The organism is Microbacterium sp. CCNWLW41 (assembly GCF_037083505.1).
Window position 1 is genome coordinate 170,795 of record NZ_JBAOJP010000002.1, and the last position, 55,592, is coordinate 226,386.

Annotated in this window: 57 protein-coding genes (2 of these 57 running past the window's edge); 19 read left to right on the plus strand and 38 right to left on the minus strand. The window is 72.9% G+C overall.

Annotated elements, in window-relative coordinates:
• The 5 genes from V6R91_RS08560 to V6R91_RS08580 all read right to left on the minus strand — a co-directional run.
• Positions 1 to 646: the 5' portion of a class II fructose-bisphosphate aldolase gene (locus V6R91_RS08560; protein WP_219086090.1), read on the minus strand. 212 nt of this gene lie to the left of the window's left edge; only the first 646 of its 858 coding nucleotides appear in the window; the start codon lies at positions 644 to 646; its stop codon lies off the left edge, out of view.
• Positions 643 to 1,725: a 1-phosphofructokinase family hexose kinase gene (locus V6R91_RS08565; RefSeq protein WP_271059357.1), complete on the minus strand. Its 1,083-nt coding sequence runs from the start codon at positions 1,723 to 1,725 to the stop codon at positions 643 to 645. Before V6R91_RS08565 ends, V6R91_RS08560 begins: the two co-directional genes overlap by 4 nt.
• Positions 1,722 to 2,681, minus strand: a complete 960-nt coding sequence (locus tag V6R91_RS08570; RefSeq protein ID WP_336395168.1) for an ROK family protein — start codon at positions 2,679 to 2,681, stop codon at positions 1,722 to 1,724. The genes V6R91_RS08565 and V6R91_RS08570 overlap by 4 nt, the downstream gene beginning before the upstream one ends.
• A gap of 7 nt (positions 2,682 to 2,688) precedes the next feature.
• A complete protein-coding gene (locus tag V6R91_RS08575; RefSeq protein WP_336395169.1) occupies positions 2,689 to 3,603 on the minus strand; it encodes an SIS domain-containing protein in 915 nt (304 codons plus the stop codon).
• Between the two features lie 146 nt (positions 3,604 to 3,749).
• Entirely contained in the window at positions 3,750 to 4,901 is a 1,152-nt protein-coding gene (locus V6R91_RS08580) for an ROK family protein (protein WP_336395170.1), read from the minus strand.
• 169 nt (positions 4,902 to 5,070) lie between these two features.
• Here V6R91_RS08580 and V6R91_RS08585 point away from each other — a divergent pair, with 169 nt between their 5' ends.
• Positions 5,071 to 6,186, plus strand: a complete 1,116-nt coding sequence (locus V6R91_RS08585; protein WP_336395171.1) for an ROK family transcriptional regulator — start codon at positions 5,071 to 5,073, stop codon at positions 6,184 to 6,186.
• 15 nt (positions 6,187 to 6,201) lie between these two features.
• Here V6R91_RS08585 and V6R91_RS08590 read toward each other — a convergent pair whose 3' ends face one another.
• Positions 6,202 to 6,501, minus strand: a complete 300-nt coding sequence (locus V6R91_RS08590; RefSeq protein ID WP_219086096.1) for a chorismate mutase — start codon at positions 6,499 to 6,501, stop codon at positions 6,202 to 6,204.
• 84 nt (positions 6,502 to 6,585) lie between these two features.
• On the opposite strand from V6R91_RS08590, the gene V6R91_RS08595 reads away from it, so the two are divergent.
• On the plus strand, positions 6,586 to 7,854 hold the full coding sequence (locus V6R91_RS08595) for an AI-2E family transporter (protein ID WP_336395172.1): 1,269 nt from the start codon (positions 6,586 to 6,588) through the stop codon (positions 7,852 to 7,854).
• 111 nt (positions 7,855 to 7,965) lie between these two features.
• Here V6R91_RS08595 and V6R91_RS08600 read toward each other — a convergent pair whose 3' ends face one another.
• The 10 genes from V6R91_RS08600 to V6R91_RS08645 all read right to left on the minus strand — a co-directional run bounded on the left by V6R91_RS08600 (position 7,966) and on the right by V6R91_RS08645 (position 20,042).
• Entirely contained in the window at positions 7,966 to 8,883 is a 918-nt protein-coding gene (locus V6R91_RS08600) for an ABC transporter substrate-binding protein (protein WP_336395173.1), read from the minus strand.
• Between the two features lie 99 nt (positions 8,884 to 8,982).
• Entirely contained in the window at positions 8,983 to 9,714 is a 732-nt protein-coding gene (locus V6R91_RS08605; protein ID WP_336395174.1) for an ABC transporter permease, read from the minus strand.
• Positions 9,711 to 10,406, minus strand: coding sequence for an ABC transporter permease (locus tag V6R91_RS08610; protein ID WP_067250301.1), 696 nt, complete (start codon positions 10,404 to 10,406; stop codon positions 9,711 to 9,713). The genes V6R91_RS08605 and V6R91_RS08610 overlap by 4 nt, the downstream gene beginning before the upstream one ends.
• 1 nt (position 10,407) lies before the next feature.
• Complete coding sequence (locus V6R91_RS08615) at positions 10,408 to 11,274, minus strand: ABC transporter ATP-binding protein (protein ID WP_336395175.1); 867 nt, start codon at positions 11,272 to 11,274, stop codon at positions 10,408 to 10,410.
• Between the two features lie 19 nt (positions 11,275 to 11,293).
• A complete protein-coding gene (locus V6R91_RS08620; protein ID WP_067250294.1) occupies positions 11,294 to 11,605 on the minus strand; it encodes a DUF427 domain-containing protein in 312 nt (103 codons plus the stop codon).
• Between the two features lie 67 nt (positions 11,606 to 11,672).
• A complete protein-coding gene (locus tag V6R91_RS08625; RefSeq protein WP_336395176.1) occupies positions 11,673 to 13,088 on the minus strand; it encodes a dihydrolipoyl dehydrogenase family protein in 1,416 nt (471 codons plus the stop codon).
• Positions 13,089 to 13,195: 107 nt separating this feature from the next.
• Positions 13,196 to 14,356 carry a lactonase family protein gene (locus V6R91_RS08630; RefSeq protein ID WP_336395177.1) on the minus strand — a complete coding sequence of 387 codons (1,161 nt, stop codon included), beginning with the start codon at positions 14,354 to 14,356 and terminating at the stop codon, positions 13,196 to 13,198.
• 131 nt (positions 14,357 to 14,487) lie between these two features.
• Positions 14,488 to 15,774: an adenylosuccinate synthase gene (locus tag V6R91_RS08635; protein WP_067250826.1), complete on the minus strand. Its 1,287-nt coding sequence runs from the start codon at positions 15,772 to 15,774 to the stop codon at positions 14,488 to 14,490.
• A 682-nt stretch (positions 15,775 to 16,456) separates the two neighbouring features.
• Positions 16,457 to 17,881: a mechanosensitive ion channel family protein gene (locus V6R91_RS08640; protein ID WP_336395178.1), complete on the minus strand. Its 1,425-nt coding sequence runs from the start codon at positions 17,879 to 17,881 to the stop codon at positions 16,457 to 16,459.
• A gap of 1 nt (position 17,882) precedes the next feature.
• Complete coding sequence (locus V6R91_RS08645) at positions 17,883 to 20,042, minus strand: adenylate/guanylate cyclase domain-containing protein (protein ID WP_336395179.1); 2,160 nt, start codon at positions 20,040 to 20,042, stop codon at positions 17,883 to 17,885.
• A gap of 463 nt (positions 20,043 to 20,505) precedes the next feature.
• Between V6R91_RS08645 and V6R91_RS08650 the strand changes: the two genes are divergently transcribed.
• The 7 genes from V6R91_RS08650 to V6R91_RS08680 are packed head-to-tail and all read left to right on the plus strand — an operon-like array spanning position 20,506 to position 26,839.
• Positions 20,506 to 21,471, plus strand: a complete 966-nt coding sequence (locus V6R91_RS08650) for an AAA family ATPase (protein ID WP_084344947.1) — start codon at positions 20,506 to 20,508, stop codon at positions 21,469 to 21,471.
• A gap of 31 nt (positions 21,472 to 21,502) precedes the next feature.
• Positions 21,503 to 22,396: a DUF58 domain-containing protein gene (locus tag V6R91_RS08655; protein WP_271059342.1), complete on the plus strand. Its 894-nt coding sequence runs from the start codon at positions 21,503 to 21,505 to the stop codon at positions 22,394 to 22,396.
• The gene (locus tag V6R91_RS08660) at positions 22,383 to 22,874 is read left to right on the plus strand and encodes a hypothetical protein (RefSeq protein WP_336395180.1); all 492 of its coding nucleotides are present in this window, start codon (positions 22,383 to 22,385) and stop codon (positions 22,872 to 22,874) included. Before V6R91_RS08655 ends, V6R91_RS08660 begins: the two co-directional genes overlap by 14 nt.
• Positions 22,865 to 23,860 carry a VWA domain-containing protein gene (locus V6R91_RS08665; protein WP_336395181.1) on the plus strand — a complete coding sequence of 332 codons (996 nt, stop codon included), beginning with the start codon at positions 22,865 to 22,867 and terminating at the stop codon, positions 23,858 to 23,860. Before V6R91_RS08660 ends, V6R91_RS08665 begins: the two co-directional genes overlap by 10 nt.
• Complete coding sequence (locus V6R91_RS08670; RefSeq protein ID WP_271059339.1) at positions 23,857 to 24,906, plus strand: vWA domain-containing protein; 1,050 nt, start codon at positions 23,857 to 23,859, stop codon at positions 24,904 to 24,906. Before V6R91_RS08665 ends, V6R91_RS08670 begins: the two co-directional genes overlap by 4 nt.
• Positions 24,903 to 25,718 carry a hypothetical protein gene (locus tag V6R91_RS08675; protein WP_336395182.1) on the plus strand — a complete coding sequence of 272 codons (816 nt, stop codon included), beginning with the start codon at positions 24,903 to 24,905 and terminating at the stop codon, positions 25,716 to 25,718. The genes V6R91_RS08670 and V6R91_RS08675 overlap by 4 nt, the downstream gene beginning before the upstream one ends.
• Positions 25,712 to 26,839 (plus strand): hypothetical protein, encoded by a 1,128-nt coding sequence (locus V6R91_RS08680; RefSeq protein WP_336395183.1) that lies wholly within the window; start codon positions 25,712 to 25,714, stop codon positions 26,837 to 26,839. Before V6R91_RS08675 ends, V6R91_RS08680 begins: the two co-directional genes overlap by 7 nt.
• Here the strand turns inward: V6R91_RS08680 and V6R91_RS08685 are convergent.
• The 10 genes from V6R91_RS08685 to V6R91_RS08730 all read right to left on the minus strand — a co-directional run bounded on the left by V6R91_RS08685 (position 26,830) and on the right by V6R91_RS08730 (position 31,232).
• Positions 26,830 to 27,189, minus strand: coding sequence for a hypothetical protein (locus tag V6R91_RS08685; RefSeq protein ID WP_271063028.1), 360 nt, complete (start codon positions 27,187 to 27,189; stop codon positions 26,830 to 26,832). The two genes, V6R91_RS08680 and V6R91_RS08685, sit on opposite strands and share 10 nt — an antisense overlap.
• On the minus strand, positions 27,186 to 27,806 hold the full coding sequence (locus tag V6R91_RS08690; RefSeq protein ID WP_231819416.1) for an Asp23/Gls24 family envelope stress response protein: 621 nt from the start codon (positions 27,804 to 27,806) through the stop codon (positions 27,186 to 27,188). The genes V6R91_RS08685 and V6R91_RS08690 overlap by 4 nt, the downstream gene beginning before the upstream one ends.
• Positions 27,797 to 28,363 carry an RNA polymerase sigma factor gene (locus V6R91_RS08695; protein WP_336395184.1) on the minus strand — a complete coding sequence of 189 codons (567 nt, stop codon included), beginning with the start codon at positions 28,361 to 28,363 and terminating at the stop codon, positions 27,797 to 27,799. Before V6R91_RS08695 ends, V6R91_RS08690 begins: the two co-directional genes overlap by 10 nt.
• A 106-nt stretch (positions 28,364 to 28,469) precedes the next feature.
• Positions 28,470 to 28,736 carry a GlsB/YeaQ/YmgE family stress response membrane protein gene (locus V6R91_RS08700; RefSeq protein WP_271063025.1) on the minus strand — a complete coding sequence of 89 codons (267 nt, stop codon included), beginning with the start codon at positions 28,734 to 28,736 and terminating at the stop codon, positions 28,470 to 28,472.
• Positions 28,737 to 28,786: 50 nt separating this feature from the next.
• Entirely contained in the window at positions 28,787 to 29,026 is a 240-nt protein-coding gene (locus V6R91_RS08705) for a CsbD family protein (protein ID WP_336395185.1), read from the minus strand.
• Positions 29,027 to 29,109: 83 nt separating this feature from the next.
• On the minus strand, positions 29,110 to 29,724 hold the full coding sequence (locus V6R91_RS08710) for a hypothetical protein (RefSeq protein ID WP_336395186.1): 615 nt from the start codon (positions 29,722 to 29,724) through the stop codon (positions 29,110 to 29,112).
• Positions 29,721 to 30,269, minus strand: a complete 549-nt coding sequence (locus tag V6R91_RS08715) for a hypothetical protein (RefSeq protein WP_336395187.1) — start codon at positions 30,267 to 30,269, stop codon at positions 29,721 to 29,723. Before V6R91_RS08715 ends, V6R91_RS08710 begins: the two co-directional genes overlap by 4 nt.
• Positions 30,266 to 30,610, minus strand: a complete 345-nt coding sequence (locus tag V6R91_RS08720) for a hypothetical protein (RefSeq protein ID WP_271061945.1) — start codon at positions 30,608 to 30,610, stop codon at positions 30,266 to 30,268. Before V6R91_RS08720 ends, V6R91_RS08715 begins: the two co-directional genes overlap by 4 nt.
• Positions 30,607 to 30,786 (minus strand): hypothetical protein, encoded by a 180-nt coding sequence (locus tag V6R91_RS08725; RefSeq protein WP_231819420.1) that lies wholly within the window; start codon positions 30,784 to 30,786, stop codon positions 30,607 to 30,609. The genes V6R91_RS08720 and V6R91_RS08725 overlap by 4 nt, the downstream gene beginning before the upstream one ends.
• A gap of 8 nt (positions 30,787 to 30,794) precedes the next feature.
• Positions 30,795 to 31,232 carry an Asp23/Gls24 family envelope stress response protein gene (locus tag V6R91_RS08730; protein ID WP_271061944.1) on the minus strand — a complete coding sequence of 146 codons (438 nt, stop codon included), beginning with the start codon at positions 31,230 to 31,232 and terminating at the stop codon, positions 30,795 to 30,797.
• A 133-nt stretch (positions 31,233 to 31,365) separates the two neighbouring features.
• Between V6R91_RS08730 and V6R91_RS08735 the strand changes: the two genes are divergently transcribed.
• From V6R91_RS08735 to argG, 4 genes are all read left to right on the plus strand, one after another.
• A complete protein-coding gene (locus V6R91_RS08735) occupies positions 31,366 to 32,103 on the plus strand; it encodes a Pr6Pr family membrane protein (RefSeq protein WP_271061943.1) in 738 nt (245 codons plus the stop codon).
• A 58-nt stretch (positions 32,104 to 32,161) separates the two neighbouring features.
• On the plus strand, positions 32,162 to 32,392 hold the full coding sequence (locus tag V6R91_RS08740) for an AbrB/MazE/SpoVT family DNA-binding domain-containing protein (RefSeq protein WP_271061942.1): 231 nt from the start codon (positions 32,162 to 32,164) through the stop codon (positions 32,390 to 32,392).
• Positions 32,376 to 32,792 (plus strand): PIN domain-containing protein, encoded by a 417-nt coding sequence (locus tag V6R91_RS08745; protein ID WP_336395188.1) that lies wholly within the window; start codon positions 32,376 to 32,378, stop codon positions 32,790 to 32,792. Before V6R91_RS08740 ends, V6R91_RS08745 begins: the two co-directional genes overlap by 17 nt.
• A gap of 174 nt (positions 32,793 to 32,966) precedes the next feature.
• Positions 32,967 to 34,412, plus strand: a complete 1,446-nt coding sequence (gene argG, locus V6R91_RS08750; protein WP_336395189.1) for an argininosuccinate synthase — start codon at positions 32,967 to 32,969, stop codon at positions 34,410 to 34,412.
• Positions 34,413 to 34,433: 21 nt separating this feature from the next.
• On the opposite strand, the gene V6R91_RS08755 is transcribed toward argG, so the two are convergent.
• Together V6R91_RS08755 and V6R91_RS08760 are read right to left on the minus strand one after the other, a co-directional pair.
• The gene (locus V6R91_RS08755; RefSeq protein WP_336395190.1) at positions 34,434 to 35,729 is read right to left on the minus strand and encodes a HipA domain-containing protein; all 1,296 of its coding nucleotides are present in this window, start codon (positions 35,727 to 35,729) and stop codon (positions 34,434 to 34,436) included.
• Entirely contained in the window at positions 35,726 to 35,950 is a 225-nt protein-coding gene (locus tag V6R91_RS08760; protein WP_231819426.1) for a helix-turn-helix domain-containing protein, read from the minus strand. The genes V6R91_RS08755 and V6R91_RS08760 overlap by 4 nt, the downstream gene beginning before the upstream one ends.
• Before the next feature lie 157 nt (positions 35,951 to 36,107).
• On the opposite strand from V6R91_RS08760, the gene V6R91_RS08765 reads away from it, so the two are divergent.
• The 4 genes from V6R91_RS08765 (at position 36,108) to V6R91_RS08780 (ending at position 44,680) form a co-directional block, all read left to right on the plus strand.
• Positions 36,108 to 36,752: a TetR/AcrR family transcriptional regulator gene (locus tag V6R91_RS08765; protein ID WP_336395191.1), complete on the plus strand. Its 645-nt coding sequence runs from the start codon at positions 36,108 to 36,110 to the stop codon at positions 36,750 to 36,752.
• Positions 36,749 to 39,658, plus strand: a complete 2,910-nt coding sequence (locus V6R91_RS08770; RefSeq protein ID WP_336395192.1) for a YhgE/Pip domain-containing protein — start codon at positions 36,749 to 36,751, stop codon at positions 39,656 to 39,658. The genes V6R91_RS08765 and V6R91_RS08770 overlap by 4 nt, the downstream gene beginning before the upstream one ends.
• Complete coding sequence (locus V6R91_RS08775; protein ID WP_336395193.1) at positions 39,655 to 41,838, plus strand: YhgE/Pip domain-containing protein; 2,184 nt, start codon at positions 39,655 to 39,657, stop codon at positions 41,836 to 41,838. Before V6R91_RS08770 ends, V6R91_RS08775 begins: the two co-directional genes overlap by 4 nt.
• A gap of 124 nt (positions 41,839 to 41,962) precedes the next feature.
• Positions 41,963 to 44,680, plus strand: a complete 2,718-nt coding sequence (locus tag V6R91_RS08780; RefSeq protein ID WP_336395194.1) for a penicillin acylase family protein — start codon at positions 41,963 to 41,965, stop codon at positions 44,678 to 44,680.
• 413 nt (positions 44,681 to 45,093) lie between these two features.
• Here V6R91_RS08780 and V6R91_RS08785 read toward each other — a convergent pair whose 3' ends face one another.
• The 9 genes from V6R91_RS08785 to idi are packed head-to-tail and all read right to left on the minus strand — an operon-like array spanning position 45,094 to position 53,830.
• Complete coding sequence (locus V6R91_RS08785; RefSeq protein ID WP_336395195.1) at positions 45,094 to 46,311, minus strand: ferrochelatase; 1,218 nt, start codon at positions 46,309 to 46,311, stop codon at positions 45,094 to 45,096.
• Positions 46,308 to 46,835, minus strand: coding sequence for a pyrimidine dimer DNA glycosylase/endonuclease V (locus tag V6R91_RS08790; RefSeq protein ID WP_336395196.1), 528 nt, complete (start codon positions 46,833 to 46,835; stop codon positions 46,308 to 46,310). Before V6R91_RS08790 ends, V6R91_RS08785 begins: the two co-directional genes overlap by 4 nt.
• Positions 46,832 to 48,298 (minus strand): SDR family oxidoreductase, encoded by a 1,467-nt coding sequence (locus V6R91_RS08795; RefSeq protein ID WP_336395197.1) that lies wholly within the window; start codon positions 48,296 to 48,298, stop codon positions 46,832 to 46,834. Before V6R91_RS08795 ends, V6R91_RS08790 begins: the two co-directional genes overlap by 4 nt.
• On the minus strand, positions 48,295 to 49,185 hold the full coding sequence (locus tag V6R91_RS08800; protein WP_336395198.1) for a prenyltransferase: 891 nt from the start codon (positions 49,183 to 49,185) through the stop codon (positions 48,295 to 48,297). Before V6R91_RS08800 ends, V6R91_RS08795 begins: the two co-directional genes overlap by 4 nt.
• Positions 49,182 to 49,508: a lycopene cyclase domain-containing protein gene (locus tag V6R91_RS08805; RefSeq protein WP_336395199.1), complete on the minus strand. Its 327-nt coding sequence runs from the start codon at positions 49,506 to 49,508 to the stop codon at positions 49,182 to 49,184. The genes V6R91_RS08800 and V6R91_RS08805 overlap by 4 nt, the downstream gene beginning before the upstream one ends.
• Entirely contained in the window at positions 49,505 to 49,828 is a 324-nt protein-coding gene (locus tag V6R91_RS08810; RefSeq protein WP_067246778.1) for a lycopene cyclase domain-containing protein, read from the minus strand. Before V6R91_RS08810 ends, V6R91_RS08805 begins: the two co-directional genes overlap by 4 nt.
• Entirely contained in the window at positions 49,825 to 51,378 is a 1,554-nt protein-coding gene (crtI, locus tag V6R91_RS08815; RefSeq protein ID WP_336395200.1) for a phytoene desaturase family protein, read from the minus strand. The genes V6R91_RS08810 and crtI overlap by 4 nt, the downstream gene beginning before the upstream one ends.
• The gene (locus V6R91_RS08820) at positions 51,375 to 52,238 is read right to left on the minus strand and encodes a phytoene/squalene synthase family protein (protein WP_336395201.1); all 864 of its coding nucleotides are present in this window, start codon (positions 52,236 to 52,238) and stop codon (positions 51,375 to 51,377) included. The genes crtI and V6R91_RS08820 overlap by 4 nt, the downstream gene beginning before the upstream one ends.
• The gene (gene idi, locus V6R91_RS08825; RefSeq protein ID WP_336395522.1) at positions 52,235 to 53,830 is read right to left on the minus strand and encodes an isopentenyl-diphosphate Delta-isomerase; all 1,596 of its coding nucleotides are present in this window, start codon (positions 53,828 to 53,830) and stop codon (positions 52,235 to 52,237) included. Before idi ends, V6R91_RS08820 begins: the two co-directional genes overlap by 4 nt.
• A 68-nt stretch (positions 53,831 to 53,898) precedes the next feature.
• Between idi and V6R91_RS08830 the strand changes: the two genes are divergently transcribed.
• Both V6R91_RS08830 and V6R91_RS08835 read left to right on the plus strand, forming a co-directional pair.
• Positions 53,899 to 54,459, plus strand: coding sequence for a MarR family winged helix-turn-helix transcriptional regulator (locus V6R91_RS08830; RefSeq protein ID WP_336395202.1), 561 nt, complete (start codon positions 53,899 to 53,901; stop codon positions 54,457 to 54,459).
• Positions 54,460 to 54,518: 59 nt separating this feature from the next.
• Entirely contained in the window at positions 54,519 to 55,358 is an 840-nt protein-coding gene (locus tag V6R91_RS08835) for an alpha/beta fold hydrolase (protein ID WP_336395203.1), read from the plus strand.
• A gap of 6 nt (positions 55,359 to 55,364) precedes the next feature.
• Here the strand turns inward: V6R91_RS08835 and mnhG are convergent, their stop codons facing one another.
• Positions 55,365 to 55,592: the 3' portion of a monovalent cation/H(+) antiporter subunit G gene (mnhG, locus tag V6R91_RS08840; RefSeq protein ID WP_067246767.1), read on the minus strand. 165 nt of this gene lie beyond the right edge of the window; 228 of the gene's 393 nt are visible here — the last part of the coding sequence; the start codon falls outside the window, past its right edge; its stop codon occupies positions 55,365 to 55,367.

The window sequence follows — 55,592 nt, forward strand, 5'->3', positions numbered from 1 at the left end:
CGAGCGCGTCCTCGGGGACCCCGGAGGACCCGTGGAGGACCAGCGGGACGTCCAGCGCCGCGCGCAGCCGAGCGATGAGGTCGAGGTCCAGTGCCGCGGTGCGGTCGGTCATCGCGTGGGAGGACCCGACGGCGACGGCGAGCGCGTCCACGCCGGTCTCGGCCACGAACGCCCGCGCCTCGTCGGGATCCGTGCGCACCCCGGGCGCGTGCGCGCCGTCCTTGCCCCCGACCTCGCCGAGCTCGCCCTCGACGTGCACGCCGGCGGCGTGCGCGCGCTCGGTCACCCGGGCGGTGAGCGCGACGTTGTCCGCGTACTCGAGCGTCCCGCCGTCGAACATCACCGAGCCGAAGCCCAGCGCCACCGCCTCGTCGACGAGCTCGGGGCGCTCGGCGTGGTCAAGGTGCACGGCGACCGGCGTCGCGGCGCGCCGGGCGACGGCCAGGGCGGCGAGCGCGATCGGCTCGAGGCCGCCGTGGTAGTCGGCGCAGTTCTGCGAGATCTGCAGGATGACCGGCAGCCCGGTGCGTTCGGAGGCGAGGGCGAGGGCCTCGGCGGTCTCCAGGTGGATGACGTTGAAGGCGCCGATGCCGACGCCGCGGGAGGCGGCGTCCTGGACGAGCTCGCGGGCGGAGACGAGGGTCATGGGGTGTCCTTCGGTTCGGGGGCGGTCGTGGCGCGCGGGTCGGACGCGTGCCCGGTGGGGCTGTCGATGAGCAGGGCGGCCTCGAGCTGAGGCCAGGAGGGGTGGATCTCGCCCGCCAGCGGCATGAGCACGGCGGCCGCGGACCACGCGGTGGCCCGGCGCAGCAGGGTCAGCGGGTCCCGCACGCCCCGGGCGAGGAGCACGGCGCACGCCGCCACGGCCGCATCCCCGGCGCCGGTCGGATTGCCGGCGAGGGGCTCGGCGAGCCGCGCGCGCAGGATCCGGATCCCCCCTTCCCCGGTTCCCCCGCCTTCCCCGGGTTCGGGGCGCGTCTCGGGGCCTCGGGGCCCGCCCTGGGGCCCGTCGGCCCCATCCGGCGCCCCAAACCGGGAAGACACCACGGCCAGCATCCCGTCGGGACCCTGGGAGAGCAGGATCAGCTCCGCCCCGCGCCGGATCAGCTCCGCCGCTCCGGCGAGGGGATCCTCGTGTCCTGTCGCCTCCCGCAGCTCGGCGGCGTTGGGCTTGAGCACGTGCGCGCCGGCGTCGGCGGCCCGCAGGAGCGCCGGCCCCGAGGTGTCGGCGATCACCGTCGCCCCCGCGGTCCGTCCCCACCGGACGAGGTCCTCGACGAGACCCTCGGGCGCTCCGGGCGGGATGCTCCCCGCCACCACGAGGACGGGCGACGCGGCCCGGCTCACGGCGTCGGCGACGGCGCGGCGCACGGCCGCCCATTCCTCGGCGGACGGCGCCGTGCCGCGCTCGTTCACGATCGTCGTGTCCCCGGCCGCCTCGTCCACGAGCGCGACGCTGCGACGGGTCGACGCCCGCACCGGGACCAGCGCATGCGGGACCCCGCTGCTGCGCAGCTCGGCGGAGAACTCCTCCCCGGTCGTCCCGCCCGCCGTGGCGACGGCGCAGACCTCGGCCGCCTCGGCGTGGGCGACGCGCGCGACGTTCAGTCCCTTGCCTCCGGCGCGGGAGCGTCCGGTCGGCGCCCGGTGGGTCCCGCCGGGGATGAGGCGCTCGACCTGCCAGGTGAGATCGAGCGCGGGGTTCGGGGTGACGGTGACGATCACGACGCCTCCCGGAGCGCGCGCGCCCGCAGGGCGGATCCGAGGATCCCGGCGTCCCCGCCGAGCTCGGCCGGCACCAGCTCGGGGAGGCGGTGGAAGCTCAGCCGATCCGCGAGACGGCGGCGCAGCTCGTCGAACAGGGGCGCCCCGGCTCGGGAGAGCCCTCCGCCGATCACGACCGCCTGGGGAGCGAGCACGGCGGTGAGCTGGGCGAGGGACATCGCCAGCGCGTCGAGCGCCTCGTCCCACACCCGGGCCGCGACGGCGTCTCCGGAGGCGGCGAGCGCCAGCACCTCGCGGGCGCCGTCCGCCGTCCGGCCGCTCTCGTCGCGGTAGCGGCGGGCGATGGCGCCCGCGGACGCGACCGCCTCCAGGCACCCCCGGGCCCCGCACGGACAGGGCCAGTCCCCCAGCGGGGAGTGTCCGATCTCGCCCGCGTAGCCGCCGCCGGCGTGCAGCCGGCCGTCGAGGATCAGCGTGCCGGCCACCCCCGTGCCGATGATCAGCACGACGGCGTCGTCGAAGGGCCGTGCGCCGCCGATCCGGTGCTCGGCCCAGCTGCCCGTCGCCACGTCGTGGTCGAAGGCGACGGGGAGCCCGAGCCGCGCGGTCGCGAGATCGCGGAGCGGGGCGTCGCGCCAGCCGAGGTTGCTGCTGAACACGGCGATCCCCGCCGGGGCGTCGACGATGCCGGGGACGACGAGCCCCGCCGCGTCCGGCTCGATCCCCGGGTGGTCTTCGCGCAGGTCGTCCGCCAGTCGCACGAGCAGGTCGAGGAGGCGCTGCGGGCTGTCCGCGCCGGGTGCCGGCGAGGAGGTGCGCCGCAGACCGCGCAGCGCGCCGGAGCGGTCGACGAGGGCGGATTTGACGTCCGTCCCTCCCACGTCGAACGCGAGGACGGCCGGTCCCGGGCCGAGCGATCGCAGCCCGGCGGGCGTCGGAGCGAGGGCGGCGGTCACGGACGGCTCAGGGCTCGAGGATGACCGAGCGGGTGAGGTTGCGCGGCTGGTCGGGGTCCAGCCCGCGGGCCAGCGCGCGGTCCAGGGCCACCCGGTGCAGCCGCGCGAGGTCGGCGAGCGGGTCGATGGGGTGCTGGACGAAGCGGGCTCCGGTCGCCTCGACCTGGCCGGCGAGGCCGTCCGGCGCCGTGCCGAACTGCCAGGCGATCCGTCCCGGCGCCGCGATCGCGATCGGGCCGTGCCGGTACTCCATCGCCGGGTAGGACTCGGTCCAGGTCTGCGAGGACTCCCGCATCTTCAGCGCCGCCTCGTGGGCGAGCCCGACGGTCCAGCCGCGGCCGAGGAAGCTGTACTGCTCGGCGTCGGAGAGGCTGGGGTCGACGTCGTCGAGCGCCGCGCGCGCGTCCGCCACGGCGGCGTCGAGGGACTCGCCGAGCGCGGCGCGGAAGAGGGCGAGCGCGGTCGTCGCGAAGCGGGTCTGCACGACGGAGCGCTCATCCGCGAACGGCAGCAGCAGCGCGTCGTCGACGAGGTCGACGAGGGGGGACGCCGGATCGCCGATCACGCCGATCAGCCGCGGGCGATCCGCGCCGGCCGAGCGCACCCGCTCGACGAGCTCGAGCACCTCCGTGGTGGTGCCGGAGCGGGTGAGGGCGACGATGGCGTCGTAGCCGCGGCCGACGAAGGCCTCGGATGCGGCGAAGGCGTCCGTCTCCCCGCCGGCCTCGGCGGACTCGCGCAGCGTCGCGTAGGACTGCGCCATGAACCAGGAGGTGCCGCAGCCGACGACCGCGACACGTTCGCCCGCCGCGGGGAGGCGGCGCTGCTCGTCGCGCATCGCCGCGGCACGGGCCCAGGTCTCGGGCTGGGAGTCCAGCTCCGCACGCATGTGGGCGCCCGGAGCGGTGGTCGTCTCGGTCATGGCGGTCTCCCGTCGTCGATCGCGTCGCCGTGAGCGGCTGCTCCGATCAACTGAAGGTTTGTGATCGTTTTGACGCTGAATCGATCGTAATACGCCAAGCGTTCCCGGGCAAGGCGGTGACCGTCGCGCCCCACGGATGCCCTGGCTCACCCGCGCAGGACCTGGGCGGGATTCCACCGCACCCCGAGCACCGCCGTCAGGGCGAGCTGCGCCGCCCCGGCGTAGCGGGCGATCCGGACATCCGCAGCCCGCACCGGCACGGCGCTCGCGCCCCGGGGCACGTACGACAGCTCCGCGCGCACGCGATCGAGGAATCGGTCGCCGAGCAGCGCGACCGGCCCGCCGATCACGACCTCGACCGGATCCAGCATCGCCGTCAGCAGGATGATCACGCGCCCGAGCGCCAGGGCGCCGTGCGCGAGCGCCTCGTCGTCCGCGGTCGCCAGGAGCGGGGCGAGATCCTCCGCGTCCCTCCCCTCCACGACGTCGTCTCCGAGCATGGCCGACAGCGACGCCGCCGACTCCAGGCATCCGGTCCCGCCGCAGCGGCAGGGCCGCGCCTGCGCCCCGGTGACCACGCGCACGTGACCGATCTCGCCGACCCGTGCGCGGGGGCCGGCGGCGAGCTCGCGGTCGACCGTGATCGCGCCGCCGATGCCGCTTCCGACGTGGAGGAACAGTCGGCGCCCCCGGGGCTCCTCGCCCGCGATCGCCTCGGCCACGGCCTCGGCATCCACGTCATTGACGAGGATCACCGGCGCCCCGACCTGCTCCTCCAGCTGCGCCGCGAGCGGGAGGTCGGTCCATCCCAGCTGCACGCTCTCCAGCACCACGCGCCCGTCGGTCGCACCCGGAAGCTGCACGCTGACCGCGAGAAGACGCCCGGAGAACCGCGCGGCGACCTCGCCGATCGCCCGGCGCAGGGACTCGTCCCGATCCGCCGGCGCGTACGCGAGGGGCTCCTCGTGCTCCGCCGAGCCGTCCAGCCGCACCAGCGACAGGCAGGCGTCCGTCGCGCGCAGGACCACGACCAGGACGAGGTGGTGACGGGCGTCCACGTCGAGCGTCGTCGCGCGCTTGCCGCCCGTGCTCGCGGCCGGCGCGCCCTCGCGGATGAGCCGGGTGTCGATGAGCTCCGCCACGAGCGAGGAGGCCGTGGCCGCCGTCAGCCCCGTGCTCCGTGCGATCCCGGCGCGGGTCTGGACGCCCGGCCGGTCCATCACGAGCTGCAGGGCGCGCCGCAGGTTGACCCGGCGCAGGGCCGCCTGGCCGTCGAGCTCGTCGATGTTCTGCAGCATGGCCGCGGATCCTCCCGGGCACGGGGACGGTCGATGTTTGACAAACCGGCGGGGACGTCCTTACGCTCGCGCTACATACTTTAGTCACTGAACTAAGTTGCGTCGCCCGACGCTCGGATGGTCGCGAGGGGGCCCCTGTGCCGTATCCCCACCCTACGAGGTGCACCGCATGACGACGGCGCCCGCCCTCGCCGCCGGGCTCGCCGGCGCGCGCGCCGTCGCCCCGGTCCCCCTCGCGCAGTCGATCCGGCGCCACAACCGCGGCGTCGTCCTGCGCACTCTCCTGCGCGAGACGACGGCCAGCCGGGCGGATCTGTCGCGCCTCACCGGGCTCGCCCGCCCGACGATCTCCGAGGTCGTCCGAGACCTGCTGGCCGACGGAGTGATCCTCGAGACCGGTCACCGCTCCGCGTCGCGACCGGGAAAGCCTGCGGTGATGCTCGAGGTGGACCGGGACGCGGTTCAGGCCGTCGCGATCGATCTGTCCGATCCCGGCCGGATCCGGGCCGCGGTCTGCGCCCCCGACGGACGGATCCTGCACCGGACCGCGACGCCGCGCCGGGCCGGCGACACGGCGGCGGAGCTCGCGTCCGACCTCGGCACCCTCGTCGCCGGGCTCGCCGCGCGCACGGCGCATCCCGTCCTCGGCGTGGGGATCGGCCTGCCCGTCGGCGACGCCGCGGCCGACGGGCTCTCCGCCGCGCTGCTGACGACCGACCTCGGCGGGCTGCCGGTCCACGTCGCCGCCGAGGCCGACCTCGCCGCACGCGCCGAGCGGGACGCGGGCACCCACGGCACGGACTTCCTCCTCGTGCGGATCGGGACGGGCGTGAGCACGGCCATCGTCGCCGAGTACGCCGGCGACGGCCTGGGCGTCACCGGTCCGGGCGCGAAGGAGCTCGCGCACATCGACGTCGGGGGGACGACGGGGGAGCCCTGCCGTTGCGGGAGCGAGGGATGCGTGCACGCCTGGGTGGGCGCCCCTGCTCTGGACCGGAGGATCGCGGCGGCGGGGGACGACCACGCGCGGCAGGCGGTGCGCGCCGAGGCGGGGCAGCGGCTGGGGTTGCCGCTCGCCGCGATCGTCTCGGCCCTCGACCTGCCGCGCGTGGTGCTCAGCGGCCCGGAGACCGTGGCGGACGAGACCTTCCGCACCGCCCTAGAGGACTCCCTCGCCGCGATCGCCCAGCTCCCTCACGCCCGTGTGGACGTGCACTGCGGGACCGTGACGGACGCGGTGCTGCGCGGCGCCGCCGCGCACGTCGTCTCGGCCGAGCTCGTCTGAGCGCGCGCGGGCGCCTCAGCGGCCCGAGGCCGCCTCGGTGTGGTGGCGGATCACCTCGGCGACGACGAAGTTGAACCACTTCTCGGCGAACTCCGGGTCCAGGTGCGCCTCCTCGGCGAGCGCGCGCAGGCGGGCCACCTGCTGCTCCTCGCGTGTCGGGTCCGAGGCCGGCATCTCGTGCTCGGCCTTCAGCGCCCCCACCTGCTGCGTGCACCGGAAGCGCTCGGCGAGCATGAAGACGAGCGCGGCGTCGATGTTGTCGATGCTCGCGCGCAGGCGGAGCAGTTCGGCCCGGGGATCGGTCGCGGCGGTCATCCCTCCACCCTAGAGGCGAGCCCGCCCGCGTCGGCGCGGCGATCCGCACCCGGGCGCGTGTGCGGGCCTGGATAGTGTGGCCCCATGAGCGCTCAGGGGAAAGACACCGACGCGGCCGCGCGCACGCCGGCGCGTGCGGAGGACGCGGTCGCCACGGACGCGGCGGATCCCGGGACGGACGCGTCGGTGCGCCGCGCCGATCCCGCCGGGCCCGTCGACACTCCCGGATCCGACCCCGCCACCGCGGCCCCGGTCGCGGAGCCGGGCGTCCCGCGGGCGTCGTTCTGGACGCGCATCGACAAGCCGTTCAGCTTCGGCTTCCTCGTCGTCCTCGGCGGTCTGACCGCGATCCTCCTGGGCCTTGCGCTGTCGAACATCTCGACCGTCCTCATCTACATCGCCTTCGCGCTGTTCGCCGCACTCGGGCTGAACCCCGCCGTGCAATGGCTGGAGAAGCGGCGGATCCCCCGGGCGTGGGCGGTCGTCATCGTGATCGTCGGCTTCGCGGTCGTCCTCGCGGTCATCGTGATGTCGATCATCCCCACGGTGGTGAGCCAGATCGCGGCCTTCATCGAATCCATCCCGGGCACGATCGACCGTTTCCTGGCGAGCGACTTCTACGCAGGCCTCCAGCAGCAGTTCGGCGTGGGACTCACCGACGTCGTCGCGGAGATCGAGAAGTTCCTCAGCGACCCCGCGCGCCTGCTGCAGATCGGCGGCGGCGCGCTGCAGGTCGGCGGCGTGGCCCTGCAGGTCGGCGGGGCCATCGCGACGGGGCTGTCCGGCGCGCTCATCGTCATCGTGCTGACGCTCTACTTCCTCGCCACGCTCCCGTCCATGAAGAAGGGGCTCGTCCGTCTCGCCCCGGCGCGGGACCGGCGGCGCATCAGCGACATCAGCTCGCAGATCGCCGAGTCTGTCGGCGGGTACGTGATGGGCATGGTCGTGCTCGCGTTCATCAACGCGGTGCTGGTGTTCCTCCTCTACCTGTTCCTCGGTCTGCCCTTCCCGCCGCTGATGGCGACCGTGGCGTTCCTCATCACGCTCATCCCGCTCGTCGGATCCGTGCTGTTCTGGATCATCGGTACGGGGATCGCCCTGTTCACGAGCCCGATCGCGGCCCTCGTGTTCGCGCTCGTGTACGTCGTGTACATGCAGGTCGAGGCCTACGTGATCACTCCGCGCGTGATGAACCGGGCGATCTCGATCCCCGGCTCCCTCGTCGTGATCGGAGCCCTCGTCGGCGGGACGCTCCTGGGCCTGCTCGGCGCGCTGGTGGCGGTGCCGGTCACCGCCTCGCTGCTCATCGTCATCAAGCAGGTGTGGATCCCCCGCCAGGACTCCCGCGTCTGACCGGTCCCCAGCCCGCCCAGCCCGACGAGATTCGGGGCGCGCCCCGGGGATCTCACACCCCGGGGCACGCCCCGAATCGCCGTTACGGACCCCGAAGGGCCTCGATCAGGATCAGCCCAGGTTGGCCTTGAGCCAGGCGGCGGCGATCTCCTTCGGCTCCTTCTTGTCGACCGTGCTCTGCACGTTGAGCTTCACGAGCTCCTCGGTCGTGAGCTTGGCGCTGACGGCGTTGATCGTGTCGGCGATCTCGCCCTCCACGTCCGCGCTGGCGATCGGCACGACGTTGGAGGACAGGATCATGTTCTCCGGGTCCTTCAACGCCACGATGTCCTCGGTCTCGAAGGCCGGGTCCGCCGTGTAGACGTCCGCCACCTGGATCGTGCCGGCGAGCAGCGACTCGAGCGTCGTCGGTCCCGTCGCCGAGAAGGCGAGGTCGACCCCGTAGACCTCCTTCGCGGCGGCGGGGCCGTACGGCCGCTGCTCGAACTCCGGAGCCGCGCCGACGGTGATGGTCCCGCCGACCTTCGCCAGGTCCCCGATGGAGGTGAGACCGTGCTCCTCGGCGTAGGCCTTCGTCACCGTGTAGGTGTCCTGATCCGACGCCTCGGCGTAGTCGAGCGCGACCAGGCCGTCCGGCAGCGCCTCGGTGAGCGCCGCGTAGACGTCCTCCGGGCTCGTCGCGGTCGCCGAGTCGTCGAGGTACTCCAGGAGGTTCCCGGTGTACTCCGGGAACAGGTCGATCGCGCCGGACTCGACCTCGGGCATGTACGCGTCGCGCTGCCCGATGTTGAACTGGCGCTTCACGGTCTGCCCGTCGGCCTCCAGCGCCTGCGCGTAGATCTCGGCGATGATCTCGTTCGAGAAGTAGGCCTGGGATCCGATGACGATCGTGTCGCCCCCGCCGTTGTCGGACGGGGCGCTCGTCTCGCCGCCGAGGGACGACGAGGACCCGCACGCCGTGAGCGCGAGAGCGGCGGCCGTCAGGGCTCCGGCGGCGAGGAGGGTGCGGGACAGTCGAGCAGTGAACATGGTGGTTCCTCTCTCCGGTGGTCTGTGCTGTGGTCTGGGTCTGTGAACGGGGTCTGGACTGTGGTGTGGGTCTGGCGTCCGGGCGGGGGATCCGGCGCGTCAGGTGGTGCCGGCGCGGACCGCCCCGCGAGCGCGCGAGCGCCGTTCGGCACGGGGACGCGGCACCTCGCGGACGCCGAGCGGGACGACGGCCTTCTGCAGGAGCGCGAAGAGGAGGTCGGCGAGCAGGGCCAGGAGGGCGACGAGGAGCGCCCCGGCGAGGACCTGGTCGAACCTCCGCAGCGGCAGCCCCTGGATGATCGGCCACCCGAGCCCGCCCAGGTTCACCCAGGCGCCGATGGTGACCGTCGCGATGACCTGCAGCACCGCCGAGCGCAGTCCCCCCACCACGAGCGGCAGGCCGAGGGGCAGCTCGACCTTGACGAACACCTGCCACGGCGTCATCCCCATGGCCTTGGCGGCGTCGCGCACCCGCGGGTCGATCGCCTCGATGCCGGTGTACGCCCCGGCGAGGATCGGCGGGATGGCGAGGAGCACGAAGGTCACGAACCCCGCGGTCGGCGTCTGCAGCACCCCGAACAGCAGCACGAGCAGGATGAGCAGACCGAAGGAGGGCAGGGCGCGCGCCGCGCCCGAGATGGCGACGGCCACCTCGCGGCCGCGGCCGGTGTGCCCGATCGCCCAGCCGGCCGGCGCCGCGATCACGAACGCGATCGCCACGGACACCACCGTGAAGAACAGGTGCTGGCCGAGCAGGACCGGCAGGGCGTAGCTGCCCTGCCAGCGCTCCGGCGCGACCAGCCAGGCGAAGGCCTCGGCGAACAGGTTCATGCGGCCGCCCCCTCCGTCACGGGCGCGACCCGCCGGGGCCGGCGCCGGGCGCGCGGCCCCGTGACCCGCTCCCACGGCATCACGAGGCGGCCGAGGACCACGAGCAGCGCGTCGACGAGGAGCGCGAGGACGACCGTGGCCACCACGCCGGCGAACACCTCCTCGATCAGGCGCCGGTCCAGGCCCGTCGTGAAGAGGTACCCGAGGTTGGTGACGCCGATGAGGATGCCGACCGTGGCCAGCGAGATCGTGCTCACCGCCGCCACCCGCAGCCCCGCGAGGATGACCGGTCCCGCCAGCGGCAGGTCCACCGCCCAGAACCGTCGCGCGGATCCGTACCCCATCGCCGTGGCCGCCCGCCGCACGTCCGCGTCCACGGAGTCCAGCCCGTCCGCCACCGAGCGCACGAGGATCGCCACGGCGTAGATCGTGAGGGCGATGACGAGGTTCGTCTCGCTGATCGCCGAGTAGCCGAGCACGGACGGCATGAGGATCAGCAGCGCGAGCGACGGGATCGTGTAGAGCAGCCCCGTCAGCACGATCACCGGACCGCGCACGAGCCGGAAGCGCGCCGCGAACCAGCCCAGGGGCACGGCGATCACCAGCCCGAGCACGATGGCGATCAGGCTCTGCCGCAGGTGGACCAGCGCGAGCTCGAGGATGAGCCCGACGTTGTCCGCGATCCACTGCATGTCAGCCGCCGCTCGCGTCCGCGGTCGTTCCGGCCGGCGTCGCGGCGCCGCTGCCGTCGTCACGGAGCGCGCCCTGCATCCGGCCGTCGGCGTCGACGACGATCGTCCCCTGCGGCGTCCTCTTCAGGTGAAGCGCGCGCCGGCCGCGGTCGGCGCCGACGAAGGCGGAGACGAAGTCGTCGGCGGGGGCCTGCAGGATCTCCTCGGGCGTGCCCTGCTGGACGATCCGCGCGCCCACGTCGAGCAGCACGATCCGGTCGCCGAGAAGGAAGGCCTCGTCCACGTCGTGCGTGACGAACACCACGGTCTTGCCGAGCTCGCGCTGCAGACGCAGCATCTCCTCCTGGAGCTCGGTGCGCACGATGGGATCCACCGCGCCGAACGGCTCGTCCATCAGCAGGATGTTCGGGTCGGCGGCGAGCCCGCGCGCGACGCCCACGCGCTGCTGCTGGCCGCCCGAGAGCTGCGCCGGGTACCGGTCGGCCAGCGCGCGGTCCAGGCCCACGGTGTCGAGCATCTCGCGAGCGCGGTCGGCCGCCTCGGAACGACCGACGCCGTTCAGCCGCAGCACGGTGGCGACGTTGTCGAGCACGGTGAAATGCGGCATGAGGCCGCCGTTCTGCATCACGTACCCGATGCTGCGGCGCAGGGCCACCGGCTCGCGGTCGCCCACGCTCGTGCCGTCGATCTCGATGGTGCCCGAGGTCGGGTCGACCATGCGGTTGATCATCCGCAGCAGCGTGGTCTTGCCGCATCCGGAGGAGCCGAGCAGCACCGTGGTGCGCCGCGGCGGGATGACCAGGCTGAAGTCGTCGACGGCGCGCGTGCCGTCGGGGAACTGCTTGGTGACGGATCGGAACTCGATCATGATCCCTGCTCCGCGGCCCTCACCCGGAGGAGCGCTCCACCTCCACCCCGGGGGCGAACGCGACGTACCCGGAGAAGTCCCGGCCGACCCGTTGGATCCCGGAGGGGTAGGGCTCGGGGTAGGACCAGGCCAGATCGGCGTGCGTCTCTCCGTCGGCCACGACCGAGTAGTACTGGCACACGCCCTTCCACGGGCAGGTGTACGGCGTCGGGCTCTCCACCAGCACGCCCTCGCGCACCGCGGACGGCGGGAAGTAGTGGTTGCCCTCGATGAGGATCGTCTCGGCGTCGTCGGCCTCGGCGATCACGGTCCCTGCGAGTACAGCTCTCATGCTCGTTCCTCCTGGGTCGAATTCGAGCGTAGGGGACGCCACCGACATGGGGGCGGAGATCGGCCGATCAGGCCGAATCCCGCCCGTACGCCTCCAGCAGCCGCAGCCACACCTCGCTCATCGTCGGATACGACGGGACGGCGTGCCAGAGCCGCGCGAGCGGGACCTCGCCGACCACGGCGATCGTCGCGGCGTGGATGAGCTCGGCGACGTCCCGACCCGCCATGGTGACGCCGAGCAGCACCCCGCGGTCCTCATCGACGACCATCCGTGCCCGCCCCCGGTAGCCGTCCTCGTGCAGGCCCGCACCGGCGACCGAGGAGAACTCCACGTCGACGGCGCGCACCCGGCGTCCCGCCTCGCGGGCGGCCGCCTCCGTGAGGCCCACCGCCGCGACCTCCGGCTCCGAGAACACCACCTGCGGCACCGCGGCCGCGTCGGCCGTCGCGACATGGCGGCCCCAGGGCTGCTCGTCCACCGGCTCGCCGAGCGCGCGGGCGGCGATCGCGTCCCCGGCCGCGCGCGCCTGGTACTTGCCCTGGTGGGTCAGGAGCACCCGGCCGTTCACGTCCCCGACCGCGTACAGTCCGTCGACGCCGGGGACGCGCAGCGTGTCGTCGGTGCGGATCCACGCCCCCGGCTCCAGCCCGACGGTCTCCAGGCCCAGGTCCTCCGTGCGCGCGCGCCGCCCCGTCGCGACCAGGACCTCGCTCGCGACGACCTCGCCCGCGTCCGTCGTCACGACGACGGCGGCCTCCCGCCGCTCGACCCGGTCGACCCCGGTGTCCGTGCGCACGTCCACGCCGAGCTCGCGCAGGCCCTCGGCCACCTGCTCCCCGGCGAACGCCTCCATCCCGCCGAGCAGGCCGTGCCGGGCGATGACCGTCACGTCCGAGCCGAGCGCGGCGTACGCCGTGGCCATCTCGACGGCCACGACGCCCCCGCCGATCACGGCGAGCGACGCCGGCACCTCCTGCGCGCTCGTGGCCTCGCGGCTCGTCCAGGGACCCGCGTCGCGCAGACCGGGGATGTCGGGGACGACCGCGTCCGAGCCCGTGCTGATCGCGACCGCGTGCCGGGCGTAGAGCGTCCGCCGCTCCCCGTCCGCCGTGGCGACCTCGACCTCCCGCGGACCGACCAGACGCCCGTGGCCGCGGACGAGGTCGATCCCCGCGCTGCGCAGCCAGCCGACCTGGCCGTCGTCGGACCAGTCGGAGGCGAACCCGTTGCGCCGGGCGAGGACCGCCCGCACGTCCAGGCCGCCGGTGACCGCCTCGGCGCTGCCCTGCACCCGCTTCGCGGACCGCAGGGCCTGGGCCGGGCGCAGCAGCGCCTTGGACGGCATGCACGCCCAGTAGGAGCACTCGCCGCCGACGAGCTCGCTCTCCACGATGACGGCCGTGAGGCCCGCCTGCACGACGCGGTCGGCCACGTTCTCGCCCACCGGACCGCCGCCCAGCACGATCAGGTCGTACTCGTCCATCCGCCTGCCGCCTCTCCGTCGTCGGGGTGTCTCCACCCTTGCAGAACCGCGGACGGCACGGGGCGATTCCCGGCGGATCCCGGGTTCCGAAGCGCGGAGGACGCGACTCAGCGGACGGGGAGGATCACCGTCGGGGTCGGCGCGGGGGCCCGGTGCAGGACCCGCCCGGGGGCTCCGGTGCGCTCGTCGAGATCGAGGATCGCCACCTCGTCGGACCGCTGCCCCGCGACCAGGAGCGCCCCCTCGTGCACGAGGTGGTGGCGGGGCCAGTCCACGCCGGACTCGGCGAGCGCCAGGGGCTCCACGGTGCCGCCGTCCCCGCGGACGCGCAGGGCCGCGATCGTGTTGCTCCCGCGCAGCGCGGTGTAGAGCGTCGCGCCGTCCCGGGACCGGGCGAGCTCGGCGGGGTAGTCGGATCCGATCTGCGCGAGCGGCGTCGCCGTGGTCGCCGCCGCGATCGACCACCGTCCGTCCGGTCCGGCGGCGAGGGTGAACACCTCGCACGAGTACTCGGTCACCACGTGCAGGTGGCCGCTCGGGTGAACGACCATGTGGCGCGGGCCGGTGCCGCGCGGCAGCACCACCTCGTGATCCGGGACGAGGCCCCCGTCCGCGCCGGGACGCCAGAACCGCACGAGATCGAAGCCGAGATCCGTCGTCGCGATCCGTCCGTCCGGGAGGAACGCGGCCGCGTGCGCGTGCGTGACGCGCGGGTCGCCGTTCGGGTCGAGGCGATCGGGGTCGGCCGCGTAGGGGTCCGCGGCCGGGTGCGGATCCGCCGGGCGGGCCGTGTCCGCGGACGCGTCGGGGCCCTCGCCGAGCAGCGCGGCGCGGACGGCGGCGGCGCGCTGAGCCCGGTCCGCCGCGGGCGCGATCAGCGCGCCGTCCGGGCCGAGCCCGAAGCGCACGACGCGCCCGTCGCCGTAGCAGCTCGCGACGAGCGCGTCGCCGCGCGGGGACACGGCGAGGTGGCACACGGCCGCCCCCGCCGCCAGCGGCTCGCCGAACGAGGACAACCCGGTGTCCCCGTTCCGCCGGAAGGCTCTGACCTCGCCCGAGCCCTCCAGCGCCGCGTACACGACGTCCAGGGAGGGATGGGCGGCCAGCCAGGACGGCGACGGCGCGGGCGCGACGGCGCCGCGGTAGCCCAGCGACCGGATCGGCGCACGCTCCCGTCCCGGGTGGTCGTCGCCGCCCGCCAGCAGCCCGATGCCGTCGGCGGATCCCTCCATGTCGGCGCCGTAGCCGCCGAGCCAGAACCGCGTCATGTGCGCCCCTTCGTCTCTCTCCGCGATCGTCTCTCTCCGGGAACAGGAGGCGGGAGAACCCTCCCGGTCCCGTCGTTCCCGACCCGAACGGCCCGGTTCTCCCGCGTCGTGCGCTGCGTGTGCGGACCCGGTCAGTCCACGAGGTCGTGACGGACGACGACCTCGTCCCGCTCCGGCCCCACGCCGATCACGGAGATCCGGGTGTTGCTCATCTTCTCCAGCGCGAGCACGTAGTCCTGGGCGTTCTTCGGCAGGTCCTCGAACGTCCGGGCGGACGAGATGTCCTCGGTCCACCCCGGGAAGTACTCCAGGATCGGCTTGGCGTGGTGGAAGTCGGTCTGGTTGACCGGCACGTCGTCGAAGCGCTCCCCGTCCACGTCGTAGGCGACGCAGACCGGGATCCGCTCCAGGCCCGTGAGGATGTCCAGCTTCGTCAGCACGAGGTCCGTGATCCCGTTGATGCGGGTCGCGTACCGGGTGATCGGGGCGTCGTACCAGCCGACGCGACGGGGGCGACCGGTGGTCGTGCCGAACTCGAAGCCGCGGGCGCGCAGCCAGTCGCCCTGCTCGTCGAACAGCTCGGTCGGGAACGGCCCCGAGCCGACGCGGGTCGTGTAGGCCTTGACGATCCCGACGATCCGGTCGAGGCGCCCGGGGCCCACCCCCGATCCGGTCGAGGCGCCGCCCGCCGTGGCCGACGAGGAGGTGACGAACGGGTAGGTGCCGTGGTCGACGTCGAGCATGGTCGCCTGGCCGCCCTCGAACACGACGACGTCGCCGCGGGTGAGCGCCTCGTCGAGCAGCGCGCTCGTGTCGGCGACCATGGGCCGCAGCCGCTCGGCGTAGGAGAGGAGGTCCTCCACGATCTCCTCGGCAGCGATCGCCCGGCGGTTGAAGACCTTCACGAGCAGGTGGTTCTTCTGGTCGAGGGCGCCGTCCACCTTCTGACGCAGGATGTTCTCGTCGAACAGGTCCTGCACGCGGATGCCGACGCGGTTGATCTTGTCGGCGTAGGCGGGGCCGATCCCGCGGCCCGTGGTGCCGATCATGCGCTTGCCGAGGAAGCGCTCGGTCACCTTGTCGAGCGTCCGGTGGTACTGCGTGATGATGTGCGCGTTGGCGCTGATCTTCAGGCGCGAGACGTCGATCCCGCGCGAGCCGAGGGCCTCCAGCTCGCTGAAGAGGACTTCCAGGTCGATCACCACGCCGTTGCCGATCACCGGGGTCACGCCCGGGGAGAGGATGCCGGAGGGGAGCAGGTGCAGGGCGTACTTCTCGTCGCCGACGACGACCGTGTGCCCGGCGTTGTTGCCGCCGTTGAACTTGACGACCCAGTCCGTCCGCTCGCCGAGCAGATCCGTCGCCTTGCCCTTGCCCTCGTCGCCCCACTGGACGCCGACGATCACGATTCCTGGCATGGGTTACCCCCTTTGCGGGCCGCTCGCGCAGCCGCTGCTTCGCCGGGTTTGCACCGGCCGTGAGCTGGCCCGATCGGGCCACCCCATCCTATCCGGCCCCCTCCGACGCCCCGCCGCCGCCTCCGTTCACCCCGCACTCCCCCAGGCGGAGAACCCGCGCCCGGGCCGAGAACCCGCACGCAGGCGGAGATCCCGCGCCCGAGCGGAGATCCCGCGCCCGGGCGGAGATCGCGCACTCAGGTGGAGATCCCGCATCGCGACGGCCCCTCTGCCCCTATACGTCCGCACCAACAAGGGTTCTCCGCGGCAACGCCCCCGCGGAGGTCGCACGCTCCCGCAGGAATCGCACGATCCCACGGAGACTCAGCCCGGAGCGATCCGTATCAACAGGTTTCCTCGCCCGCAACGACACGACACGCGCCGACGCGGGAATCTCGCGCTCGCCCGGAGGCCGCACACTCGGGCGGAGGTCGCATGTTCAGGCGGACAACGCGCGCCCAGGCGGAGCACCAGCCCGGATCGATCCGCCCCAACAGGGGTTCTCCGCCGCGACGACCACGCGCTCGCCAACACGGACGACACCTGCCGGGGCGGACAACGCGCGCCCAGGCGGAGGATTAGACGGGATGGATCCGCACCAACAGGGGTTCTCCGCCGCGACGACCACCGCGCCCGCGGGGGGCTAGCGGTCGGTGAGGGAGCGCCGACTCAGGCCCACGGCGGCGAGGGCCTCGGTCGCCCGGGTGCGCAGGAGCTCCAGCGATTCGCCGATGTCGACGGCGAGCCGCGGGTTGGAGCGCACGAGCGCGTCCACCGTCGAGAGGGGCACCGCGAGCACGGTCAGCACCTCGGCGGCGGTCACCACGGCCTGGGTCCGCTCGCGGGTGAGCGCGGTGTGCCCGACGACCTCGCCCGGCTCGGCGGAGGCGAACTCGACCCGCCCGCCGTCCACGTCCAGCGCCAGCGTCGCGCGCCCCTCGACCACCAGCAGCACGCGGTCCGGGACGACGCCCGTCGGGATCACGACCTCGCCCGCCCCGTAACGCTCGAGCCGCGACGACTCCCGCAGCAGCTCGCGATCGTGCTCGCGCAGATGCAGCCTCGGCCCGAGATCCTCCACCGCGGCCTCCAGGAGCGCGGGCTCGGCGAGTGGATCGCTCCCGTCGCCGTCCAGCGCGAAGCCCCTGCGCCGTGCGGCGTACCAGAGCCAGGAGAGATAGAGCGAGAGCGCGCGCCCGGCGTCGGCCGGCGAGGCGACCGGGATCGAGACGCTGAAGGCGCCCTTGCCCGCGTACTCCACGCCCACGCGCGCGTCGCGGATCCGGTCAGGCAGCGCCTCGGCCACCTCCACCAGGAGGGCCATGACCTCGTGCGGCGGATCGTCCGTGGTGAAGGCGACCGACGCCGTCGCCTGGTACGGCCCGTCGGGCTCGCTCAGATTGGTGAACGACGCGCCCGACAGCGACGAGTTCGGCACGATCTGGATGCCGGACCCGGTGTCGATGTGCACGGCCCGCCAGTTCACCTCGACGACGCGCCCCTTCACCCCCGCCGCGTCCAGCCAGTCGCCGATCTTGAACGGCTGCTCGAACAGCAGCAGCAGGCCCGAGATGACCCCGCCCACGGCGTTCTGCAATGCGAGACCGATGACGATCGACCCGACGCCGAGCGCGGCGAACAGACCGCCGACATCCGCGTCCCACACCCAGGAGAACAGGATCGCGAGCCCCACGACGACGAGGACGAGCCGGGCGATCTCGACGAAGATCGACGGGATCCGCTTGCGCCACGACCCCTCCGCCGCGTTGGAGAACAGCACGACGTTGAACGAGGACAGGACGAGGAGGATGAGGAGGAACCCGAACACCGTCGCCACGACCCGCACCCAGACCTGATCCGCCGGGGACCGGATCGCGAAGGCCAGCAGCGCGAGCAGCGCCCCCGCCGGCAGCACGGCGTTGCGCAGCAGCGCCACGGGTCCGGCGAGCGCGTGCCGCCGGCGCCGCATCGCTCCGAGCAGCTCGGTGAGCCCGACCAGCAGCACCGGAACGCCGACCGCGAGCCCGATCACCCACCAGGCCCAGCCGTCCTGGAACGCCGCCGCCATCTCAGGCGACCTTCCAGACCGTCTCGGACCCGCCGCGGACCTCGACGGTCCCGGCCTCCTCGTACGTGAACATCTCCTGGGTCCGGTCGCGCACCGCCTGACTGACGTAGATGCCCGGCTCGCCGGTCACCGACCGGACGCGGTACGCGAGGTTCACGGCGTCGCCCCACAAGTCGTACGCGAGGCTCGTGCGCGCCACGAGTCCGCTGGTGACGGTTCCCGTGTCCACGCCGACCCGCAGCGCGATCGCCGCCCCGTACTGCGCGTTGAACCGCTCGACGACCTCGACGAGGCTCCGGGCGAACTCCACGGCGCGGCGCACGTTGTCCACCCGAGGGACGATGAGACCGGAGGATGCGAGATAGCCGCCGCGGAGCGTGCGGACCTTCTCCACGCCGGCGCGCTCGGCGGCCTCGTCGAACCCGCGCATCAGCACGTTGAGCTCGGCGATCTCGTCGGTCGCGCTGAGCCCCTCCGCGTGCTCGTCGAAGCCGATCAGCTCGCCGAACACCACCGAGACGTTGTCGTGCGCCTCGGTGATCGCCTCGTCGCCCTGCTTGTACCGCTCGGCGACGCTCTCCGGCATCAGGGTGTGCAGCAGCTTCTCGTTCTCGATCCGCTGTTCGTCGATCAGGTCCTGTTTGATCCGCAGGCTCGAGGCCATGTCGTTGAACGCGCTGCCGAGATCCCCGAACTCGTCGCGGGAGCCCTGCGGGACCTGCACGTCGAGATCGCCCTCCGCGACCCGGTGCACGGCGCCGACGAGCCGGTGGATCGGGCGCGTGAACACCTGCGCGAGCAGCAGGGACAGCAGGGAGACGCCGAGCAGGATCCCGAGCAGGGACAACAGCACGTTCCGGGTGAACTCGGCCACCGGCGCGAACGCCTCGGCCTCGTCGATGCGCGCGATGACCACCCAGTCCAGCCCCTCGACGGGCAGCGGCGCGTACGCGGTGACGCTGTCCCCGCCGACGTAGTCGCGACCGGTGGTGGTGCCGCTGCGGCCAGCCTGCGCCTCGTCGACGGCGAAGGTGCGCACGGGCTGGAGCAGCACCGTCCCGCCCACCTCGGCAACCCGCCGGGCGATCGTCGGGGGCGTCCCGCCGTCGATGATCCGCTGTTCATAGGTGTCCGGCTGCTCGATGAGCTTGCGGGAGGTGCTCCGCATCAGATCGTCGCGCCCGACGAGGTACACCTCGCCGGTGTCCCCGAGTCCCTGCGCCTTCCAGTCCTCGCCGCCGGTCATGACGTCGTTGATCGCGTCGAGGGAGATCTGGAACGCGATGGCCCCGGTGATGCGGCTCGCGTTGCCGACCGGGGACAGGACCCACATCGACGGCACGTTGAGCGAGGGGATCCACCGCTCGAAGTCCGTGAGCTCGACCGCATCGACGGAGTTGGTCGCGATGACGGAGCGGTACGCCTCGGCGAAGGCGCTGTCGCGGTAGGGGCCGGTGTTGACGTTGGTGCCGAGGTCGACGCCCTTGTACGCGGAGAAGACCACGTCACCGTCGAGGTTCAGCAGCAGGGCGTCCTCGTAGCCGGCGTCGCGGATGAGACGGCCGAAGTAGTCGCCGTACCGGTCCGCGGCCTGCGAGTAGGCCGTGCCGTCCCCGCTGTCGTTGCTGTCGAGGAGCTCGTCGTAGTCGGCGTCGAAGTCCTCGTTGCGGACGGTGTACTGCAGCTGCAGGTACCGGCCCGCGGGCGACTCGGGGATGAACGCCGACTCGCCGTACTCGTCTCCGGTGGCCTCCTCGAGCTGCGGGATGAACCGGTCCGCGTAGTAGTCGCGGAGCCGCTGCTCCTGCTCCGGTGCGATGGTCTGCTGCTGCAGCTGCGCGAACGCGTCGTTCAGCGCGGTCGACATGCTCTGCGCACTGAGGTTGCGGGAGTCCATGGAGGCGCCGCTGCGGATCCCCTCGATCGCGTTGGTCATCTCCGCCGCCCGCATCGATCGGATGGTGATGAGCTGGTCGACCGCCGAGTCGTGCAGCGACTGCCGGCCGTTGACGAAGCCGATCGCGCCGACGATCAGGGAGGAGGCGAGGCTCACCCCCAGCAGCATGACGAGGAGTTTGGACTGGATGCTGAGCCCGGGTCGCGCCCGGCGGCGGCGCCCCTTCGGGGCGCGTTCGTGCTCGACTTCCGTGACCTGCTCCATCCGGATCCCCCCGATGCGATGAACGTCCGTCTCTGCGAACGTAGCGGTATACCGGCATTCGGGGGAAGGGGCCCGCGCCGGGAACCGGCGGGCGTACACGCGTGGGGAGTGCTCCCCATCGCGCATCCAGCGCATCCGGTTACGCTGGCACGGTGCCTCGGCGACCGGCGGCCGCACCCGCGGGCCGGACGCCCCGCGCACGCGCCGACGACGAGGGGGGACCACCATCGTGGACCAGATGAACGACGTGCCGCCGTACGCGACCGGCGGCCCCGGACACACGCCCCCGCCGCCGCCCGCCCCGTCGGCGCCGCCGATCCCTCCCGCCCCCGCGGCGTCGCCCGTGGCTCCTGTCGCACCCGCCGCGGCCCCGCAGACCGCGCCGGCCACCGGACCCGAAGCCGCCGCCCCGGGCACCGCCGACCCGGCCGGCGAGGCCCGGCCCGCCCCGACCGAGGCCGAGATGGCCCGCGCCCGCGAGATCCTGCGCACCGTCTCGGACGCGTACTCCGCCAAGATGGTCGGCCAGGAGCGTCTGCGCACGAGCCTCCTGCTCGCGCTCATGGCGGGCGGGCACATCCTCCTCGAGTCCGTCCCCGGACTCGCCAAGACCACGGCCGCCAGCACGCTGGCCGACACCGTGCAGGCCGACTTCAAGCGCATCCAGTGCACGCCCGACCTGCTCCCCAGCGACATCACCGGCACGCAGATCTACGACTCGGCCAGCGGTACCTTCCGCACCGTCCTCGGCCCGGTGCACGCGAACTTCGTCCTGCTCGACGAGATCAACCGCTCCAGCGCCAAGACGCAGAGCGCCATGCTGGAGGCGATGCAGGAGCGGCAGACCACGATCGGCGGGGAGATCCACCGGGTGCCGCGCCCCTTCCTCGTGATCGCGACGCAGAACCCGATCGAGCAGGAGGGCACCTACGAGCTGCCCGAGGCCCAGATGGACCGGTTCCTCCTCAAGGAGATCGTCGAGTACCCGAGCCCGGCCGAGGAGCTGGAGGTGCTGGCGCGCATCGACTCCGGCGCGCTCGACCCCGAACGGCACGTCCACACCGCGATCTCCCTCGCCGACGTCGAGCTGCTGCAGGACGTCTCCCGGCGGATCTACGTCGACGCCGCCGTGCGCAACTACATCGTGTCCCTCGTCTACGTGACGCGGAACCCCGTGCCGTACATCGGCGAGCGCCTGGGCGGCTACATCAAGTACGGCGCGAGCCCCCGCGGCACGATCGCCTTCCTCCAGGCCGCCCGCGCCCTCGCGCTCCTCTCCGGCCGCAGCCACGTGATCCCTGAGGACATCCGGAACCTGCGCCACCTCGTGCTCCGCCACCGCGTGCTGCTCACGTTCGAGGCGGAGGCCGAGGGCGTGCGCAGCGAGGACGTCATCGACGCCGTGTTCGGCGCGGTGCCGACCCCGTAGCGCCGCCCGCGCCGATCCCGAGGCCCCGCTCATGCCCAGCCTGCTCACCCCGGTGAAGGGGAAGCTCTTCATCACCTCGTCGCGGAAGTCGACGCACGCGCTCGACGGCGCCTACGCGTCCCTGCTGCGCGGTCGGAGCCTGGACTTCGAGGACCTGCGCACCTACGAGTACGGCGACCAGATCCGCGACATCGACTGGAAGGCCACCGCCCGGCTGGGCGCGCCGATGATCAAGCGGATGCGGGCCACGCGGATGCACACCGTGCTCTTCGCCGTCGACACGGGCCTGGCGATGACCGCACTGGCCCACGACGAACGGCCCAAGCGCGAACTGGCGATCCTCACCGTCGGCGTCCTCGGGCTGCTGTCGCTGCGCCACGGCGACGACTTCACGCTCGTGCACGGCGACGCGCGGGGGTTCCGACGGCGGGAGATCGGGCGCAGCGAGGCCGCGCTGGAGCACACCCTGCGGACGATGGACCAGGCGATCCGCTCGGCCGCGGCGCCCGGCGACCGCGACGGGCTGCTCTCGTACATCGCGCGCACCGTCACCCGGCGGATGATCGTCGTGGTGGTGACCGACGACGCCCCGCTCACCGCGGAGACGGAGCGCCTGCTGCGCAGGCTCCGCGTGCAGCACGAGGTGCTGTGGATCACCCTGCACGACGCCGACCCGGTGCTGCCGGCGCGGACGCCGGGGACGGCTCCGCGCCGGGACGTCGGATCCTCCTGGCTCGTCCCCGACTTCGCCCACGGCGACGCGGCGATCGCGGCAGAGCTGGCGGCGCAGGACGCCGCTGCCCGAGGGCACCGGGACCGGACGCTGGACAGGCTGGAGATCACGCACGCCGCGCTCGGGAGCCAGGACGACGCGGTGTCGGACCTGCTCCGGATGCTGGATCGGAGGTCGCATGTCCGGTCCTGAGGAGCTGTACCCGCCCGCCCAGTACGCCGCCGGGTGGATGCTGCTCGCCTTCGGCGTCCTCGCGGCGCTCGTCCTCGCGGCGTGGCTGGTGATCGCGCTCACCGCGCCGCGGCGGCGCCCCGCCCCGGTCGCCGCCCCGTCACCGCCCGCCCCGCTGTTCGTGGACGTGTCTGCGGTGCTCCGCCAGGAGTACCTCGGCGGCATCGCGCGGATCGAGCAGGGGTACCGCGACGGCGAGCTGGACGCGCGTCGGGCGAACCTCGAGCTGAGCCGGGCGGTGCGCGCGTTCGTCAACGAGTACAGCGGCCTGGAGGCGCCGGTGCTGGCGCTGGAGGACCTGGAGCGCGCGGGCGTCCACCCGGCCCTGCTGGAGGCCCTCCGCCGGCACTACTACCCCAGCGTGTTCCGGCGGGGCCCCGCGCTGGACCCGATCGCCGGCGCCGAGGCGGCCCGTCGGGTGGTGACGACATGGCACTGAGCTCGCTGACCTGGCCGTGGATGCTGCTCGCCGTGGCGGCCGCGGTCGTCGTCGCCGTCGTCGTCGGGGTGCTCCTCGGATGGCGCCGGGGCCGCGACGACGCCTCCGCGGCGGGCGCCCCGGTGGCCCGCGCCGAGAGGGTGCGCGGCCTCGGCTCGTTCGCCCAGGCCGTCCGGCGGCGCCGGCTGGCGTTGTCCGGGGTGGTCGGGCTGGGGGTGCTCGCGGCCGTGCTGGCGGGAGTGGTCGCCGCCCGCCCCACCGAGGCGCGGACGATCCAGCCGGAGACCGCGAACCGGGACATCATGCTGTGCCTGGACGTGTCGGGCTCCATGACCGAGGTGGACCGGGAGGTCGTGACGATCTTCTCCGAGCTCGCCGAGGGCTTCGAGGGGGAGCGGATCGGGCTGACCATCTTCAACAGCTCCCCGGTCCAGGTCTTCCCGCTCACCGACGACTACGAGTTCGTCCGCACGCACCTCGACGACATGGCGCGGAGCTTCGACTACACCGACACGGTGCCCGAGCACTGGGTCGGCACGATGAACGGTCCCGGCGCCTCCCTCATCGGCGACGGGCTGGCGTCCTGCGCCCTGCGCTTCGACCACGGCGACGAGGAGCGCGCCCGCTCGATCATCCTCGCCACGGACAACGAGCTCAACGGCTCGCCCATCGTCTCCCTGGCCGAGGCTGCGGCCTTCACGGCCTCCAAGGACATCCGCCTCTACACGATCAACCCGGTCGACGGGATCGATTCCGGCCTCAGCGAGGAGCTGGCGGACGCGGCCGCGGCGACCGGCGGGCGCGCGTTCAGCCTGCGCGACACGACCACGGTCGCGGAGATCATCGACGAGGTCCAGGAGCAGGAGGCCAAGACCCTCGTGGGCGAGGCGACCGTGGTGCGCGCCGACGCCCCGCAGCCCTGGATCGCCGCGCTCCTCGTCGTCGCGCTCGGCTTCGTCGTGCTGCTGTGGAGGGTGCGCCTGTGATCCTCCAGCCCGTCATCCCCGCCTTCCTCGTGGTGCTCCTCGTCGTCCCGATGCTCATCGGCACGGGATGGATGCTGTGGCGGCCGGCGGCGGCCCCCGGTGCGGCGACGGCATCGGCGGCGAGCGCGCGCGGGGGCTCGCGCGCGCTGTGGGCCCTGCGGCTCGTCCTCGTGCTGGCGTGCGGGCTGCTGCTGCTGCGTCCCGGCATCCCCGGCGGCGAGGTGCGGACGCTGGCGACGGACACGGACATCGTCGTGCTCGTCGACACGACGGCGAGCATGGTGGCCGAGGACGGCGAGGACGACGAGCCGCGGATGACCCAGGTGCGCGAGGACGTCCGCGCGATCGCGGCGGCCTACCCCGGCGCGCGGTTCGCGCTGATCACGTTCGACGCCGCCGCGCAGCTGCGTCTCCCGCTGACGACCGACACCTCCGCGCTCGTCTCCGCCGTGGACGTGCTGCAGCCCGAGGTCACCCGCCAGTCCCGCGGCAGCTCGGTCGGGATCGCGGCTCCCCTGCTCGCGGAGACGCTGCGCGGCGCGGCGAAGTCCGATCCGGAGCGCGCCCGCATGGTCTTCTACCTGGGCGACGGCGAGCAGACCGCCGCCACCGCCCCGGAGTCCTTCTCCGCCAGCGCGAAGGACGTGGTCGGGGGCGCCGTCCTCGGCTACGGCACCGCGGATGGCGGCCCCATGCGCGAGACGACGGGGGCGTTCAGCGGCGAGGGCGACTACATCCTCTATCAGGGCGAGCCGGCGTTGTCCGTCATCGACGAGACGACGCTGCGGACGATCGCCGACGAGCTCGGCGTCGACTACCTGCCCCGCGCGGGGGCGCCCGCGCTCGACCTGCCCCCGGCGCCGTCCACGACCACGGCCTACCGCGAGGGCGGCACGACGGGGAACGTCACGGACCTCTCCTGGATCCTCGCGCTCGTCATCGCCCTGCTGCTGTGCGTGGAGCTCGCCCGCGCCGCGATGCTGATCACCCGCATGCGGGGCCTCGCCGTCCGCGGGGGCTCCGGCGGAGGAGGGGAGCCGCGATGACCGACCTGCAGAGCCCGCCCGCGGCGGACCCCGCCGTGTCCTCCCCGCGCGACGCGCAGGACGCGGCCGCGGCGCTGATCGCCGCCAACCGGCGCCGTCGCACGGCGCGACGGTGGATCGCCGTGGGATCGGTGCCGGTGGTCCTCGCGGCGCTGCTGCTGGCGGGCAAGCTCCTCAGCATGTACGCGTTCGCCTACCAGTCCATCGCCTCGTACGTCGGCGGCGACAACGCCGGATCGGTCCGCGCCGCCCAGGGCCTGGACCCGCTCAACTGGTTCGAGCCGTACAAGGCGCCCTTCGATCAGGGGGTGGGCCTCGCCGCCGGCGGCGACCTGCCCGCGGGGCAGGCGAAGTTCGAGGAGGCGCTCGGACTCGCGCACGGCCTCGAGGTCTGCGACATCCGGGTGAATCTCGCGCTCGTGCTGGAGTGGCGGGGGGACGCCGCGTCCCAGGAGGGGGACGCGGTCGGCGCCGCGGAGTTCTACGGCCGCGGCCTGACCGTCACCGCCGAGACGCCCGAGGAGTGCCGGAGCCCCGAGGCGCAGCAGCAGTCGTCGGACCCGGAGCGCGACATGAGCGAGACGCTCGACGAGCTCTCGGACCGGCTTCAGGAGAAGCAGCAGCGCCAGCAGCAGGAGCAGCAGGGGCAGCCGGATCAGCCGCAGGAGCAGGAGCCCGAGCAGCAGCAGCCGGATCAGTCCGATCTGGACGACCTCCAGGACCGGCTCGAGCAGGGCGAGCGCGAGCGGCAGCAGAACCAGCAGGACCAGGGCGACGACGGCGGCAGCGGCGGGACGGAGAAGCCATGGTAGACCGCGAGCCCCGCTACGTCTCCCGTTCCGAGGGCGCCCCGCCCGTCCCGCCGCCCGGCGGGTACCGCGGTGCGCGCCGGCTGACGACGCCGGGCTCGCTGCCGCCCGGGGCACCCGTCCCCGCCGGCGCCGCGGATGCCGTTCCGGGCGCGGCGGGCCCCGGGTCGCCGCCCGTCGAGGACCGGGCCCCGCGCACCGGCCCGCTGGGCTGGGTCGCCCTGGGCGCCGCCGTCCTGTTCGCCGTCGTGCTGCTGGCCCTGCTCGCCGCCGGGGCGGTCGACGCCTTCTACGGCACGACGATGCTCGTGCTCCAGCTGCTGGTTCTCGGGGTCGTCATCGCCGGCCTCACCGTCCGACGCGGCCGGCTCCTCTCCGCGATCGGCCTCGCCGTCGTGCTCCTGTTCAACCTGGGGACCGTGGGCGGGCTGGGCGCCGTGAGCGCGGACGCGGGCGGCGGCTACGAGGGGCGCAAGACCGAGGAACAGAAGCTCTGGGAGGCGTATCCGGGGATCAAGGACGTGGATCCCCGGGCGACTCTGGCCCAGCCGTCCCTGGAGGAGGTCCGCGCCCAGGCCGAGCAGACGCTCACGAGGGTGCGCGAGCGCCTGTCCGCGGAGTTCGGGTTCACGTGGGTGCCGGTGGGCGATGAGACGCTGCGCCCGGAGCGCAACGGCTACGGCGGCGAGTCCATGCTCGTGCAGTACACCTCGGCGTCCTGGGCGACGACCGAGCCGGTCACCGGATACCCGACGAAGCTCGAGGTCATGCGCACGGTCGAGGACGAGCTGATCCGCAGCGGCTTCAGCTCCATGCTGGCCTTCAACGACCCCGCGTCCGGAGTGGATCCCGGCGTGATCCGCAAGATGTACGGGGGCGACACACCCCAGGATCAGGTGCTCTGGGAGTGGTACGCGAGCACCTACCCCGAGCCGACGCTGTTCTACGCGGACATCACGGACCTCGCCAACGACGTCAGCGGCGACTACCGCGCCTCACGCGAGGCCACGAGCGCCCGCACCGGCGAGCCCCTCGAAGGGCTGAGCCTCACCGTCGTCGCCCGCGAGGTGCTCAGCGCCGACGACGTCGAGGCCTTCGAACAGGCGTTGAAGAACTACCCCTGATCCGCCGATCCGCGGGATGACGCGGCGACCGAGCGCGCGTCCACGTGGGCCACGGTCAGCACCACGCGCACGGGGCCGGCGACCTCGCGGACCGCGCGATGGGCGTCCCTCGTCGTGCGCTTCGCCGACGACGAGGCGACGCCGATCGACGCCTCCACGAGCGTGGCGCCGTCGGCGTCCGTCACCCGCACCCGCGGTGCGTCGGCCTCGCGGATGCCCATCGCCCGGGCGCCCAGGTCGACGGCGGTCGACAGCGCCCCACCGGGGCGGAGGACCTCCGCCACCCCCGGGACGCCCGCCAGCGCCCTCTCCACGCTCACCGCGAGCGCGGTCCTCTCCTCGTCGTTCACTCGTGGCCCTCCCCCGGCTCCCAGCGGACGTCGTGCACCGTCACGTCGATGTCGGCGATGACGAGATCGGTGTGCTCCTCCAGTCTGCGCGCGATCTCCGCGCGCAGGAGCCCCGCCGTCGTCGTGATCGGGTGGCCGTAGCGCACGCTCACGTCCACGGCGACCCGGATCGGCTCCCCCGGCCGGGTGACGTCGCCCTCCAGCCGGCACCGGCCGATCAAAGCCGCCGGCACCGCACGCTCCGCGTCGCGGATCAGCCCGCGCACCGCCCCCTCCGTGATCGCGAGGTCGGCGTCCTCCTCCGCGTCGAGCGGGATCCGGCGGCCGGCGCGGATCTCGCGCCCGATGCCGCTCATGACCTGCTGGATCCAGTTCTCGTCGACGGGCGGCTCCTGCGCCGTGTCCGCCTCGAGCAGATCCGCGCCGAGCGTGTGCAGCCGCTCGAGGGCGTCGAGGGCCAGCCGGCACCCGGCCGAGCTCTCGATGGCGTCGTCACGGGGGGTGCGCCCCGACTCGATGTAGTCGACCAGCTCCTCGAACGTGTGCCCGTCGAGGTCGGCCGGGTCCAGGGCGATGCCTCGGCGTCCGGATCGGTCGTCGTCGATGGTCATCTCCATCCCTCCATCCGAACGATGATGTCCTTGCGCGCGCGGGCCAGGAGGCCCCGCACGGTCGAGACGGGAACGTCGAGCTCCTCGGCGATCTCGTCATAGGAGAACCCGCCGAGCTCGCGCAGCGTCCAGCAGCGCCGCTGCGGCTCCGGCAGCTGTGCGAGCGCCGCCGTCAGCGCGTCCAGTTCCGCGCGGGTCTCGACGACACGGGCCGGGGAGTCGTGCGCCGGCGCGGGGGTCTCGATCCCGTCGATGTCGACGTGCGCGGGCGTCGCCCGCAGCCGGTCGATCGCCCGGCGGCTCACGATCCGCATCAGCCAGGACTTGACCGCCCCGGGATCGCTGAGCTCGTCCATGCGCTGCCACGCCGTGACGAACGCCTCCTGCACGATGTCGTCCACGTCCGCGGTGCTGCCCATCAGGCGCCTGGTGTACGCGCGCATGCGCGGCGCGAAGCGCCGCACGAGCACCGCGAAGGCCTCGGTGTCGCCGTCCGCCGCCCGGCCGGCGACCGTGCGGTCGTCGGCCTCGGACAGCGACAGGCGGTCATCGACCTCCGTCACTTCCCTCTCCCCCCGGCCGGAACCGGGGCGATGCGCCGTGCGCGCCGCCCCGGTCCCAGCGTGCACCCGCGTCCCCACGCGCGTGCACGCATATGTGCGATCCCCGTCATGCCTTGCTGCGGCGGCCCGTCAGCAGACCGTAGACGAGCAGCACGATCAGCGAGCCGCCGATCGCCAGCGCCCAGGTCGCCAGGCTGAAGAAGGACTGCAGGTCCACGTTGAAGATCAGCCCGCCCAGCCAGCCGCCGAGCATCGCCCCGACGACGCCGAGCAGCAGCGTGGCGATCCATCCGCCCGCCTGCTTGCCCGGAAGGATCAGCTTGGCGATCGCGCCGGCGATGAGGCCGAGCAGCAGGAAGCTGAAGAAGCCCATGATTCTCCTCTCACGCGGGCGGGACGGCTGACGCCGCCCCGCCCGTCCCGTCACTTCTTGAAGGCGTCCTTGACGTTGCGGGCGGCGTCCTCGACGCCGTCCTTCACGTCCTGGCCGGCGTCCTCGACGCCGTCCTTCACGTCCTGGCCGGCGTCCTTGAGGTGGCCTTCGGCCTGGTCGGCCTTGCCGCGGGCCTCGAGGTCCTCGTCGCCCGTGGCCTTGCCGATCAGCTCCTCGGCCTTGCCCTTCACCTTGTCCGCGGCCGCTTCGAGCCTGTCCTTCGCACTCATGGGTCTTTCTCCTCTCTTTCGTGCCCCGGCCGTCCGGCCGGGCGTCGTGTCCGCGCCGCAGGGGCGCGTCGTCGTCCCGCGCGTCACCGCACGCGGACGGTCGATCTCCATCGGTCGGTCCAGGATCGGTCCGCCAGGTGCAGCAGCACCGGCATCGGCCGGGACGCCAGGGCGTCCCACTCCTGCGCGGCGCGCTCCGCCGCGCCGACGACCTCCGCCAGGTCCGCGCCGCGGCGCACCCGGACGGCGAGGCGGTACACGGCCCCGCCGCGCACCCGGTGCACGCGGCCGTGCGCGTCCAGCACGTCCGCGCGCTCGGCGAGCGGCGCGGCGAGCACGCGGTCCGCCACGCGGCGATCCACCTCGGTCCGCCCGAGCGGGGTCCGGTCGGCCACCGCGGTGGCCGACCGGCCCGCGCCGCGGGTCGTCAGGAAGACGATCAGCAGCACGATCAGCACCACCGCGGCTCCCCCGACGATCACCCCCGCGGCCGGGATCCGCACCGTCCCCCCGAACGGTGCGTCCCAGACGGGCAGCGTGCGGAGCAGATCCTCCACGGTGCCCGTCGCCTGCGCCGTCGCCGCCGCGGCCCACGGCGGGCGGGCGGTCCACAGGACGATCACGACGCCGGCGACCAGGAGCACGGCGCCGCCGAGCAGCAGCACCAGCCGGTTCGCGAACCGGTTCGTGGCGTTCATGCGATCACTCCTCTCTGCTCGACCCGCACCCGGACGACCCGGTCGAGGCCGAGGCGCAGCAGAGCGTCGTGCGCCGCCTGTCCGGCGGCGCGCTCGTCGATCGGCACCCCGCTCGTGGGGACGACGTGCACGTCCACCCGCCGGCCCACGACCACGCGCACCTGCGCGCGGGGCAGCACGCAGCGTCGTGCGACGGCGTCCGCGGCGGCGTCGGCGAGCACGCCGTCGTCCGCGACGACGGCCAGGCGGGCGCCGCGCAGCGAACGGCGCGCACGCCGTCCGGGGAGGATCGCCAGCAGGACGGCGGCCAGCCCCAGGACCGCCATCGCACCTCCCGCGACCGGGATCCCGATGCGGAGCGCGTCCGCGGGCAGCGGCTCCACGAGCGCGCCCACGGTCCCCGGCCGCACCGCCTCGGCGACCAGCGCGGCCACGAGGGCGGCGAGGCCGACGAGCAGCACGACCGCCACCACGACGGCGGAGAGGGTGCGCGGGGAGTGCGTCTCCCGGCGCAGCGCCCGCCGATAGGTCGTGGCCGTGCTCATCGTGCCCTCCGTGCCGTGATCCTCCGGACGTCCGTGAAGCGCACGTCCACGCGCGCGACCCGCCGATCGGCGAGCTCGCGCAGCCCCTCCATGACGCCGCGGCGCACGTCCTGCGCCCTGGCGTCGAACGTGGTGCCGCCCTGCGGCGACAGCACGAGCGGGACCTCCACCGCCACGGCGAGCGCGCCGGCGGCGTCCGAGAGCCGCAGGCCGATGTCCCGCGCCTCCGCGTGCGCCGCGTCGCCGACGAGGGCGGTGGCGAGGTGCCGCAGCGCCTGCGCGCTGACGGTCACCCGCCCCGGCACCTCCGTCGCGACGCCGGGCGCGGCGGGGACGGTCATGACGACGACCGCCGACCGCGGAACACGTCCATCAGCGCCCGCGGGTCCAGCCGGCCCTCGACCATGCGCCCGATCCCCGCGCCCAGCAGCAGCGCGGCCGCGACCAGGACGGCGGCCCAGAATCCGAACGCGATCCACGAGAGCGCGAGGACGCCGGCGACCACCGCTCCGGTCATCGTGGGAGTCACTGGACTCGCGCCTCCTCGGCCTGGTCGTCGTCGTCCGAGGGGATGTGCACGTCGTTGATGGTGACGTTGACCTCGGCGACCTCCAGGCCCACGAGCTCGACGATCGCGCGGGAGACCGCGGCGCGGACCCCGTCGGCGATCTTCTGGAGCGACACGGGGTAGTCCGCGACGATCGTGACGTCGGCGGCGACCTGCTTCTCCCCCACCTCGACGCTGACGCCCTGCGCCAGGTCCGTGGAGTTGAGCGCGTCCCGGATGGCGCCGACGACGCGGGCGGCCCCGCCGCCGAGCGCGTGCACGCCGTCCACCTCGCGGGCGGCGATGCCGACGATCTTCGCGACGACGCCCTGCTCGATGACGGTCTTGCCCGCCGGCTGCGCGGCGCTGGCCGGTCCCTGAGACTTGGGCGACGCGGCCACATTCACTTCTGCCATGACGATCTCCTGTTCTCCTCCGCACCGTTCGGTGCCCCTCGCCGTGAACCGGCGACACACCTATGACGGGACGGAGACGGATTTCGTCACAAATTCGTTCGGGAGAATATCGGTCGCCCCTAAAGTGGGTCCCGTGACCTCCCCCGCCTCCCCCGGCACACGGACCGACGCGAGGACGACGACGCCCTCCACCGTCTGGGCCCTGGTGCGCGGGGCCACCGCCGCCCTCCTCACCGCCGCGATCGTGACGCAGCTGTCGACGTCGATCGCGAACACGCTCGCCTCCCCGACGCCGCACGGCGGGCACCTCCCCACCGTGATCGCGAACTTCTTCAGCTACTTCACGATCCTGTCCAACGTCTCCGCCGTCGTCGCCTTCGCGCTCGGCGCCGCATGGCTGTGGGGCCGCGGCCGCGACGGCCGCACCGAGCCGGCCTGGCTGGGCGTCCTGCTCGCCTGCGTCGCCACGTACATGATCACGACCGGCATCGTCTACAACGTGCTGCTGCGCAGCGTCTCGGTGGGCGTCACCCAGCCGTGGGTCAACGAGGTGCTCCACGTCGTGGGCCCGGCGGTCCTCCTGCTCGACGTGCTGTTCGCGCCGGGCCGGCGGCGCCTGCCGTGGTCGAGCCTCGCCGCGATCGCCGCCTTCCCGATCGTCTGGGCGGCGTACACGCTGCTGCGCGCGAACCTCGTCGTCGCCCCGGCCACCGGCAACCCGTGGTGGTATCCGTACCCGTTCCTGGATCCGCACCTCGTGCCGGGCGGGTACCTCGGCGTGGCCGGCTACATCGTCGGCATCGCGGCGGCCATCCTGCTCCTCGGCGCGGGCGTCATCGCCGTCTCCCGCCGCCGCGGTGCGGACGGCTGAGCCCCCGTCCGCACCGTCGCGCCCACCGCGCCTGCCATTGCCCTGGTATCCTTATGGCATGAAGACGACCATGGACAAGGCGGGGCGCATCGTGATCCCCGCGCAGATCCGTGAACGACTGGGGATGGTGCCGGGTCCGGTGGACATGGTCATCGACGGGAACGGGATCCGGATCGAGATCGAGACGCACGACAATCTGGTGGAGAAGGATGGACGACTGGTGATCACCGGCGGCCCCGCCCTCACTGCCGACGACATCCGCGAGCTTCGCCTTGCCGATCAGCGCTGACCTCCTGCTCGACACCAGCGCTGCCCTGGCCGTCCTCCGCGATGCAAGTCCCGCGCACGAGCGCGCGTTCGAGATGACTCAGGGCCTGACGCTCGGGCTGTCTGGACATGCGATGTTCGAGACCTACTCGGTGCTGACGCGACTGCCCGGATCCAATCGCCTTGCGTCTTCGCACGCAGCCCAGCTGATCGCGCGGGAGTTCCCGGCGTCCTTCCCCTTGCCGGAGAGCGCGGCCCGGGACGCGGTCGTGGCCTTGAACCGCGCGGGGATCGCCGGCGGATCCGTGTATGACGGGCTCGTCGGGCTCGCCGCGAAGGATGCGGGGATCCCCCTCCTCTCCTGCGACCGTCGAGCCCTCTCCACTTACACGTCGCTGGGCGTCGACGTCCGCCTGATCTGATCGGGCAGCCTGCGCCACCCGATCCCGTCGTCCCCTCCCGACGCCCCGGGGAAGACGCAGTGCGCCACACGCGGACATGTGCGCTTCCTGCGGAGGAAGGCGGCCGTTCTCCGCCTACCGAGCGCACTCCTCCGGTCGCAAGAGCGCCGACACGCCGCCGATAGACTGAGAGGCATGTCCAAGGTCCTCCAGTCCCTTCCCGTCGGCGAGCGCGTCGGCATCGCCTTCTCCGGAGGACTCGACACCTCCGTCGCGGTCGCCTGGATGCGCGACAGGGGTGCGGTGCCCTTCACCTACACCGGGGACCTCGGACAGTACGACGAGGACGACATCGCCTCGATCCCGGGGCGGGCACTGGAGTACGGCGCCGAGGCCGCGCGCCTCATCGACGCCAAGACCGCCCTCGTGGAGGAGGGCTTCGTCGCCCTGTCCTGCGGCGCGTTCCACATCCGCTCCGGCGGGAAGACCTACTTCAACACCACGCCGCTCGGGCGCGCCGTCACCGGCACCCTCCTCGTGCGCGCGATGAAGGAGGACGGCGTCGACATCTGGGGCGACGGCTCCACCTACAAGGGCAACGACATCGAGCGGTTCTACCGCTACGGCCTGCTCGCGAACCCGCGCCTGCGGATCTACAAGCCGTGGCTGGACGCGGACTTCGTCACCGAGCTCGGCGGGCGCCAGGAGATGAGCGACTGGCTCGTCACCCACGGGTTCCCCTACCGGGACTCGGCAGAGAAGGCCTACTCGACGGACGCCAACATCTGGGGTGCGACGCACGAGGCGAAGACCCTGGAGCACCTGGACGTATCCCTGGAGACCGTCGACCCGATCATGGGCGTGAAGTACTGGGACGAGTCGGTCGCGATCGCGGCCGAGGACGTCACCGTGACGTTCGAGGGCGGCCGTCCCGTGGCCATCAACGGCGTCGAGCACAGCGACCCGGTGGCGCTCGTGCGTGAGGCGAACGCGATCGGCGGCCGGCACGGCCTGGGTATGAGCGACCAGATCGAGAACCGGATCATCGAGGCGAAGTCCCGCGGCATCTACGAGGCCCCGGGCATGGCGCTGCTGTTCATCGCCTACGAGCGCCTGGTCAACGGCATCCTGAACGAGGACACGCTCGCCACCTATCACGAGCAGGGACGGCGCCTGGGTCGCCTCATGTACGAGGGCCGCTGGCTGGAGCCGCAGTCCCTCATGCTGCGCGAGTCGATCCAGCGCTGGGTCGGATCCACCATTTCCGGCACGGTCACGCTGCGCCTGCGCCGCGGCGACGACTGGACGATCCTCGACACCGTCTCCCCGAACCTGTCCTACGGACCGGAGAAGCTCTCGATGGAGCGGGTCGGCGACGCGGCGTTCGGCCCGGTCGACCGCATCGGCCAGCTCACCATGCGCAACCTCGACATCGCCGACTCGCGCGCCCGCCTGGAGCAGTACGCGGGTCTGGGCCTGGTCGGCGGCGCCACCGGCGAGCTCGTCGGGCGCGTCACCGCGGGGGAGTCGACGGAGATCGCGGGCGCCGTGGAGGGGTCGGTCAGCGCCGCGGACGCCGACCTCGCCGACGCGGTGGACGCCGCGTCCGAGGGCGCGGCCTTCGACACCGGCACCGACTGAGCCCTGGCGGGCGGCCGAGACTCATCGACCCGGAGATGCCCAACCGCGCTGCTCGGCGTACTCCGAGATGCTCTCGACCATGACGTCGATGAACTCATGGTTGCCGAGGCTGACCCGCGCGAGATCGGCCGCGCGCCGATAGGCGTCGACGATCCCGGTCGTGATCTCGGTCACCCGGTCGAACGCTCGCCCTTCGTCGATGCCCAGCCGCCGCCCGGCCCGCACCAGCAGCCCGGCGGTGACGCCGGACGCCCGGTACTCTCCCTCCACCGACATCGCGAGCTTCGGCTCCCGACCCTGAGGTGTCGGGTAGGGCGCGTGGCTGCCGAGATCGTAGAGGGGCGCAAGGGTGGCTCGGTCACCATTGAGGAGAAGCGAGTAGTTCTTGGCGTGGGCGTCCGTCCCCAACGCCGCCGCGTTGAAGACGACGGCATCGAAGAACCGCTCCGAGTTCGCCCTCACGTCCCGCGCCTGCGGGATGGTCGCGAAGAGCTGACCGATCGTCGCGATTCCGGGCCCGCCATCAGATTGGTACTTCTTGTCCGGCGGGATCGCCAGGGCCTGGCAAAGATCCTCCTGGTGAAGCCGTACCCATCGACCATCGACCTGTCGCCTGTCGTACCGCACCGACACCAACGCACGGTCCCCCCGCGAGGTCGTCAGGACGAAGTCCTCGGCGACATCGAGGCCGAGGTCCCTGGCCGCCGCCATCGTCATGAACTCGTTGATGTCGTGATCCGAGTACGGAGGAACCGCCGGCTTGAGGATGTGCGTCGTCGGTGTCGAGTCGTTGGGCACGCCCCACTCACCCGTCTCGGCGCGGAAGAGAGCGATCTTCGGCTGAGCACCGGCCAGGCTCCAACGAACGTCGGCGTTGTGACGGCGCCCCCACTCCGCCCTGTTCGCGATCACGTCCGCGACCACCGCCGCCAACTGATCATCGTCGATCACCGACACGTCGCCTCGACGGACCGCCGCATCCGCGCTGGCCTCCCCTTCAGGGAGGATCTGCACGGCGCCGGCCGCGTCTTTCCCCATGTGGGCGAGAAGCGGGAACGGATTGCGCGGCGAGACGCCGAACTGGCGACCGAGCTCTTCGAGTCTTGCTGCGCTGTCGGGAAGCAAGCCCTGAAGGAACGTGCGCGTGGGTCGGCTCTTGTGGTTGGGCACGACCAGCGGCAGCGACAGCGAAAGGGGCGTCGCTCCGCGAGTCCCCCAGTATCCGGGCACATAGGAGAAGGTGACGTTCCCGCCTCCGCCTTGGCGGAGCGTTCCGATCCGCGTGCCGTCGAGAAAGACCGCGAGATCGTCACTCATATCGGCCCGTCCCCTTGGACGATCAGCTCGAGTTCGAGTTCGCGATACACACGCATCATCCTGGCGACCGTGACGTTGGGGGCGCCGGTCTCGAACCTGGCCAGCCAGTCGCGCGTCACCCCGGCGCGCTCCGCGAGTTCGCGCTGACTGAGCCCGAGGGCCTCTCGACGGGCTGCGGCAACGATCCCGAAGTCGATCGTACGCTGGACCTCCGCCTTCATCGGACCTCCTTGTGGGATAAATGACACACTACTCGCTGTGCGATCTATCCCACAAGCGCGCATGTGGGATAGATTACGCATGCCCGCACCGGAACCGCTCCTTCGAGTTGCCTGAAGAAACTTGCACACTATCGTGCAGGTTACGTAGCATGGGGGCGTGACCGACACCCCTGCCCCTCGCCGCCTGCGCCGCGACGCGGCGGAGAACCGAGCGGGCATCCTCGCCGCCGCCACCCGTGCTCTCGCGGTGGACCCGCACGCCTCCGTCGACCAGATCGCCCGCGCGGCAGGCCTCAGCCGCCGCGCGCTGTACGGGCACTTCGACGACCGCGGAGCCCTCGTCAGCGAGCTCATCCGGCAGGGCGCCCAGCGCTTCAACGCCATCGCGGAGGAGGTCCACGACGACGACTCCCGGGTGGCCCTCGCACGGCTGACCACGGAGCTCTGGCACGAGGCGGCGCACGTGCAGGTCGCCGCCGCGATCGCCCTCGACGAGGCCCACGTCGAGGAGACCGCAGCGGCCCTCGCGCCGCTGCGTCGCGTGGTGGCCGGGATCGTGCGCCGCGGGCAGGACGCCGCGCAGCTGCGCACCGACATCGCCGCGCCGACGCTCGCCCGGCTCATCGAGGAGACGGCGAGGACCGTCGTGACCCGCACCGACCCCTCCTCGACCGCCGCGGCCGACATCGCGGTGCGGGCCGTGCTGAGCATCGCCGGGCTGTCGTGGCGGGAGGCAGAGTCCCTCCTCGCCGCCCACCCGGAACTGACCGCCGCACCCGCAGTCCCGACGGACGCCGCATGACCAGACGCACCCCGAACGCGTGGAGCGTCTTCCGCCGCGACGCGGGCCGGCTCGCTCGGCAGAGCAAGGCCTGGATCATCATCCTCGGCGTCATCGTCACGCCGTCGCTGTACGCCTGGTTCAACATCGTCGCGTTCTGGGATCCGTACTCGAACACGCAGCACGTGAGCGTCGCCATCGTGAACGAGGACCAGGGAGCCACGTCCGAGCTCACCGGAGACATCGACGTCGGCGGCGAGCTCGTCGCCCAGCTGAAGGAGAACGACCAGCTCGGCTGGGAGTTCGTCGACGAGGACGAGGCGATGGACGCGGTCCGCAGCGGACGCAGCTACGCGGCGATCGTCATCCCCGCGGACTTCAGCCGCGACTTCGTGAGCATCACGACCGGCGACTTCACGCGTCCGGAGCTGCAGTACTTCGTGAACGAGAAGGCGAACGCGATCGCGCCCAAGATCACCGACGTCGGCGCCTCGACCCTCGACACGCAGATCAACGGCACCTTCGTGTCCGTGGTCGCGGAGGCCGTGACCACCCAGCTGAAGAACGCGGGCGAGGACGCCGAGCACCGCCTGGGCGACGCGCGCGACACCACCGTCACCGCGCTCGACGACGCCGTCGGAAAGGTCGGCACCGCACGCCAGCGGATCACCGAGCTGTCGAGCGGCCTGACGGACGCGCAGGGTCGGCTGGACGACGCGTCCGCGACCCTCGGCGACATCGACGCCACCCTCGGCGAGGTGCAGGACGCCGTGGCGCAGGCGCAGTCCATCGCGGCGGAGGCCCAGCAGGAGCTGTTCACCGTCACCGACCGGGTGACCTCCGCGTACGTCTCGGGCGCGACCCTGCTCGCCGAGGCCTCCGCCAAGATGAACGCCTCGATCGCGAAGCTCGCCGCGGGCCTGCAGCAGGCGAACGTCGCGGTGGGCACCGCGATCGACGACCTCACCGCCGTTGTGGACGCCAACGCGAAGGCCCTGGCGGAGCTCCAGGAGATCCTCGAGGAGACCGACCCCGGCTCCGACGCGGCGAAGCGGCTCACCGCGGCGATCGACGCGCTGCAGGAGCGCAACGCCGGCGACCGCGCGGTGCTCGACCAGCTCACGCAGCTCAACGCCGACGTGTCGACGACCATCGCGTCGGTGCAGTCGGCGGCGGATGCGGTCGACTCCGCCGTCGGCACGGCCGCGACCTCGGCCGGCGCGATCCGCGACGCGCTGCGGCAGAGTGTCCCCGCCCTCAACCACGCGATGTCGGCGCTCTCGGCCAGCGCGGACGCGTTCTCCTCCTCCCTCGGCGCCCAGCGCAGCCAGATCGTCCAGGCGCAGAGCCTGCTGGGAAGCCTTAAGGGGCAGCTCGCCGCCACCACGGCCGCGCTCGCCTCGCTGGACGGGAACCTCGCCACGGCGCAGTCCGGGCTCGGCGGTGTGCGCGCCGACGTCCTGGCCCTCAGCGCGGCGGACGTGTGGAACCGGCTCGGCACCCTCACCGGCCTCGACGCGGACCAGATCGCGCGCTTCATGGCGTCCCCCGTCGAGGTCCACGAGAACGTCGTCTTCCCCACGGCGGCCTACGGCTCCGCCATGGCCGCGCTGTTCACCAACCTGTCGCTGTGGATCGGCGCGTTCGTCCTGATGGTCATCATGCGCTTGGAGGTCGACACCGAGGGCGTGGAGGGGGTCTCGGTTCGTCAGGCGTACCTCGGCCGGTGGATGCTGCTCGCCTCGATCGCGGTGTTCCAGGCCGTCCTCGTGTGCGTCGGCAACCTCGTCATCGGGGTCCAGACGGCGAACGCGTTCGCGTTCGTCGGCACGGGCGTGCTCATCGGTCTGTCCTACCTCAGCATCATCTACGCCCTGTCGGTGTGCTTCGGCTACGTCGGCAAGGGGCTGTGCATCCTGCTGGTGATCTTCCAGATCCCCGGCGCATCCGGCCTGTACCCGATCGAGATGATGCCGGACTTCTTCCGCGGGCTCTATCCGTTCCTCCCCTTCACGTACGGCATCGACGCGCTGAGGGAGACGATCAGCGGCTTCTACGGCGGACACTACTGGCGGTTCCTCGGGGCCCTGGCCGTCTTCGTCGTGCTCGCCTTCGTGCTCGGGCTGTTCCTCCGCCGGCGCCTCGGCAACTTCGCGCTGCTGTTCAACCGGCGCCTCGCCGAGAGCCAGCTGCTCGTGAGCGAGGACGTGCAGATCACGGGCCGGCGCCGCACGCCCGAGATCATCCGCGCCCTCACCGACGGCGACGGCTACCGCGCGGAGGTCGCCCGCCGCGCACGACGGTTCACCGACCGGTACCCGACGCTGCTGCGCCTGACCTTGATCGTCGGCGCCGGAGTCATGGCGGTGCTCGGCGTCGTCGCCTGGCTGGTCCCGGATGCGAAGGCGCCGATGCTCGGCCTGTGGGCACTGTGGTGCCTGATCCTCATCGCCTTCCTCGTGACGCTGGAGTACGTCAGGCAGAGCATCCAGCAGGCGGCCGAGATCGGCGAGATGCCCGAGGCCGAGCTGCGGGACGCGCTGGTCGCCGAGAGCGCTCGGGACACGCTGCTGCTGCCCGTGGGGGCGGCCGCCGCCGGGGGGACCGCCGTCGCGCTCGACGTGCGCGCCGGGGAGCACCCGACGTCGGTCCGTGACGAGCCCGCGGAGGCGGACGAGGAGCCCGCGGAGGGGACGGCGGTCCTCGACGCGCTGTTCGCCGACGGCGCGGACACGGACGCGGAGGCCCCGGCCGGCGACGACGCGGAGACGGGTACGGAAGCGGAGTCCGTGCCCTCACCCGATCCCGATCCGCCCGCGACGACGCCGATCGCCGCCCCCGCGGACGCGGCAGAGCAGGAGACCGAGGAGATCGGGACGCCCGAGGACGCGGTCCCGGGTCGCGAGGACGGGGAGGAGACGAGATGAGGAACATCCTCCGCCTGTTCCGGCACGACCTGCGCCGCGCCACCGGGAGCGTCATGACGGTGATCGTGCTCTTCGGCCTGGTCGTGATCCCCTCGCTGTTCACCTGGTTCAACGTCATCGCGAGCTGGAACCCCTTCGGCAACACCAGGAACCTCACCGTCGCCGTCGCCAACACGGACGACGGCTTCCAGAGCGATCTCATCCCGCTGCGCATCAACGTCGGCGAGCAGGTGGTGTCGGCGCTGCGCGCGAACAAGGACCTCGACTGGGTGATCACCTCCGAGGAGGACGCGATCGACGGCACCGAGTCCGGCGAGTACTACGCCGCGATCGTGCTCCCGCCGACCTTCAGCGCCGACATGATGACCTTCTACGCCGACGGGTCCGAGCGCACCCGGATCGAGTACTACACGAACGAGAAGAAGAACGCCCTCGCCCCGAAGATCACCGAGCAGGGCGCGGGCGAGGTCTCCACCAGCATCAACGAGGTGTTCACCGAGACCCTGGGCGAGGCGGCGCTGAACATCATCACGTCGCTGTCGTCCTTCCTCGACGACGCGGACACCCAGGCCGTGCTCTCCCGGCTCCAGGCCCACGTCGGCGAGGTGTCGGCGCAGCTGCGCGCCGGGGCGGCCACCGCCGACATGTTCACCTCACTGATCGCCTCCAGCCGCCCCCTCGTCGACAGCGCGGGGCAGCTCGTCGAGGGCTCCGGCGCCGCGCTCCGCGACGCGACCGGCGCCCTGGGAGCGGGCAAGGCGGCCGCGCAGGAGCTGAAGGACGTGCTCGCCACGACCACGGCCGCGCTCGGCGACGCCCTCGCCGGCACCTCCGAGAGCTATCAGGCCGTCGCGGACAGCATCGACCAGGTCTACGCCGCGATGGACGCGCAGTCCGCCACCACCGCCGACGCCCTGCGGGCCGCGGCCGCGCGCGTCCAGACCCAGATCGACCAGCACCGGACGCTGCGCGACGACCTCGTCCAGAACGTCCGTCCGCTCCTCCCCGAGGCGGCGCGAGGGCCGCTCGACCAGGTGGTCTCCCGGATCGACGCCGCCATCGCCCGGGAGCAGGCCCTGCACGACCGGCTGGAGGAGGCCGCGACGCGGGTCACGGACAGCAACGCCGAGAGCCAGGCCGCCCACGCCGAGATCAGCGGACTGGTCGCCGAGGCCAAGGCCGCGGTCGACGACGCCCGCGACGCCTACACGGGAAGCCTGCAGCCGAAGCTCGACGCGCTGGCCGACACGCTGTCCGTCATCGGCGGGAACATCGACGCGATCGGCGCGGACCTCTCCTCGGTGGCCGCGTCCCTCTCCGGATCCGACTCCCTGAGCACCGCTCTGACCAGCGCCGAGACGCTGACCACGGGGATCTCCGCGTCCCTCTCCGAGACGGCCGGCCGTTTCGACGCGCTCTCCGCCGCGCTGGGGAAGGCCATCGACACGGGCGACCTCACCGAGCTCACCGACGTGATCGGCGCGGACCCGAAGGCGCTCGCGACCCACCTCGCCCAGCCCGTGGCCCTGGAACGGGTCCCCGTCTTCTCCGTCGTCAGCTTCGGCGCGGCGATGACGCCCCTCTACACGGTGCTCGCGCTCTGGGTCGGGGCCCTGCTCATCTCCGTGTCGATCCGCGTGGACCCGCCCCAGGGCGCGGGGACCGACCTGCCCGCACTCTCCCCGGCGCAGACGTACCTCGGGCGCTTCGGCGTCTTCGCCCTCGTCGGGTTCCTGCAGAGCTCGCTCGTGTGCCTCGGCAGCGTGCTGTTCACCCAGGTCCAGCCGGCGCACCCGTTCCTGCTGATCCTGGCCGGATGGGTCATGTCCCTGGTGTTCACGCTGATCGTCTACACCTTCGTCGTCACGTTCGGAAACGCCGGCAAGGCCCTCGCCGTGCTGCTGCTGGTCGTCCAGATCTCCAGCTCCGGCGGCGCCTACCCGCTGCAGGTGCTGCCGGAGTGGTTCCAGGGCGTCAGCCCGTTCCTCCCCGCCACCCACGCGGTGAACGCGATGCGCTCGGCGATCGCGGGGATCTACGAGAACGATTACTGGGTCTCGCTCGGGTCGCTCGCGCTGTTCGCGGTGCCCGCGCTGCTGCTCGGCCTGGTGCTGCGCCTTCCGCTCATCGGGTTCAACCAGAAGCTGCTGCGGGCCCTGGAGTCCACCCGTCTCATGTGAGGCCCCACGGCTTCCGCTCCCGGGCGGCGCGGGGGCCGCGCGCTAGGATGCGAGGGCATCTCCTCGCAGAGACCCACGCACCCGAATCGTGGGACTGCGTGTCAGCCGGAACGAAGGACGCGCGATGTCGACGACTCTTCCCCCCTCCGCCGCCGAGCCCCGCCCGAGGCGACGGATCGGCCGGATCGTCGGGCGGGTGGCGTTCGGCGTGCTCGCCGGCATCGTGGTCCTCGCGACGGCGGCGGCCTTCTTCGTCGTCTGGACGATCCAGCGCTCCTTCCCGCAGACCACCGGCGAGCTCGCGCTGTCCGGGCTCGAGGCCCCGGTCACGGTGCAGCGGGACGACCGCGGGATCCCGACGGTGTCGGCCGACAGCACGCACGATCTCTTCTTCGCGCAGGGCTTCGTGCACGCCCAGGACCGCTTCTTCGAGATGGACTTCCGCCGCCACGTCACCAGCGGCCGCGTGGCGGAGCTGTTCGGCGCGTCGCAGGTGGAGACGGACAAGTTCCTCCGCACCCTCGGCTGGCACGAGATCGCCCAGCAGGAGGTCGACGCGATGGACGAGACCACGCGGAGCTACTACGAGGCGTACGCCGAAGGGGTCAACGCATACCTCGCCGAGAACACCGGCGCCGAGGCGTCCCTGGAATATGCCGTGATCGGCATGACCAATCCGGACTACACGCCCGAGCCGTGGGAGCCAGCCGACTCGGTGGCCTGGCTGAAGGCGATGGCCTGGGACCTGAGGACCAACATCGAGGACGAGACGACCAGGGCGATCCTCGCCCAGACGACGGACGCGGCCACCATCGACGCCGTCTATCCCGGGTACCCGTTCGACCGGAACCCGGTCATCGTGCCGGTGATCACCGACCTGTCGGGCGAGGGCACCCCCGCGGCCCCCGCCGGCACCGGTGCCGGGGCGCCCGCCGAGGGCGAGGCGGAGGCGGAGGACGCCGGCACGCCGACCCCGAGCAGCACCGAGACCCCGGCCGCGGACGGCGCCGGCGCGGCGGCCGCCCCCGGCATCCGCTGGACCGAGGCGGACGGCGTCCTCGGCGCGGTCGACGCCCTGCTCGGCGACCCCGGCGAGGGCATCGGCTCGAACTCGTGGGTCGTCTCCGGCGACCTCACCGAGAGCGGCATGCCGCTGCTCGCCAACGACCCCCACCTCGGGGCCTCCCTGCCGTCGGTCTGGTACCAGATGGGGCTGCGCTGCACGACCGTCTCCGACGAATGCCCGTTCGACGTCGCCGGGTTCTCGTTCTCGGGCCTGCCGAGCATCGTGATCGGCCACAACGCGACGGTCGCCTGGGGATTCACGAACCTCACGACCGACGTCGCCGACCTGTACGTCGAGAAGGTGAACGGCAACGCCTACTGGCGCGACGGACGCGGGGATCCGCTGGAGGTCCGTGAGGAGACGATCAAGGTCGCCGGCGGCGAGGACGTCCCCCTCACCATCCGCAGCACGGTGCACGGGCCGATCGTGTCCGGGCTGACCGCGGACTTCACCGCGATCGCCGAAGACCCCCGGATCACGACCGGCGTGGTCGGGGGCGTCGAGCAGGTCGGCCCGCCTCCCGCGGACGTGGCCTCCTGGCCGGGCGAGTACGCCGTGAGCCTCCGCTGGACGGCCCTGGATCCCGGCACGACCTCCACCGCCATCTTCCGGATGGGCACGGCGAAGGACTTCGACGACTTCCGGGCGGCGGCCGAGCTCTTCGACGTCCCGGCGCAGAACCTCGTCTACGCCGACACCGAGGGCAACATCGGCTATCAGACCCCGGGGCGCCTGCCCATCCGCGGCGCCGGGAACGGGTGGCTGCCCCAGCCCGGGTGGTCCAGCGCCTACGACTGGCGAGGCGAGATCCCCTTCGAGGATCTTCCGGTCTCGTACAACCCGGAGGAGGGCTACATCGTCACCGCGAACAACGCGATCGTGGACGACGACTACCCGTACTTCCTCTCCCGCGACTGGGACGCCGGCTATCGCGCCGCGCGCATCGAGGCGCTCATCGAACGGCGCTCCGCCGCCGGCCCCCTCACGGCGCAGGACCTGGCCGACATCCAGTACGACCAGGAGTTCTGGATCGGCAAGCAGCTCGCGACCGCGATGCGCGACGTCGAGGTCTCCGGCGCCGGACCGAAGAGCGCGGTGAAGCTGCTGTCCACGTGGGACGCCCAGAACTCCGCGGACTCCGCCGCGGCCGCGTACGCCAACGTGCTGTGGTCGAACCTCGCGCACGATCTGTTCGCGGAGCGAGAGGTGCCGCTGCCCCTGGACGGACAGGGGCGCCTGTTCACGGTGGTCGGCGCGCTGCTGGACGACCCGGACAACGCGATGTGGACGAACGAGACGCTCGGCGTCGCCGGCCGGGACGAGATGCTGGCGCTGGCCGCCGAGCAGGCCTACGACGAGCTCTCCGGGCTGCAGGGCACCGATGTCAGCCGCTGGAACTGGGGCGATCTGCACGCGATCACGCTGACCCACCAGACGCTCGGGACCTCGGGCATCGCGCCCGTCGAAGCCCTGTTCAACCGCGGCCCCTTCCCGGTCGGCGGAGGATCCTCGGTCGTCGACGCGACCGGGTGGGTGCTGGGCGAGTCGTATGCGACGACGACCGTGCCGTCCATGCGCATGGTGATCGACCTGTCCGACTTCGACCGCTCGACGTGGAACCACCTGACCGGCGCCAGCGGCCATGCGTTCCACGAGCACTACACGGATCAGAACGAGGACTGGCGCGCCGGACGGCAGACGCCGTGGGCGTTCACGCCGAAGGCCGTCGACGCGGCGACCCGGGACACCCTGCACCTCACCCCCTCCGCTCGCTGAGCGAGCGCGTCTCGGCGAGCGGAGCGAGACGAGACGCGTACCAGCCCCGGGTCACCACGTTTCGTCTCGTCGCTGCGCTCCTCCCTCAACGACCGGCGGGAGGGCGTCGGTCGTTGAGCGAGCGGAGCGAGACGAAACGCCCCGCAGCCCCAGGTCACCACGTTTCGTCTCGTCGCTGCGCTCCTCGCTCAACGACCGGAGGGTGACCGGGAAAGGGGCGCCCGGGAGCCGAGCGGAGCGATGGCCTCGTCCGACGCGCCGGCATCGGGCCTGGCGGGAGCCGACCGAAGGACGGCGGGGGACTGCGCGACGGATGAGGCCATCGCGCAGCGGCCGCACCAAGCCGCAGACCGGGTCACCACGTTTCGTCTCGTCGCTGCGCTCCTCGCTCAACGACCGGGAGGGAGCGACCGTCAGGGGGCGACGCCGGCGATGGCCGGCCCGGGGGCCACGCCCGCCTTCACGCAGCACCCGGGCCGGCAGACGTCATACCAGACGCCGATCGGGGTCACCGCGGCACGCTGCGCCACCGGACGACCGACCACCCGCTCGCGCACGAGATCCACGAGCGCGTCCACGAAAGCCGGGTGCACACCGGGCGTCGCGACCCGGCCGAACCACAGCCCGGCCTCCTCGGCGGTCTCCCTGGCCTCGCGGTCCAGATCCCACAGCACCTCGAGATGGTCGCTCACGAACCCGATCGGCACGACCAGGACCGCGGTGCGGCCGGAGAGCGCGGCGATCGCGTCGTTCACGTCCGGCTCCAGCCACGGGGTGGACGGCGCCCCCGACCGAGACTGGTAGACGAGCCGCCACGAGACGCCCGGCGCCGCCTCCGCCATGACGTGCTCGGCCACCGCGAGGTGCTGCGCGGCGTACCCTCCGCCGTCCACCCCGGCGAACCTCCCGGCTCCCGACAGCTCGGCATCCGCCGACGGGATGCTGTGCGTCGTGAACAGCACCTCGATGCCGGACCGCTCGTGCCCCGCGCGCTCCGCCTCCGCGATCCCCTCGCGGACCCCCTCCACGAAGGGCTGCACGAACCCGGGGTGCGAGAAGAACTGACGCACCTTGTCGATCTGGAGCACGCCGTCCAGCCCGGAGGCCTCCAGCGCGTCCGCCCAGTCCTCGCGGTACTGCCGGCAGGACGAGTAGGAGGAGTACGCGCTCGTCGGGATCGCGATCATCCGGCGGACGCCGTCCGCCGCGGCCTCGGCGAGCACGTCGTCGAGGTAGGGCGCCCAGTTGCGGTTGCCCCCGTACACGGGCAGGTCCAACCCGGCCGCGGCGAGCGCCGAGCGGAGGGCCTCGCGCAGGGCGCGGTTCTGGCCGTTGATCGGGCTCACGCCGCCGAAGTGCCGGTAGTGGTGCGCGACCTCCTCGAGGCGCTCGTCGGGGATCCCGCGGCCGCGCGTGACGTTGCGCAGGAACGGCATCACGTCGTCCTGGCCCTCCGGTCCGCCGAAACCGGACAGGAGCACGGCGTCGTAGGCGACGGGCTCCTCGACGAAAGGACGCCCGTCCTGCGCGGCCGAGGTGGCTGAGGCGACCACGGCGCCCGGATCGAAGTGGGCGGCGCCGGCGCGGGGCGGCTTGGTCTCACGGCGGATGGTCGGGACGGCGTCGGTCATGCGTCTCTCCTGTCGTCTGGCCTCTCGGCGGGCGGGGTCGGGTCCTGGGCGTGCTCGGGGGCGTGATCGGGTCTCCGGGCGGATCGGGCCGGAGGGAGCACCCGCTCCCAGTCCGCGATCGGGCCGGGGACGACGGCGAAGCACGGGTGCGGGTCGGGGGTCTCGATCGTCCGCCACCGCTCCCAGACCTCCGGGCTGCGTGTCTGCAGCTTCGTCCTCAGATGCCCCCACTCGTAGGCGATCTGGCCCGTCGTGACGGACAGCTCCGCGGCAGACCCGGTCGCCCGGATCCGCTCGCGCGCGAAACGGTATCCCCGTCGGTCCGCCTCGTCGGCGAGCGCGGAGAGGAAGTCCCCGATCGCGGCGAGGGGATCCTCGGCGCGGCGGAACCGGAGCAGCTGCGGATGCCGCGCGTAGCCGCGCTCGGGTGCGAGGATCACGGCCTGCGCGAGAAGCGCCTCGCGCCACCCGGCGACGAGCCCCGCGCGGTCGAGGTACCGCGGATGCAGCGACCAGAGCCTCACGACGGGTCCCCCTCCGGTCGAGAGGCTTCCCGCACGATGCTCGCCACCATCCCCCCGAAGATCACGCCGTGCAACGGCAGCAGCACGGCCCAGTAGAGGCGCCCGAGAAGACCCTTCGGGAAGAACACCGCGCGCTGACGGTAGACGCTCCCGTCACCGTCCGGATCGACGCCGAGCTCCAGCCAGCCCCGTCCCGGCATCCGCATCTCCGCGCGCAGGCGCAGCGAGCGTCCGCGATCGATCGTCTCCACCCGCCACACGTCCACCGCGTCGCCGGTCTGCAGCCGCGTGGGGTGGCGTCGGCCGCGACGCATCCCGACGCCGCCCGTGATCCGGTCCAGCCACCCGCGGGCCGCCCACGCCACGGGCGACGAGTGCCAGCCGTTGGCCCCGCCGATGGACTCGATGACGCGCCACACCGCCTCGGCCGGCGCGTCGCTGCGCCGCTCCCGGACGTCGGTGTAGACGGTGTGGCCGGACCAGTCCGGGTCGCTCGGCAGCGGGTCGCTCGGCGCTCCGGGCACGGTCGCGTCCTGCCAGCTCGTCTCCACGGCGCCCTCCCGCTCGCGGCGCAGGGCGAGGCGGACGGCCGTGCGGTAGGGCAGCAGGCCCTCCGCGGGCGGGGGCAGATACCGGTCGATGTCGTGCTCGCGCACCACGCAGTCGTTCTGCAGCGATGCGATGATCGGCACCGCGATCCGCCGGGGCACCGGCGTCACGAGGTTCACCCACTGCGAGGCGAGCCACGGCGTGAGGACGGGCAGTGCGGCGATCGGCCGCTGCGGCAGGCCGGCCTCCACCGCATAGCCGTTCATCATCTGCCCGTACCGCAGCACGTCCGGACCCCCGATGTCGAAGGTCCGGTTCAGCGTCTCGGGGATGCTGACGGCCCCCACGAGGTACCGCAGCACGTCGCGCACGGCGATCGGCTGGACGCGGTTGCGCACCCAGCGCGGCGCGGGCATGTAGGGCAGCACCTCGGTGAGGTGGCGGATCATTTCGAACGAGGCGGAGCCCGACCCGATCACGATGCCCGCCTGGAAGACGATCGCCGGGACGCGGGATTCGAGGAACACCTGCCCGACCGCGGCCCGGGAGGCGAGGTGGGCGGACAGCGCCACCCCGTCGGGGTGCAGACCGCCGAGGTAGACGATGCGGCCCACGCCCGCGTTCTCCGCCGCCGCGGCGAAGGCCTCGGCGTCGCCGCTCTCGGTCGCGCCGAAGCCGCGACCGGCCCCGAGGGAGTGCACCAGGTAGAACGCGACATCGACCCCGTCCATGGCGGGCTCCGCTCCATCGGCGACGTCGCCCTCGACCACGCGGACGCGGTCGCGCCAGGGCACGTCGGCGAGCTTCCACGGCGCCCGCACGAGGCAGACGACCTCGTGGCCGGCCTCGAGGAGCAGGGGCACGAGCCGACCGCCGATGTATCCGGTCGCTCCGGTGACGAGCACGCGGGTCATGAGAAGAGTCCTTCCCTGGCGCAGAGGATGAGCAGGATCGTGAGGGCGCACCCGGTCGCGTAGTTGATCGCGAGGAACCGTCGCCAGGCGCGGTTCACGGCGCCCGACGCCTCGTCGGAGACCCGCAGGTACGGCCAGGCGCTCGCGACGTACGGCACCGCGGCGAGCGCCGCGAGCGCGGCCGGCCACGGCGTGAACGCGACGAGGACCCCCGCGCCGGTCCAGAGCAGCACGGCCAGGCGGACCGTCGCCGCGCCGCCGAGCGCCGTGGCGACGGACCCGATCCCCGCCTCGCGGTCGGGCACGATGTCCTGGACCGCGCCGAAGGCATGGCTCGCCATCCCCCAGAGGAGGAATGCGACCATCGCGACGACGATCGGCGGGGTGACCTCGGTCCCCGCCAGCGCCAGGCCGTACAGCGCCGGCGATACGAAGTGCACGCTCGAGGTGAGCGAGTCGAGGACCGGGATCTCCTTGAAGCGCAGCCCCGGGACCGAGTAGGCGACCACGGCGAAGAGGCTGAGCGCCAGCACCGCCCACGACCACGGCCTCGCCGCGCCGAGCACGAGGAGCGCCACGACGAAGGGCGCCGCGAGCGTGACGGACCAGAGGAGGGCGGCCCGGTGCAGACGCGTCGGCAGCAGCGCCCCCTCGACTCCGCCCTTGCGGGGGTTCGCGATGTCGGAGGCGTGGTCGAAGACGTCGTTCACGCCGTACATCAGGAGGTTGTACGGGACGAGGAAGAACAGCGCCCCCACGACCAGCGCCGCGTCGATCCGGCCGGTCGTGAGCACGACGACCGCGGCGAACGGGTACGCGGTGTTGATCCAGCTCAGGGGCCGCGAGGTCGCCACGAGCGCACGGACGGTGCCGAGGACGCCGCTCACGAGGCGCTCCGGCGATCGGTGCCGCGAAGGAGCTCGGCCGCACCGCCGAGCAGCATCGTGCCGACCACGGGGTAGAGGAAGTCCTCGACGGGCATGAGTCCGAACCGGATCCCGCTCGTGTGCCGGTCCCCGTAGTCGAAGAGCCCTGCGGCCATCATGACGTTGTCGAAGACCGCCGTGAGCAGGACCAGCGCGGCCGTCGTGATCGCCCAGGTCCGGAGGTATCCGCCCGCGGTCCCTCGCGCGCGGGCCCGGACGCCGCCCGCGAGGAACGCCGCGATGCCGACGCCGATGAACGGCAGGGACATGACCAGGTACGTCACCGCGCCGCCCTCCGTGCCGCGAGACGCCGGGCTCCGCCGAGCAGCACGAGCGTCAGGTAGCAGAGGAAGGCGACGAACAGCAGCTCCTCGACGGGCAGCTGCGGGGCGACCAGGATCCCCGTTGCCCACCGGGAGTCGAGGTGGCGGAACACCCCGGTGGCGATGCCGACGAGATCCCACGCCAGGAAGAACGCCACCCCGACGGCCAGCAGGACGCCGGTGCGGATCGGCGCGCGGGCGAAGGCCAGCCGGAACCGGGCGTCGAGGAGGCCGATGCACACCCCGCTCCCGAGCAGGGCGGCGGCGTAGACGAGGCTCACGGCTCCTCCAGGGGTCCGGGCGTGCGGATGCCGCGCACGTGCTTGAGGACGAGCTCCGCGCCGATCAGGCACATCGGCAGCCCGACGCCGGGGACGGAGGTCGCTCCGGTGTAGAGGAGCCCCTCGATGCGGCGCGACCGCGTGACGCCGCGGAGGAAGGCGCTCTGGCGCAGCGTGTGGGCGGGGCCGAGCGCGCTGCCGCGGAAGGTGTGGAACTCCTCGGCGAAGTCCGCCGGCCCCATCGTCCGGCGCACGGCCACCCGCGACGCGAGGTCCGGGACGCCCGCCCAGCGGGAGATCTGCGCGACGGCTCGGTCCGCGACCTCCTCCACGAGAGGGTCCCCCGCCCCGTCGACGCCCCCGCGGCCGATCCCGACGTCGGGCGGCACGGGCACGAGGACGAACAGGTTCTCGCAGCCCTCCGGCGCCACCGTGTCGTCGGTCGCGCTGGGCATGCACACGTAGAGGGAGGCGGGGTCCGGGATTCGCGGCCGAGGGCCGAAGATCGCGTCGAAGTTGTCGTGCCAGTCGTCGGCGAAGAAGAGGGTGTGGTGGCGCAGCTGCGGCAGGCGCCCCCGCACGCCGAGCATCACCAGCACCGCCCCGGGGCCGGTGACCTGCCGCTCCCAGCGACGAGCGGGGTAGGAGCGATCCGCCTCGGCGAGCAGCGCGGTCTCCGTGTGGTGCTCGTCGATCGCGGACACCACGATGTCCGCGGCGTGGAGCCGCCGACGCCCCTCCTGCACCGTCTCCACGCCGCGGACGACGCCGCCCTCCGAGCGGATCGCGACCGCCTCGGCGCCCCTCTCGACGACGACTCCGTGGCGTTCGGCGAGATCGGCGAGCGAGGCGACGAACCGGCGGAACCCGCCCTGCGGATACCGCACGCCGTCGACGAGGTCCATGTGGCTCATGAGGTGATACAGCGCCGGGGCGTCGAACGGCGACGTGCCGAGGAAGACGGCCGGGTACCCCAGGATCTGCCGCAGCCGGCCGTCCCGGAACCGCCGCGACACGGACGACCACAGCGACCGCGTCAGCAGGGGCAGCACGGCCGGGGCGTTGCGCAGGACACCCGGCGACGCGAAGGCCCGCCACGAGGAGAAGGGGTTGTAGAGGTAGGCGGCCAGCGCCGCCCGGTACGCCCGGGTCGCCGAACGGAGGTACCGCCGGAGGCGCTCGCCGGACCCCGGCTCCCGCGCCTCGAACAGGGCGGCGGCCTCGTCGGTCCCCGACCGCACGTCGGTCGGCGGATCCTCCCGCTCGTCCCCGGGCTCGCCGACCACCCGGTAACCGGGGTCGAGGCGGACGAGATCCAGGTGCTCCGCGGTCGTCGTGCCCATCATGCGGTAGAAGTGCTCGAACACCTCGGGCATGAGGTACCACGACGGACCGGTGTCGAAGACGAAGCCGTCGCGCTCCCAGGCCCCCGCCCGGCCGCCGACCTCGTCCCGCCGCTCCAGGAGCGTGACGTCGTGGCCGTCGCGGGCGAGCAGGCACGCGGTGGCGAGGCCGGCCACTCCCCCGCCGATCACGACCACACGGCTCATCGGGCCCTCCGAGCGAGCGCGCGGACGAGGATCCCGGCCTTGACCGGATCCGGGACACGCACCCGTTGCCGGGCGACGAGGGCGGCCGGCGTGCGCTCCAGGCGCATCGCCAGCTCGCCGAAGAGCGTCCGCGCCGCCCACACCGCGGGCCGGCAGGACGGATCGAGGAGCGGGATGGCCGCGTCCGCCGCCCGCAGGTCGTCCCTGATCCGCGCCAGCGCCGCGGCCTTGGCCTCCTCCGTCAGCCCCTGCTCGGTGCCGAGGACGTATCGACGCCCCAGCTCACCCCGGTCCGCGGCGTAGTCGCGGAGGAAGTTCACGTTCTGGAAGGCCGCCCCCAGACGCGCCGCGCCGTCGCGGAGGATCCCCCGTTCCTCGTCGCTGCGAGGGCGACCGCCCTCGAACACGGCGAGGCACATGAGCCCCACGACCTCCGCGGAGCCGTGCACATAGGACCGAAGACCCTCCGCATCGAGCGCGACCTCCTCGGTGTCGGTGCGCATCGCCGCGAAGAAGGGGCCGTACAGATCGGCGCCGATGCGATGCTCCCGAGCCGTGAGCGCGAACGCGTGCACGACGAGGTTCGTGCTGAAGCCGCGGTCGATCGCCTGCGCCGTCTCGGCCTCCAGGTCGTCGACGAGGCGGCGTCGATCCTCCCGGCCGACGCCGGCATCGGCGGCCGGACCGTCGACCAGCTCGTCGGCGACCCGCACGAGCGCGTAGATCCGGGAGATGTGCGTGCGAACGCCCGCGGGCAGCAGGCGACTCGCCCAGGCGAACGACGTGGAGTACCGGCGGATGACGACCGACGCGCTGTCCGTCGCCGCCCGGTCGTAGAGGCTCAGCCCGGTGGCGGTCATGCGCGACGCACGCTGCCGGCGTCGGTCACCTCCCTGAGCCGTTGCGCGAGGGGCCCCGGCAGGCCGGCGTCCGCGATGAGCGTCATGAGCTCGGCGCATCGCTGGTCGATCAGTGCCTCGACCGTCGCACGCGCCCCCGAGCTCTCGACGACGCGCCGCATCTGGGCGCCGTCGTCCGCGGACAGCCCGCCGTCGCCGAAGTGCCGCGCGACGGCCGGCCACCCCGGGTCCGTGCGCGCGAAGGAGATCAGCAGCGTCTCCTTGCCCTCCCGCAGGTCGCTGAGCACGGACTTCCCGGTCTCCCGCTCGTCGCCGAACGTCCCGAGCACGTCGTCCCGGAGCTGGTACACGACGCCGATGCGCCGGCCGATCCGGTCCAGCGCGTCGATGGTCCGCGGTGGCGCCCCCGCGAGGAGCGCCGCGAGGACCAGGGGCGCGCGGAAGGAGTACGCGGCCGTCTTCTGCTCGATCATCGCCAGCACGTCCTCCGGCGTCGCCGCATCCAGGTGCATGCTCAGACGCACGTCCGTGTGCTCGCCCGCGGCCGTCTCGAACACCGTCTCGTCGAAGGTCCGGAGCACCGCCGAGCGCACCGGCTCCGCGACGTCGAGGCCGGCGAGCAGTGCGTGCGCCCGGGTCAGCAGGAGGTCTCCGGCGAGGATCGACGAGGCCTCCCCCCACGCGCGCGCATCGCGCCGGGACGCACCGCGCGTCCGGGCCTCGGACGCGAAGCTGCCCGTGACGTTCTCCCGGCCGCGACGGGTGAGGTCGCCGTCGATGACGTCGTCGTGGATGACGAAGGCGGCGTGCAGGATCTCCACCGCGCAGGCGGCGTCGATCGCGGCCGCGCGGTCCGCGCCGCCGAGATCCGCGTAGGCCCCGAGCAGCAGGCGCGGCCGGATCTTCTTGCCCCCCGTCACGAGGACGCCGATCGCGTCCCACAGGTGCGCGTACGCGGGCGCGAATCCGGCGGCGGCCTCCCGGCGCGCCTCCTCCAGGATCTCGCGGAGCCGATCGTCGAACGCGGCGTACAGCGCGTCCTCGACGGGACGGCCCCTTTCGGCCCCCGGCCGGGCCGCCTCCGCCAGCGCGGGTCGCAGCGCGGGGAGATGCGCGACGAGCCACGGGCTGAACGCCCACGGCGCCGCGTCTACGGCCGCGACGAGGTCGGCGGGGGTCGTCCAGCGGGTCTCCGCGACCTCGTCCGGGTTCGCCCCGACCGCGGAGACGGCCCGGGCCAGGAACACGGGGCAGTGCTCGTTCTCCCGCACTCCCGAGGCGTCGACGGCCGTGTACCCGAAGTCCGGAAGGGGGCAGGCGAGGATCTCGATCTCCAGGCCCAGCTCGAAACGGGCCCGCCGGTGGACGGCGGCCTCGAGGTCCTCCTCCGGTCGGGGGTGACCGCAGAACGCGTTCGTCCACACCCCCGGCCACGTCTGCTTCCCGAGCGCCCGCCGGGTCATCAGGACGCGCCCCTCGTCGTCGACGACGTGACAGGAGAACGCGAGATGACGCGGTGTCGTCCGCGTGTGCACGGTCGCCTTCGGATGCGTGCCGACCGCAGTGCCGGCGTCATCGACGAGAACCACCATCTCCACCGGATCCTCATTTCTTTAGCCTGGCAAGAATTCAACTTAGCATAAGACAGTACGATGGAGCCGTGGCCGAGAGAGAACACCCGCCGAGGAGTCGCCGACACGCGTCCATCGACCCCGACCTCGTGGACGTCGACGGTCTCTCCGAAGAGGACGTCGAGCAGTCCTTCGCGGTGATGGAGGCGCTGGGGACGTGGCAGAGCGCCGCCCGGGCGCTGTCCGAGGCCTCGGCCCGGTTCATGCGTCTTAACGAGACGGACATGCGCGCCATCCGTGTCATCATGCGCGCCCAGCAGCGCGGCGAGGTCGCCACCCCCAAGCTCATCGCGCAGGAGGTCGGCATCTCCAGCGCCTCCACGACCAAGCTCGTCGACCGGCTCGTCGCGGGCGGGCACCTGATCCGGTCGGCCCACCCCACCGACCGGCGCACCGTGGCCATCCGCGTGACCGCCTCGACCCGGCGGTCCGCCCACGACACCATCGGCCGCCAGCACGCGCGACGGTTCGCGGTCGCCGCCGCGATGTCCCCCGTCGAGCGGGGCGCGGTGATCCGCTTCCTGGAGCGGATGACCGCGGCGGACGCCCCCCAGGGCGACCTCCTCGATCCGGCCTCCGCGCACCCCTGACCTCCGACCGCGGAGCCGCCGATTCCGGCCCGCGCCGCCCCGCGCACTAGGGTCGGAGGGTGCCCCGACCGCTCCTGAGCCGCGACTCCGACGCCGCCGTCCGGGAGTTCGACGCCGATCGCGCGGGCGTCGCCGGCGTGCCGAGCGGCGCGGTGCTCGTCGGCGAGACCTTCGGACGCGGCGCTCCCGTCTACGTCCTGCTGCACGGGCTCGGGATGGGGCGCAGCGTGTTCGTGGACCTCGTCGAGCACCTCGCGGACACGCCGCTGGGTGACGCCGAGGGGCTGGAGGGCACGGTCGTCGCCGTGGACCTGCCCGGCTTCGGCGAGGCGCCGGAGCCCGAGCGCCCGCTCACGATGGCGGAGCACGCCGAGCTCGTCGCCGCCTTCCTCGGCTCGGAGAGCCGTCGCGACACGATCGTCGTCGGCCACTCCATGGGCAGCCAGATCGCCGTCGAGCTGGCGGCGCGCCACCCCGACCTCGTCGCCGCGGTCGTGCTGGCGGCGCCCACGGTCGACCAGAGCGCCCGCGGCGTCCTCAAGCAGGCCCTGCGGCTGGGGCGCGACATCCTCCGGCTGGATCCGCGGGTCTTCCTCCGCGGCGCCCGGGAGTATCTGCGGGCGGGTCCGCATCTCGCCGCGAAGGTCCGGGCGACCGTGACGCATCGCCCCGAGAAGGCCCTCTCCCGCATCCGCGTGCCGACGCTCGTGCTGCGCGGCGCATCGGACCCCGTGTGCCCGGCGCCGTGGTGCCAGTCGGTGGTCGACGGCCTGAGCGACGCCCGGTTCGAGGTCATCCCCGGGCACGGCCACGAGACGCTCATCAGCGACTCGCGCCCGGCCGTCGAGCTCATCGTCGACTTCCTCCGCCAGACGTTCCCGCCGGCGAAGACCGGCTGACGCCGCTCAGCCGCCCGCGGCGGGCGGCGTCTCCCGGGACTCCGCGAGCTCGTCGACGACCAGCTCGCGACGGTCGATCGTGTCGTTGCGGTAGGCCTGGCGGCCGACCATGTGCGCCGACAGCGGCGCGGTCGCGAACTGCATGAGCACGACGGGGACCACCAGCAGCGCGCCGAGCAGGATGCCCATCACGGAGCGCTGGGACAGCGCGATCGCGACGCAGATCAGCAGCAG

Coding starts and splice junctions, on each gene's coding strand:
- V6R91_RS08575 (WP_336395169.1), bottom strand. CDS start 3,603: ATGACCGAGACGACCACCGCTCCGGGCGCCCACATGCGTGCGGAGCTG.
- V6R91_RS08580 (WP_336395170.1), bottom strand. CDS start 4,901: ATGCTGCAGAACATCGACGAGCTCGACGGCCAGGCGGCCCTGCGCCGG.
- V6R91_RS08585 (WP_336395171.1), top strand. CDS start 5,071: ATGACGACGGCGCCCGCCCTCGCCGCCGGGCTCGCCGGCGCGCGCGCC.
- V6R91_RS08590 (WP_219086096.1), bottom strand. CDS start 6,501: ATGACCGCCGCGACCGATCCCCGGGCCGAACTGCTCCGCCTGCGCGCG.
- V6R91_RS08595 (WP_336395172.1), top strand. CDS start 6,586: ATGAGCGCTCAGGGGAAAGACACCGACGCGGCCGCGCGCACGCCGGCG.
- V6R91_RS08600 (WP_336395173.1), bottom strand. CDS start 8,883: ATGTTCACTGCTCGACTGTCCCGCACCCTCCTCGCCGCCGGAGCCCTG.
- V6R91_RS08605 (WP_336395174.1), bottom strand. CDS start 9,714: ATGAACCTGTTCGCCGAGGCCTTCGCCTGGCTGGTCGCGCCGGAGCGC.
- V6R91_RS08610 (WP_067250301.1), bottom strand. CDS start 10,406: ATGCAGTGGATCGCGGACAACGTCGGGCTCATCCTCGAGCTCGCGCTG.
- V6R91_RS08615 (WP_336395175.1), bottom strand. CDS start 11,274: ATGATCGAGTTCCGATCCGTCACCAAGCAGTTCCCCGACGGCACGCGC.
- V6R91_RS08620 (WP_067250294.1), bottom strand. CDS start 11,605: ATGAGAGCTGTACTCGCAGGGACCGTGATCGCCGAGGCCGACGACGCC.
- V6R91_RS08625 (WP_336395176.1), bottom strand. CDS start 13,088: ATGGACGAGTACGACCTGATCGTGCTGGGCGGCGGTCCGGTGGGCGAG.
- V6R91_RS08630 (WP_336395177.1), bottom strand. CDS start 14,356: ATGACGCGGTTCTGGCTCGGCGGCTACGGCGCCGACATGGAGGGATCC.
- V6R91_RS08635 (WP_067250826.1), bottom strand. CDS start 15,774: ATGCCAGGAATCGTGATCGTCGGCGTCCAGTGGGGCGACGAGGGCAAG.
- V6R91_RS08640 (WP_336395178.1), bottom strand. CDS start 17,881: ATGGCGGCGGCGTTCCAGGACGGCTGGGCCTGGTGGGTGATCGGGCTC.
- V6R91_RS08645 (WP_336395179.1), bottom strand. CDS start 20,042: ATGGAGCAGGTCACGGAAGTCGAGCACGAACGCGCCCCGAAGGGGCGC.
- V6R91_RS08650 (WP_084344947.1), top strand. CDS start 20,506: ATGGCCCGCGCCCGCGAGATCCTGCGCACCGTCTCGGACGCGTACTCC.
- V6R91_RS08655 (WP_271059342.1), top strand. CDS start 21,503: ATGCCCAGCCTGCTCACCCCGGTGAAGGGGAAGCTCTTCATCACCTCG.
- V6R91_RS08660 (WP_336395180.1), top strand. CDS start 22,383: ATGTCCGGTCCTGAGGAGCTGTACCCGCCCGCCCAGTACGCCGCCGGG.
- V6R91_RS08665 (WP_336395181.1), top strand. CDS start 22,865: ATGGCACTGAGCTCGCTGACCTGGCCGTGGATGCTGCTCGCCGTGGCG.
- V6R91_RS08675 (WP_336395182.1), top strand. CDS start 24,903: ATGACCGACCTGCAGAGCCCGCCCGCGGCGGACCCCGCCGTGTCCTCC.
- V6R91_RS08680 (WP_336395183.1), top strand. CDS start 25,712: ATGGTAGACCGCGAGCCCCGCTACGTCTCCCGTTCCGAGGGCGCCCCG.
- V6R91_RS08690 (WP_231819416.1), bottom strand. CDS start 27,806: ATGGAGATGACCATCGACGACGACCGATCCGGACGCCGAGGCATCGCC.
- V6R91_RS08700 (WP_271063025.1), bottom strand. CDS start 28,736: ATGGGCTTCTTCAGCTTCCTGCTGCTCGGCCTCATCGCCGGCGCGATC.
- V6R91_RS08705 (WP_336395185.1), bottom strand. CDS start 29,026: ATGAGTGCGAAGGACAGGCTCGAAGCGGCCGCGGACAAGGTGAAGGGC.
- V6R91_RS08710 (WP_336395186.1), bottom strand. CDS start 29,724: ATGAACGCCACGAACCGGTTCGCGAACCGGCTGGTGCTGCTGCTCGGC.
- V6R91_RS08715 (WP_336395187.1), bottom strand. CDS start 30,269: ATGAGCACGGCCACGACCTATCGGCGGGCGCTGCGCCGGGAGACGCAC.
- V6R91_RS08720 (WP_271061945.1), bottom strand. CDS start 30,610: ATGACCGTCCCCGCCGCGCCCGGCGTCGCGACGGAGGTGCCGGGGCGG.
- V6R91_RS08725 (WP_231819420.1), bottom strand. CDS start 30,786: ATGACCGGAGCGGTGGTCGCCGGCGTCCTCGCGCTCTCGTGGATCGCG.
- V6R91_RS08730 (WP_271061944.1), bottom strand. CDS start 31,232: ATGGCAGAAGTGAATGTGGCCGCGTCGCCCAAGTCTCAGGGACCGGCC.
- V6R91_RS08740 (WP_271061942.1), top strand. CDS start 32,162: ATGAAGACGACCATGGACAAGGCGGGGCGCATCGTGATCCCCGCGCAG.
- argG (WP_336395189.1), top strand. CDS start 32,967: ATGTCCAAGGTCCTCCAGTCCCTTCCCGTCGGCGAGCGCGTCGGCATC.
- V6R91_RS08755 (WP_336395190.1), bottom strand. CDS start 35,729: ATGAGTGACGATCTCGCGGTCTTTCTCGACGGCACGCGGATCGGAACG.
- V6R91_RS08760 (WP_231819426.1), bottom strand. CDS start 35,950: ATGAAGGCGGAGGTCCAGCGTACGATCGACTTCGGGATCGTTGCCGCA.
- V6R91_RS08770 (WP_336395192.1), top strand. CDS start 36,749: ATGACCAGACGCACCCCGAACGCGTGGAGCGTCTTCCGCCGCGACGCG.
- V6R91_RS08775 (WP_336395193.1), top strand. CDS start 39,655: ATGAGGAACATCCTCCGCCTGTTCCGGCACGACCTGCGCCGCGCCACC.
- V6R91_RS08780 (WP_336395194.1), top strand. CDS start 41,963: ATGTCGACGACTCTTCCCCCCTCCGCCGCCGAGCCCCGCCCGAGGCGA.
- V6R91_RS08785 (WP_336395195.1), bottom strand. CDS start 46,311: ATGACCGACGCCGTCCCGACCATCCGCCGTGAGACCAAGCCGCCCCGC.
- V6R91_RS08795 (WP_336395197.1), bottom strand. CDS start 48,298: ATGACCCGCGTGCTCGTCACCGGAGCGACCGGATACATCGGCGGTCGG.
- crtI (WP_336395200.1), bottom strand. CDS start 51,378: ATGAGCCGTGTGGTCGTGATCGGCGGGGGAGTGGCCGGCCTCGCCACC.
- V6R91_RS08820 (WP_336395201.1), bottom strand. CDS start 52,238: ATGACCGCCACCGGGCTGAGCCTCTACGACCGGGCGGCGACGGACAGC.
- idi (WP_336395522.1), bottom strand. CDS start 53,830: ATGGTGGTTCTCGTCGATGACGCCGGCACTGCGGTCGGCACGCATCCG.